Origin of the sequence: Kitasatospora indigofera (assembly GCF_014655955.1) — a bacterium.
Lineage (GTDB): Bacteria > Actinomycetota > Actinomycetes > Streptomycetales > Streptomycetaceae > Kitasatospora > Kitasatospora indigofera.
Map to the genome: position 1 here is coordinate 1 of NZ_BNBO01000033.1, position 56,579 is coordinate 56,579.

The 56,579-nt window shown below is 73.8% G+C and carries 47 protein-coding genes and 1 riboswitch (1 of these 48 running past the window's edge); of the genes, 21 read left to right on the forward strand and 26 right to left on the reverse strand.

The window, feature by feature from the left end:
• Positions 1-311 precede the first annotated feature (311 nt).
• From IE329_RS24905 to IE329_RS24915, 3 genes are read right to left on the reverse strand one after another with little or no spacing between them, the layout of a single operon-like run.
• Positions 312-1,388: a threonine aldolase family protein gene (locus IE329_RS24905; protein ID WP_190213271.1), complete on the reverse strand. Its 1,077-nt coding sequence runs from the start codon at positions 1,386-1,388 to the stop codon at positions 312-314.
• Entirely contained in the window at positions 1,385-2,128 is a 744-nt protein-coding gene (locus tag IE329_RS24910; protein WP_190213203.1) for an SDR family NAD(P)-dependent oxidoreductase, read from the reverse strand. Before IE329_RS24910 ends, IE329_RS24905 begins: the two co-directional genes overlap by 4 nt.
• Positions 2,125-3,525, reverse strand: a complete 1,401-nt coding sequence (locus IE329_RS24915) for a DUF6421 family protein (protein ID WP_190213204.1) — start codon at positions 3,523-3,525, stop codon at positions 2,125-2,127. Before IE329_RS24915 ends, IE329_RS24910 begins: the two co-directional genes overlap by 4 nt.
• A gap of 647 nt (positions 3,526-4,172) precedes the next feature.
• Here IE329_RS24915 and IE329_RS24920 point away from each other — a divergent pair.
• Both IE329_RS24920 and IE329_RS24925 read left to right on the forward strand, forming a co-directional pair.
• Complete coding sequence (locus IE329_RS24920) at positions 4,173-4,886, forward strand: DUF5134 domain-containing protein (protein WP_190213205.1); 714 nt, start codon at positions 4,173-4,175, stop codon at positions 4,884-4,886.
• Positions 4,887-5,103: 217 nt separating this feature from the next.
• Positions 5,104-6,063: a M56 family metallopeptidase gene (locus tag IE329_RS24925; RefSeq protein WP_190213206.1), complete on the forward strand. Its 960-nt coding sequence runs from the start codon at positions 5,104-5,106 to the stop codon at positions 6,061-6,063.
• A gap of 68 nt (positions 6,064-6,131) precedes the next feature.
• On the opposite strand, the gene IE329_RS24930 is transcribed toward IE329_RS24925, so the two are convergent.
• Positions 6,132-6,548 (reverse strand): MarR family transcriptional regulator, encoded by a 417-nt coding sequence (locus IE329_RS24930; RefSeq protein WP_190213207.1) that lies wholly within the window; start codon positions 6,546-6,548, stop codon positions 6,132-6,134.
• Positions 6,549-6,635: 87 nt separating this feature from the next.
• On the opposite strand from IE329_RS24930, the gene IE329_RS24935 reads away from it, so the two are divergent.
• Together IE329_RS24935 and IE329_RS24940 are read left to right on the forward strand one after the other, a co-directional pair.
• Positions 6,636-8,180, forward strand: a complete 1,545-nt coding sequence (locus IE329_RS24935; protein ID WP_190213208.1) for an MFS transporter — start codon at positions 6,636-6,638, stop codon at positions 8,178-8,180.
• A gap of 198 nt (positions 8,181-8,378) precedes the next feature.
• Positions 8,379-9,017 (forward strand): TetR/AcrR family transcriptional regulator, encoded by a 639-nt coding sequence (locus IE329_RS24940; RefSeq protein WP_190213209.1) that lies wholly within the window; start codon positions 8,379-8,381, stop codon positions 9,015-9,017.
• Positions 9,018-9,141: 124 nt separating this feature from the next.
• Here IE329_RS24940 and IE329_RS24945 read toward each other — a convergent pair whose 3' ends face one another.
• Positions 9,142-10,008 (reverse strand): helix-turn-helix domain-containing protein, encoded by an 867-nt coding sequence (locus tag IE329_RS24945; protein ID WP_190213210.1) that lies wholly within the window; start codon positions 10,006-10,008, stop codon positions 9,142-9,144.
• 416 nt (positions 10,009-10,424) lie between these two features.
• On the opposite strand from IE329_RS24945, the gene IE329_RS24950 reads away from it, so the two are divergent.
• Entirely contained in the window at positions 10,425-10,970 is a 546-nt protein-coding gene (locus tag IE329_RS24950; protein ID WP_229927731.1) for an ATP-binding protein, read from the forward strand.
• 265 nt (positions 10,971-11,235) lie between these two features.
• Here IE329_RS24950 and IE329_RS24955 read toward each other — a convergent pair whose 3' ends face one another.
• Positions 11,236-11,472 (reverse strand): DUF397 domain-containing protein, encoded by a 237-nt coding sequence (locus IE329_RS24955; protein WP_190213211.1) that lies wholly within the window; start codon positions 11,470-11,472, stop codon positions 11,236-11,238.
• Positions 11,473-11,987: 515 nt separating this feature from the next.
• Here IE329_RS24955 and IE329_RS24960 point away from each other — a divergent pair.
• The 3 genes from IE329_RS24960 to IE329_RS24970 all read left to right on the forward strand — a co-directional run bounded on the left by IE329_RS24960 (position 11,988) and on the right by IE329_RS24970 (position 16,385).
• Entirely contained in the window at positions 11,988-12,881 is an 894-nt protein-coding gene (locus IE329_RS24960; protein ID WP_190213212.1) for a sirohydrochlorin chelatase, read from the forward strand.
• 1,423 nt (positions 12,882-14,304) lie between these two features.
• Positions 14,305-14,463, forward strand: a riboswitch (cyclic di-AMP (ydaO/yuaA leader).
• Positions 14,464-14,466: 3 nt separating this feature from the next.
• A complete protein-coding gene (locus IE329_RS41870; RefSeq protein ID WP_190213213.1) occupies positions 14,467-15,729 on the forward strand; it encodes a transglycosylase family protein in 1,263 nt (420 codons plus the stop codon).
• 455 nt (positions 15,730-16,184) lie between these two features.
• Positions 16,185-16,385 (forward strand): hypothetical protein, encoded by a 201-nt coding sequence (locus IE329_RS24970; protein ID WP_190213214.1) that lies wholly within the window; start codon positions 16,185-16,187, stop codon positions 16,383-16,385.
• Positions 16,386-16,579: 194 nt separating this feature from the next.
• Here the strand turns inward: IE329_RS24970 and IE329_RS24975 are convergent, their stop codons facing one another.
• From IE329_RS24975 to IE329_RS24995, 5 genes are all read right to left on the reverse strand, one after another.
• Positions 16,580-17,608, reverse strand: coding sequence for a LacI family DNA-binding transcriptional regulator (locus tag IE329_RS24975; RefSeq protein ID WP_190213215.1), 1,029 nt, complete (start codon positions 17,606-17,608; stop codon positions 16,580-16,582).
• Positions 17,609-17,633: 25 nt separating this feature from the next.
• On the reverse strand, positions 17,634-19,355 hold the full coding sequence (locus tag IE329_RS24980; protein ID WP_190213216.1) for a glycoside hydrolase family 13 protein: 1,722 nt from the start codon (positions 19,353-19,355) through the stop codon (positions 17,634-17,636).
• A 91-nt stretch (positions 19,356-19,446) separates the two neighbouring features.
• Positions 19,447-20,358, reverse strand: coding sequence for a sugar ABC transporter permease (locus IE329_RS24985; RefSeq protein ID WP_190213217.1), 912 nt, complete (start codon positions 20,356-20,358; stop codon positions 19,447-19,449).
• A gap of 73 nt (positions 20,359-20,431) precedes the next feature.
• Positions 20,432-21,433 (reverse strand): carbohydrate ABC transporter permease, encoded by a 1,002-nt coding sequence (locus IE329_RS24990; RefSeq protein ID WP_073925432.1) that lies wholly within the window; start codon positions 21,431-21,433, stop codon positions 20,432-20,434.
• A 96-nt stretch (positions 21,434-21,529) separates the two neighbouring features.
• The gene (locus tag IE329_RS24995; RefSeq protein ID WP_190213218.1) at positions 21,530-22,807 is read right to left on the reverse strand and encodes an extracellular solute-binding protein; all 1,278 of its coding nucleotides are present in this window, start codon (positions 22,805-22,807) and stop codon (positions 21,530-21,532) included.
• Between the two features lie 456 nt (positions 22,808-23,263).
• Between IE329_RS24995 and IE329_RS25000 the strand changes: the two genes are divergently transcribed.
• Positions 23,264-24,478 carry a globin domain-containing protein gene (locus IE329_RS25000; protein WP_190213219.1) on the forward strand — a complete coding sequence of 405 codons (1,215 nt, stop codon included), beginning with the start codon at positions 23,264-23,266 and terminating at the stop codon, positions 24,476-24,478.
• A 139-nt stretch (positions 24,479-24,617) separates the two neighbouring features.
• Here IE329_RS25000 and IE329_RS25005 read toward each other — a convergent pair whose 3' ends face one another.
• On the reverse strand, positions 24,618-25,316 hold the full coding sequence (locus IE329_RS25005) for a helix-turn-helix transcriptional regulator (RefSeq protein ID WP_190213220.1): 699 nt from the start codon (positions 25,314-25,316) through the stop codon (positions 24,618-24,620).
• Between the two features lie 51 nt (positions 25,317-25,367).
• Between IE329_RS25005 and IE329_RS25010 the strand changes: the two genes are divergently transcribed.
• The gene (locus tag IE329_RS25010; RefSeq protein WP_190213221.1) at positions 25,368-25,901 is read left to right on the forward strand and encodes a GNAT family N-acetyltransferase; all 534 of its coding nucleotides are present in this window, start codon (positions 25,368-25,370) and stop codon (positions 25,899-25,901) included.
• 61 nt (positions 25,902-25,962) lie between these two features.
• On the opposite strand, the gene IE329_RS25015 is transcribed toward IE329_RS25010, so the two are convergent.
• Positions 25,963-27,087, reverse strand: coding sequence for an aldose epimerase family protein (locus tag IE329_RS25015; protein ID WP_229927732.1), 1,125 nt, complete (start codon positions 27,085-27,087; stop codon positions 25,963-25,965).
• Between the two features lie 211 nt (positions 27,088-27,298).
• The gene (locus IE329_RS25020) at positions 27,299-30,436 is read right to left on the reverse strand and encodes an ATP-binding protein (RefSeq protein ID WP_229927733.1); all 3,138 of its coding nucleotides are present in this window, start codon (positions 30,434-30,436) and stop codon (positions 27,299-27,301) included.
• Positions 30,437-30,689: 253 nt separating this feature from the next.
• On the opposite strand from IE329_RS25020, the gene IE329_RS25025 reads away from it, so the two are divergent.
• The 3 genes from IE329_RS25025 (at position 30,690) to IE329_RS25035 (ending at position 33,757) form a co-directional block, all read left to right on the forward strand.
• On the forward strand, positions 30,690-31,646 hold the full coding sequence (locus IE329_RS25025; RefSeq protein WP_190213222.1) for a terpene synthase family protein: 957 nt from the start codon (positions 30,690-30,692) through the stop codon (positions 31,644-31,646).
• Positions 31,647-31,881: 235 nt separating this feature from the next.
• Positions 31,882-33,405 carry an acetaldehyde dehydrogenase ExaC gene (gene exaC / locus IE329_RS25030; protein WP_190213223.1) on the forward strand — a complete coding sequence of 508 codons (1,524 nt, stop codon included), beginning with the start codon at positions 31,882-31,884 and terminating at the stop codon, positions 33,403-33,405.
• Positions 33,406-33,421: 16 nt separating this feature from the next.
• Positions 33,422-33,757 carry a DUF779 domain-containing protein gene (locus tag IE329_RS25035; RefSeq protein ID WP_373311283.1) on the forward strand — a complete coding sequence of 112 codons (336 nt, stop codon included), beginning with the start codon at positions 33,422-33,424 and terminating at the stop codon, positions 33,755-33,757.
• 86 nt (positions 33,758-33,843) lie between these two features.
• Here IE329_RS25035 and IE329_RS25040 read toward each other — a convergent pair whose 3' ends face one another.
• The 4 genes from IE329_RS25040 to IE329_RS25055 all read right to left on the reverse strand — a co-directional run bounded on the left by IE329_RS25040 (position 33,844) and on the right by IE329_RS25055 (position 36,399).
• Positions 33,844-35,013 carry a polymorphic toxin type 44 domain-containing protein gene (locus IE329_RS25040; protein ID WP_190213224.1) on the reverse strand — a complete coding sequence of 390 codons (1,170 nt, stop codon included), beginning with the start codon at positions 35,011-35,013 and terminating at the stop codon, positions 33,844-33,846.
• 79 nt (positions 35,014-35,092) lie between these two features.
• Entirely contained in the window at positions 35,093-35,479 is a 387-nt protein-coding gene (locus IE329_RS25045; RefSeq protein ID WP_190213225.1) for a hypothetical protein, read from the reverse strand.
• Positions 35,480-35,612: 133 nt separating this feature from the next.
• On the reverse strand, positions 35,613-35,963 hold the full coding sequence (locus IE329_RS25050; protein ID WP_190213226.1) for an SHOCT domain-containing protein: 351 nt from the start codon (positions 35,961-35,963) through the stop codon (positions 35,613-35,615).
• A 7-nt stretch (positions 35,964-35,970) separates the two neighbouring features.
• The gene (locus IE329_RS25055; RefSeq protein ID WP_073925421.1) at positions 35,971-36,399 is read right to left on the reverse strand and encodes a DUF6325 family protein; all 429 of its coding nucleotides are present in this window, start codon (positions 36,397-36,399) and stop codon (positions 35,971-35,973) included.
• Positions 36,400-36,616: 217 nt separating this feature from the next.
• Here IE329_RS25055 and IE329_RS25060 point away from each other — a divergent pair, with 217 nt between their 5' ends.
• Positions 36,617-36,940, forward strand: coding sequence for a nuclear transport factor 2 family protein (locus IE329_RS25060; RefSeq protein ID WP_190213227.1), 324 nt, complete (start codon positions 36,617-36,619; stop codon positions 36,938-36,940).
• Between the two features lie 96 nt (positions 36,941-37,036).
• Here the strand turns inward: IE329_RS25060 and IE329_RS25065 are convergent, their stop codons facing one another.
• On the reverse strand, positions 37,037-38,293 hold the full coding sequence (locus IE329_RS25065) for a serine hydrolase domain-containing protein (RefSeq protein ID WP_190213228.1): 1,257 nt from the start codon (positions 38,291-38,293) through the stop codon (positions 37,037-37,039).
• 188 nt (positions 38,294-38,481) lie between these two features.
• Here IE329_RS25065 and IE329_RS25070 point away from each other — a divergent pair, with 188 nt between their 5' ends.
• Complete coding sequence (locus IE329_RS25070) at positions 38,482-39,063, forward strand: NUDIX hydrolase (RefSeq protein WP_190213229.1); 582 nt, start codon at positions 38,482-38,484, stop codon at positions 39,061-39,063.
• Positions 39,064-39,206: 143 nt separating this feature from the next.
• On the opposite strand, the gene IE329_RS25075 is transcribed toward IE329_RS25070, so the two are convergent.
• The 6 genes from IE329_RS25075 to IE329_RS25100 all read right to left on the reverse strand — a co-directional run bounded on the left by IE329_RS25075 (position 39,207) and on the right by IE329_RS25100 (position 46,494).
• Positions 39,207-39,869 carry a cytochrome b/b6 domain-containing protein gene (locus tag IE329_RS25075; protein WP_190213230.1) on the reverse strand — a complete coding sequence of 221 codons (663 nt, stop codon included), beginning with the start codon at positions 39,867-39,869 and terminating at the stop codon, positions 39,207-39,209.
• A complete protein-coding gene (locus tag IE329_RS25080) occupies positions 39,811-40,617 on the reverse strand; it encodes a molybdopterin-dependent oxidoreductase (protein WP_229927735.1) in 807 nt (268 codons plus the stop codon). The genes IE329_RS25075 and IE329_RS25080 overlap by 59 nt, the downstream gene beginning before the upstream one ends.
• Positions 40,618-40,750: 133 nt before the next feature.
• Positions 40,751-43,123 (reverse strand): beta-xylosidase/alpha-l-arabinosidase, encoded by a 2,373-nt coding sequence (locus tag IE329_RS25085; protein WP_190213231.1) that lies wholly within the window; start codon positions 43,121-43,123, stop codon positions 40,751-40,753.
• Positions 43,124-43,340: 217 nt separating this feature from the next.
• Entirely contained in the window at positions 43,341-44,207 is an 867-nt protein-coding gene (locus IE329_RS25090) for a carbohydrate ABC transporter permease (RefSeq protein WP_190213232.1), read from the reverse strand.
• Positions 44,208-44,212: 5 nt separating this feature from the next.
• Complete coding sequence (locus IE329_RS25095; RefSeq protein ID WP_190213233.1) at positions 44,213-45,214, reverse strand: carbohydrate ABC transporter permease; 1,002 nt, start codon at positions 45,212-45,214, stop codon at positions 44,213-44,215.
• A gap of 2 nt (positions 45,215-45,216) precedes the next feature.
• Complete coding sequence (locus IE329_RS25100; protein WP_190213234.1) at positions 45,217-46,494, reverse strand: extracellular solute-binding protein; 1,278 nt, start codon at positions 46,492-46,494, stop codon at positions 45,217-45,219.
• A gap of 383 nt (positions 46,495-46,877) precedes the next feature.
• Between IE329_RS25100 and IE329_RS25105 the strand changes: the two genes are divergently transcribed.
• The 4 genes from IE329_RS25105 to IE329_RS25120 all read left to right on the forward strand — a co-directional run bounded on the left by IE329_RS25105 (position 46,878) and on the right by IE329_RS25120 (position 51,740).
• Positions 46,878-47,939, forward strand: a complete 1,062-nt coding sequence (locus tag IE329_RS25105) for a LacI family DNA-binding transcriptional regulator (protein WP_190213235.1) — start codon at positions 46,878-46,880, stop codon at positions 47,937-47,939.
• Positions 47,940-48,182: 243 nt separating this feature from the next.
• Positions 48,183-48,833, forward strand: a complete 651-nt coding sequence (locus IE329_RS25110; protein WP_190213236.1) for a polysaccharide deacetylase family protein — start codon at positions 48,183-48,185, stop codon at positions 48,831-48,833.
• Between the two features lie 88 nt (positions 48,834-48,921).
• A complete protein-coding gene (locus IE329_RS25115; protein WP_190213237.1) occupies positions 48,922-49,809 on the forward strand; it encodes a TetR/AcrR family transcriptional regulator in 888 nt (295 codons plus the stop codon).
• Positions 49,810-49,949: 140 nt separating this feature from the next.
• Positions 49,950-51,740, forward strand: coding sequence for a hypothetical protein (locus IE329_RS25120; RefSeq protein WP_190213238.1), 1,791 nt, complete (start codon positions 49,950-49,952; stop codon positions 51,738-51,740).
• A gap of 201 nt (positions 51,741-51,941) precedes the next feature.
• Here IE329_RS25120 and IE329_RS25125 read toward each other — a convergent pair whose 3' ends face one another.
• Entirely contained in the window at positions 51,942-53,021 is a 1,080-nt protein-coding gene (locus IE329_RS25125; RefSeq protein WP_190213239.1) for a saccharopine dehydrogenase family protein, read from the reverse strand.
• Between the two features lie 71 nt (positions 53,022-53,092).
• Between IE329_RS25125 and IE329_RS25130 the strand changes: the two genes are divergently transcribed.
• Together IE329_RS25130 and IE329_RS25135 are read left to right on the forward strand one after the other, a co-directional pair.
• The gene (locus IE329_RS25130) at positions 53,093-54,058 is read left to right on the forward strand and encodes a helix-turn-helix domain-containing protein (RefSeq protein ID WP_190213240.1); all 966 of its coding nucleotides are present in this window, start codon (positions 53,093-53,095) and stop codon (positions 54,056-54,058) included.
• Between the two features lie 372 nt (positions 54,059-54,430).
• On the forward strand, positions 54,431-56,579 hold the 5' portion of the coding sequence (locus IE329_RS25135; protein WP_190213241.1) for a glycoside hydrolase family 18 chitinase. Its footprint extends 119 nt past the window's final position; 2,149 of the gene's 2,268 nt are visible here — the first part of the coding sequence; it begins with the start codon at positions 54,431-54,433; the stop codon falls past the right edge of the window.

The following is a 56,579-nucleotide window of genomic DNA, read 5'->3' on the forward strand; positions in this document are numbered from 1 at the left end:
ACTTCCTTCGAGCCACTCTCGTGAACTCTCCGGGCGCTTCGTTCTTTCGTGTTTCAAGCCTATCAGACGTTCTCGGCGCCGTTTTCCGGTGCTTCGTTTATCCGATTTGCTTCGGCCTTTCGGCGCTCCCGAACTCTACCAGAGTTTCTCGGGCTGCTTTTCCCCGGTGAATCCGAACCTGAATCCGAATCCTGTGGGGCGAAGCGTGCTGCCACTGGGGCAACCCGGAGAACTGTACGGAGGCCGGGCGCCACAAGCAAATCGTCCCGTCCCGGGGCTCCGGGACGGGACGATCCGAGGTGCGCGGGCGGTCAGGAGCGGGCCATCTCCTCGGCGATCGCCGCCGCAAAAGCGTCGATGTCCGCCTCGGTGGTGTCAAAAGCGGCCATCCAGCGCACCTCACCGGTGTGCTCGTCCCAGAAGTAGAAGCGGTACTGCTTCTGCAGCCGCTCGCTCACCTCCCGGGGCAGCAGCGCGAAGACGGCGTTGGCCTGGACCGGCCGGACCACCGTCACGCCGTCGATCCCGCGGACCGCGGCCTCCAGGCGGCGGGCCATCGCATTGGCGTGGCTCGCGTTGCGCAGCCAGAGATCGCCGGCCAGCAGCGCCTCGAACTGAACGGAGACGAAGCGCATCTTCGAGGCGAGCTGCATCGACATCTTGCGCAGGAACTTGATGTCGCGGACCCGCTCGGGGTTGAGGACCACCACGGCCTCGCCCATCAGCAGGCCGTTCTTGGTGCCGCCGAAGGACAGCACGTCCACACCGGCGTCCGTGGTGAAGGCGCGCAGCGGGAGGCCGAGCGAAGCCGCCGCGTTGGCCAGGCGGGAGCCGTCCACGTGCACGAGCATGCCGTGCTGGTGGGCGTGGTCGCAGATCGCCTTGATCTCGTCCGCGGTGTAGAGCGTGCCCAGCTCGGTGCTCTGGGTGATGGAGACGGCGAGCGGCTGGGCGCGGTGCTCGTCACCCCATCCCCAGGCCTGCTGGTCGATCAGCTCGGGGGTGAGCTTGCCGTCCGGGGTGGGGACGGTGAGCAGCTTGATCCCGGCGATCTTCTCGGGGGCGCCGCACTCGTCGACGTTGATGTGCGCGCTCTGCGCCGCGATCACGGCGCCCCAGCGGGGCAGCAGCGCCTGCAGCGCGACCACGTTGGCGCCGGTCCCGTTGAAGACCGGGAAGGCCTCCGCCCGGTCGCCGAAGTGCTTGCGGAAGACGCCCTGGAGGTGGGCGGTGTAGTCGTCCTCGCCGTACGCGACCTGGTGACCGCCGTTGGCCACCGCCAGCGCGGCCAGGATCTCCGGGTGGACGCCGGCGTAATTGTCGCTGGCGAAGCCCCGGACGGCGGGGTCGTGGTGCCGGACCGCGTCGGTGGCGGGGGCGGGGGTCATCGGGCTGTCAGCCACAGGTGCTGTCCGTTCAGGTCTGCTGCCGGGCGGTCCCAGAGGCCCGCCAGGGTGTCTGCGAGGTCGGCGGTGTCGGTGAAGCCGGCGAACTTGGCCTCCGGCTTCTCGGCCCGCATCTCGGGCGAGACCAGGGCCTTGATCACCAGGATGGCAGCCGCGGCGGTCGGCACGCCGTCCCCCGAGGTCGTCTCCTTCTTGAAGGAGTCGGCCATCGCCAGGGTCCAGGCCTCGCTCGCGGCCTTGGCGGCGGCGTAGGCGGCGCCGCCCGCGGTCGGCTTGTGGGCCGACGAAGCCGAGACGATCGCGTACCGGCCGGACTCGCTGCGGAGCAGCGCGGGCTGGAAGGCCAGCGAGGTGTGCTGGAGGGTGCGCACGACGGTGTCGTGCAGGAAGTCCCAGTCGTCGATGCGGGTCTCGAAGAAGCTCTTGCTGCCGCGCCAGCCGCCGACCAGGTGGAAGACGCCGTCGACGTGGCCGTGCTCGGCCTCCAGGTGGTCGGCCCAGTCGTGGACCTCCTGGGGGTCGAGCAGGTCGATGACCTGGCCGCTGATCTTCGCTCCGGGCACGGCGGTGCGGACGGCGTCGAGCGCCGCCTCAAGGCGTCGGGGGTCGATGTCGGCGCCGATCACGGTCGCGCCGTCGGCGGCGAGCCGGCGGAGCACTGCCTGGCCGGCGGGGCCGCTGGCCCCGGCGACGGCGATCACCTTTCCGCTGAGGGCGCTCATGCGGCGACCCCCTGGATGCCGGCGCCGGTGATGCCGGTGGTGGCGGCGATGACGCCGCTGAGCTTCTTCGAGAGGGCCTCGAAGAACATGCTCAGCGGGAACTCGTCGGGCAGGACGGCGTCGCACAGGGCCTTGTTGAGCGCCTTGCCGTCGGTGATGTCGAGCGGCAGCGCGTCGGGGCCCTTCGCCCAGGTGGAGGCGGGGTGCGGGGTGAGGTAGCGGGAGACCAGCTGGTAGGCGGCGATCCAGTGGGCGGTCTTGGGGCGGTCGATGCCGTCGCGGTAGAGGGTCTCGATCTCGCCGCAGAGGGCGTTGGTAACGTCGGCGACGCGCTCCCAGTCGATGCTGAGGCGGTTGTCGCGCCAGCGCAGCGCGTCGTGCTTGTGCAGGTAGGCGAAGAGCAGCTGACCGCCGAGGCCGTCGTAGTTGCGCACCCGGTCACCGCTGACGGGGAAGCGGAACATCCGGTCGAAGAGGATCGCGTACTGAACGTCACGGCCCTGGTCGTAGCCCTCGGCCTCCAGCCGGACGGCCTCCTTGAAGGCGGTCAGGTCGCAGCGCAGCTCCTCCAGGCCGTACATCCAGAACGGGCTGCGCTGCTTGATCATGAAGGGGTCGAACGGCAGGTCGCCGTGGCTGTGGGTGCGGTCGTGCACGAGGTCCCACAGGACGAAGGTCTGCTGGGCGCGCTGCTGGTCCTGCAGCAGGCTCGCCGCGTCGGCGGGGATGTCCAGGCCGAGCAGGTCGACGGCGCGCTCGGTGACGGCGCGGAACCGGGCCGCCTCGCGGTCGCAGAAGATGCCGCCCCAGGTGAAACGTTCCGGCGCCTTGCGGACGGCCACGGTCTCGGGGAAGAGGACGGCGGAGTTGGTGTCGTACCCGGCCGTGAAGTCGGTGAAGGTGATCGGTACGAACATCGGGTTGTCGAAGCGGGTGCGCTCCAGCTCGGCGAGCCAGTCGGGCCACACGACGCGCAGCAGGACGGCTTCCAGGTTGCGGTCCGGGTTGCCGTTCTGGGTGTACATCGGGAAGACCACCAGGTGCTCCAGGCCGTCCTCACGCTGCGCGGCGGGCTGGAAGGCCATCAGGGAGTCGAGGAAGTCGGGCTCGCGGTAGCCGGTCTCCGCCCACTTGCGCAGGTCGGTGCCGACGGCGGTGAGGTAGGCGGCGTCGTGCGGAAAGAGCGGGGCGAGCTCCTCGACGGCGGCCAGCACGACGTCCAGCAGCGGGTCGACCGTGTGCCGCTGGACGGCGGACAGGTCGATCGATCCGTCCTTGGACTGCAGGGGGCGCAGCGCCTCGACGGCGTCCTTCAGTCTCAGCCAGGCCGGGTGGCCGGCGTTGGTCTGCTCGGGAGCATCGGCCGCCACAGCGAGCCTTGGCGAAAGATTCTGCATCTCTGACTCACTTCAACAGGAGTTATTTCGACGGATACACCATAGATACAGGAGGTTCTCCTGTTCAAGGGGGGTCCAAGAGTGATCTGTGCCGCCGCTGCCTCGCACGGCACCGGCCGGGGCCGCGGACGGCACCCAGGAGGGCCCGGGCAGCGGCCCGTCGACCGGGCCGGGGGCGGTCACCACCTCCCGCCAAGCTCCCGGCAGTGCTGCTGCCGGCAGGGGCCGGGGGAGCTGTTCCGGTGCCTCCTGCCGCGGGGTGCGCGCGGCGGTACTCGCCGCCGGCGCGGAAGCCGGCCCGGGGGCGCCGGACGGCGGCGCCCCGCGGCACCGAGCGATGCGGTGCCGTACGCCGACCTTGCCGCCTGCGGTCCGGCGGCGCCACCGGGGAGGCTCCCGGCCGGCCGGCCCTGCCCGGGGGCCGCCCCCGGGCGGGGCGGGCGCGCTCCGGCGGGGTGCCGGGGAACCTCCGGGGCGGGCGGGCCGGAACCACCCTCCCGGTGCCAAACATGCCGGCTGGGGCTGAGATCCGCCCGGAATCGCCGGAGGTCACCTCCGTGCGCCCCTGCGCGCGCCCTGCTGTGTGCGCCCCCGACCGGTGATCGTGGGACGGACGCCCGCACGCACCGGTCGAGAGGGGCGCGCCGATGCACGGACCAGCCGTCCTCACCTGGCTGCTGGCAGCACTCACCGCGACCTCGGGGACGTACTGCCTGAGCCGGCTGCGCGGGCCGTCCTGCGAACGGCCGGGGCCGGGCGCGCGGCGTGGGGTGCTCAGTCACGAGTCGGCCGCCGCCGAGGCGCTGATGGGGCTCGGCATGGCCGCGATGGCCGTCACCGGCGGCATCGTCCCCGCCGCGGTGTGGGCCTGGGCGTTCGGCCTGCCCGGCGCCTGGTTCCTGCTGGCGGCCCTGGCCCCGCGGCCGGCGGCCGAACGCTCCCCCGCCCACCGGCCGACCCTGCCGTCCGCGGCCCGGCCGCCCACGGTCCTGCCGTCCACCGCCCTGGGCCCCGCCGTCCCGGGCCGGCCCCTGCCGCACGCCGCAGGCCCGCACTCCCCCGCCCCGCACGCGCCGGCCGGGCGGTCCCACCGGCTGCACCACGCGATCGGCGCCCTGGCCATGACGTACATGGCCGTGGCGATGGCCGAGTCACCGGCGCACGGCCACCACCAGGCCGGCGCCGGGCTGCCACTGGTCACCGGCGGCCTGCTGCTCTACTTCGGCGGGTACACCCTCTGGGCCGGCAGCCGGCTGCTGGGCACCCCGGACGGGGTCCCGCACACCGGCAGCGCCGGGCTGCCCCAGGCCTGCCGGCTCACGATGGGGATCGGCATGTTCGCGATGCTGCTGACGCTCTGAGCCGTGCTCCGCGGCCCGGGGCGTCCGACCCGGACGCCGGCCCGGGCAGCGGTGCGCGACACCGGTCGGGACCATCCGCGGCCGGCCGGGCGGCGCCGGGGCGGGCCGGGTGTCGTTGGTCACTGGTGGCCGGAAGTCGTTCCACGGGCGCCGGGGAGCGCATAGGTTGGCCGGGAGCGCATTGTCGCGCTCCGTGCGTACTGGGGGAGCCCCTGCCATGACGGCCCTGCTCGGCCTCTTGCTGCTCGGACTGCTGCTGTCGACCGTCGCGCCGCGCCTGCTGGCCCGGGCCCGGTGGGTCGAACGGGAGCCCGTACTGGGGTTGTTGGTGTGGCAGTGCCTGGTGGTCGCGGTACTGCTCTGCTGCCTGCTGGCCCTCCTGCTGGCCACCTCGGCCGCGCTGCCGGAACTCCGGGTGCTGCTGTTCTCGGGCGCGCCGCACGGCGTGGAGGCGGCGTACGGGCTGCAGGACGCCGTGGGCTGGGGGCGGCTCTGCGCGGCGCTGCTGGCCGCGGGCGGACTCCAGACCCTGTTCGCGCTCACCCGGGAAGTCCGCTCGGCGCGCGCCCTGCGCGATCACCGTCACGCCGAACTCGCCCACCGGGCACCTGAGTTGCCGGCGTCCATGAGCAGCAGGCGGGGCCGTCGCAAGGGCCGCGAGCGGCTGGTGGTGCTGGAGAGCATGAGCCCCGAGGCCTGGTCGCTGCCCGGCCACGGCGCCCGGCTGGTGGTCACCACCGGCGCCATCCGGCAGCTCACCGACCGGGAGCTGGCGGCCGTGCTCAGCCATGAGCGCGGGCACGTCCGGGCGCGGCACCACTGGCTGTCGCAGTGCGCGCAGGCACTGGCCACCGGGTTCCCCGGGGTGGGGGTGTTCAGCGCCTTCCGCGACCAGGTGGGCGAGCTGGTGGAGCTGGCCGCGGACGACCGGGCCGCGCGCCGGCACGGCCGGACCACGACGGCCCTGGCGCTGGCCGAACTCAACCTGGGGCGCGGGGTGTTCGGCTCCTGCCCGCCCGGGCTGCTCGCACAGTCCCCGAAGCGGGTGGACCGGCTGCTGTCGGACCACTCGCGGCTGCCGGTCTCGCACCGGCTGCGGCTGACGGTGGCGGCCCTGGCCGCGCCGGTGGCGGCCGTCCTGCTGGCGGCGGCGCCGGGCCTGTCCGCCCTGCTCTGAGCCGGGCGGGGCTCCACGCACCGACGGCCCGCCGGCCTCGCGGGGCTGACGGCCGGTCGGGCGGAAGCTCAGCCGGAGCCGACGGTGGCGCCGCCGAGGACCCGGGCCAGCACCTCGCGGTGCAGCGGCCGGGCCCGCTCGTAGCGCTCGCGGCCGTCCTCGGTGAGCGTCACGAAGATGCCCCGGCGGTCGTTCTCGCACATGGCCCGGGTGACCAGGCCGGCCTTCTCCAGCCGGCCGATCAGGCGGGACAGGGCGCTCTGGCTCAGGTGGACGGTGCAGGCCAGCTCCTGGACCCGCAGCATCGCCTGGTCGGACCCCTCGCTCTCGACGAGCCGCTCCAGCACCTCGAACTCGCTCATCCCGAGGTCGTGCCGCTCCCCCAGTTCGCGGTCCAGGGCGCAGGCCGTCGCGGCGTGGCGGGCCAGTAGGTCGCGCCAGCCGGCCACCAGGGCCGCGTCGGCGGCGGGGTCGAGTTCGGACACGGGGTCAGACTACCACATGCCCAGGAATTTATTGCGTTCACATTATATTTGCTTGCATTGATTGCACGTGCATGTAGTGTCCTCCCCATGACCGCACCAAGCCGCTCCGGCTCAACCGCCGATCCCTCCACGTCGTCTGACCGTCCGTCGCACTCCGAGCAACACTGGACGCCCCGCCTCTGGGGCACCCTCGTCGTCCTCTGCGCCGCCATGTTCCTGGACGCCCTGGACGTCTCGATGGTCGGCGTGGCCCTGCCCTCCATCGGCACCGACCTGCACCTGTCCACCTCCACCCTGCAATGGGTGGTCAGCGGTTACGTCCTCGGCTACGGCGGTCTGCTGCTGCTGGGCGGACGCGCCGCCGACCTGCTCGGCCGGCGCCGGGTCTTCCTGGTCGCCCTCGGCGTCTTCGCGGCCGCCTCCCTGCTCGGCGGCCTGGTCGACGACGGCGGACTGCTGATCGGCGCCCGCTTCCTCAAGGGCGTCAGCGCCGCCTTCACCGCCCCCGCCGGGCTGTCGATCATCACCACGACGTTCCCCGAGGGCCCCGCCCGCAACCGGGCCCTGTCCATCTACACCACCTGCGGCGCGAGCGGCTTCTCGCTCGGCCTGGTGCTCAGCGGCCTGCTCACCTCGGCCGGCTGGCGCTGGACCTTCCTGATGCCGGTGCCGGTCGCCCTGCTCGCGCTGGCCTTCGCCTTCCGGCTGCTCCCCCGCCAGGCCCGCGAGGAGCGGACCACCGGCGGCTACGACGTGGCCGGGGCCATCACCGGCACCCTGGCCGTCCTGCTGCTGGTCTTCACCGTCACCGAGGCCCAGGGGGCCGGCTGGCTGAGCCTGCGCACGCTGGGCTCGCTGCTCGCCGTGGTGGTGCTGGCCGCCGCCTTCCTGCTGATCGAACTGCGCACCGCGCACCCGCTGGTCCGGCTCGGCATCTTCCGCAACGGCGGGGTGGCCAGGGCCAACCTGATCGCCCTCACCCTGATGGGCTCCTACGCCGGATTCCAGTTCATCGCCACCCTGTACCTGCAGCGGCTGCTCGGCTGGTCCGCCCTGGAGATGGCGTTCGGCCTGCTGCCGGCCGGTGCGCTGGTCGCCCTCTCGGCGACCAGGATGGGCGCCATCGTCGACCGGTTCGGCACCGCCAGGCTGCTGCCGGCGGGCGTGCTCTCGCTGGCCCTCGGCTACGCCGGCTTCCTGCGGCTGGACGAGCACAGCGGCTACCTGACCCTGGTGCTGCCGAGCATGATCCTGCTCGGGGTCGGCTTCGCGCTGGCCTTCCCCTCGGTGAACATCGCCGCCACCGACGGGGTGGCCGACGAGGAGCAGGGCCTGGCCTCCGGGCTGGTGAACAGCGCCTTCCAGATCGGCGGCGCGATCGTGCTGGCCGTCGTCACCGCGGTGATCACCGCGGGCAGCGGCGGCGGCGAGAGCGCGCAGGCCCAGCTGGACGGCTACCGTCCGGCGCTGTGGCTGGTCACCGCGGTGGCGCTGGCCGGGTTCGCGGTGGCGGCGGCCGGTGTGCTGGCGGACCGCCGGAAGAGGTCAATCCCGGTGCCGGTGGCCGACTATGATTACCCGTCGGTGCAGCAGGCCGCCCAGGCCGGCTCCGAAGTGCTGACCAAGCGCTGACCCGCGCGGTTCGTCCCCGCCCCGGCCCGAACCTCGGCCGGGGGACGGCGCCGGCTCCACCAAACCCCCGTGTTGGTGGAGCCGGCGCCTCCGTACGGAACCGGTCCGCCGTTGTCCTGGAGCCAGGACGCGGCGGCCTCGGCATGGCTCCCGGTCAGTATATTGGCCGGGAGCCAACGAACGTACGGAGCAGACACGATGGCACCTCGCGGGGATTCGGTCAACGAGGAAATGCGCCAGCGCTCCCGTCGCCGCATCATGCGGGCCACCGTCGAACTCGTCGACCTGCACGGATACGCCGGCACCACGCTCTCCGACATAGCCGAACGGGCCGGGCTGGCCCGGGGGCTGCTGTCGTACTACTTCGACGGCAAGCGCCTGCTGATGCAGTCCGCGACCCACCGGCTGATGCACCTGGAGCTCTCCGCCGCGCTGGCCGGGCTGGCGCCGGCCGCCACCCCCGAGGAGCGGCTGGCCCGCGCGATAGACGCGGTGCTGGGGCTGGCCATGGACCACCCGCGGGTGATGCGCTCGCACCTCGCGCTGATCCTCGACCCCGACGTGGGGGCCTTCGTCAAGGACCCCGAGCAGCAACGCGTCGGGGCGATCCTGCAGGAGCTGCTGCGCGACTGGGGCGCGCCGGACCCGCCGGCCGAGCACGCGGTGCTGCGCAGCGCGCTGATGGGCGGCTGCATCGGGGTGCTGCTGCCGGGCGCGGAGCTGCCGCTGGCGCCGATCCGGGCCGACCTCTTCGGCCGGTACGGGCTGCCCTGGTCGATGGGGTGCCCGCCGCAGCCGGCGCCGCCGGAGCGCAGCAGACCGCCGGCCCGGGCCTGAGCGGCCCGCGACGGGGCCCTGGGCACCCGTGGCGCCGCCCGGGATGCCGGGGCGCGCCTGAACCGGCCCCGGCGGCGGGCAGCGGCCCCTGCGGGCCGTCAGGACACGTCCGGCCGGGGCCGGGTCAGCGCTCCGCCAGGATCGAGGACAGCAGGTCGATGGTCCGCTCGGGCGTGAGGCTGTCCACGCAGAGCCGCTCCATCACCTGGATGTAGGCGTCGACGTCGTCGCGCTTGTCGAGGTAGAGCGCGCTGGTGAGCTGTTCCAGGTACACGACGTCGGCGAGGTCCTGCTCGGGGAAGCGCAGGATGGAGAACGCGCCGCTCTCGCCGGCGTGCGCCCCGAACCGGAACGGCATCACCTGGATGACCACGTTCGGCTGTTCGGCGATGTCGATCAGGTACTGGAGCTGGCCGCGCATGACCTTGGGGCCGCCGACCGGGCGGCGCAACGCCGCTTCGTCGATGACCGCCCAGAGCCGGGGGCTGTTCCCGTCGGTGAGCAGCTTCTGGCCGCGCAGGCGCAGGCTGACGCGCCGCTCCAGCTCCTCGTCGCTGATCACCGGGCGGCTCTGGCCGAAGACGGCGCGGGCGTACTCCTCGGACTGCAGCAGGCCGGGGATGAACTGCACCTCGTAGGTGCGGATCAGCGTGGCCGCCTCCTCCAGGCCGACGTAGGTCTGGAACCAGCCGGGCAGCACGTCGTTGTAACTGTGCCACCAGCCCGACTTGTTGGCCTCGCGGACCAGGCCGAGCAGGGCCTCGCGCTCGGCGCCGTCGTTCACCCCGTAGAGGCTGAGGAGGTCGGCGACGTCCCGCTCCTTGAAGCTGACCCGGCCGAGCTCCATCCGGCTGATCTTGGATTCGGACGCGCGGATGGCGTACCCGGCGTCCTCGCGGGTGATCCCCCGGGCCTCGCGGAGCCGGCGGAGCTGGGAGCCGAGGAGGATCCGGCGAACCATCGAGCCGCCGCCCGGCTGAACTGTGGTCATGCGGTCCAAACCTCCACCTTGGGCAAACAGCGCACAGTCTGCCATCAGTTGAGCGCTCTCGGTGCCGGTACTGACGGATGTATCTATCAGTTCTGCACCTCGGGCACCAGGATGCACGTGCATTCGGCGCATGCATATGCCAATGATGCGACTGCACGTGAATCGACTCTTGCATCTGCAGTGAGCGCAGAGGACCATGGTGCACGTGCACCTGCACATCCCTGGCATTCCCGCGGGCACCGCGTCGACCCCACGCGCCACTCCGCACACCAGCCCGGCAGCGCTGCGGCGCGACCGGGCACTTGTGTGCGCAAGGGCCGTACGAGGTGGCAACCCAACGGCCGAGCGAGTCGGAGGTGACCGGCATGACCCCGGCGGGTCCAGCCGTGTCGGCCCCCTTATGGGAGGAGCTCTTCATGAGCACCGGTACGGCCTTGGCGGTCGACCCCCACGTGGTCACCTGTACGCTCGCTCCCCGCTACGAAGCCGTCAGAACCGCGCGCGACTTCGCCAGAACGACGCTCAACCGCTGGGGACTCGGTGACCTTTTCGACGACGTCGCACTGGTCGCCTCCGAGCTGGTGACCAACGCCCTGCGGCACGCCGTCGGCGCCAGACCCGATCCGGGTCACCTGGCCGCCGACCTGGCCGCGATACCCACCCAGGGCGGACCGCAGCAGTCCATGGACGGACGGCTGCCGATCCGGATCAGCCTGGTGCACCGCGCGCCGCAGGTGGTCTGCGCGGTCAGCGACCCCAGCAGTACCGGGCCGGTCGCCCGGGAGGCCGACTTCGTCGCGGAGTCCGGCCGGGGGCTGCACCTGGTGGACTCCTTCAGCCGCTCCTGGGGCTGGCACCCCCTGGCGGGGGCGGGCAAGGTGGTCTGGGCCCTGTTCGAGGCCGAGGATCCGGCCGGGGTCCGCGCCCAGGACGCCATCGGGCGGCACCGGCGCTCGGCCTGACACCACGGCGGGGCCGGCGACGGCACACCCGGCGAGCACTCCGTACGGCCGCACCACGGCCGGGGCGGTGCCCGGGTGGACGGGCGGCGCGGCGGCACCCGGTACGGAAGTGTCCGTCAGGACACGGCGGGCCCGGCACGACGGTGCCCGGACGGCCACCACGGCCGTCTCCCCGGGCGGGCCCGGGACACCCGCCTACGACAACGGCCGTCGTGGTGTCAGCACCCACGACGGCCCCCTGGAACGCGGCGACGCTGAACCGGCGTCAGAGCGCCAGGTGGTCGAACTCCCCGTCCTTCGCGCCGAGCAGCAGCGCCGCTATCTCGGCCCGCGTGTAGATCAGTGCCGGACCGTCCGGGAAGCGAGAGTTGCGCATCGCGACATCGCCCCCCGGCAGTGCGGCGAACTCGACGCAGTTGCCCTGGGAATTGCTGTGCCGGCTCTTCTGCCAGACCACTCCCTCAAGGTCCGCAGCCGCCATGCCGTTGTACGTGTGGTGCATAGAAATCTCCCGAAGAGACCGGAGTAGTCGTCCAGTTCGGCGCGCGGCACGTCGGGCCGCGATCCACTGGCCCGGCCCCCTGCCGGCCCGGCACACGCCTCACTTGACGTGATGATAGCCGCAGTGCACGTGCATCAGCACGGGACATTGCAGGTGCACGAGGAACCACCGGGCGTGATGCAACCAGCCCGGGAACCGCCGGATCGACGGTACGTAAGCGGACAAACTTGACCGAACCACAAACCTCGCGATAACCGCCCGTAGGCAACTCCCCGCGCAATGTTGATCTTCGACTGCCGGGAGTCGCACCACCGTGACCCACAGTCAGTCGGCCCGACTGGTGTGATACATGTCACGCAGGGGCCCGGCCGGCACCGGCAGGCCGGGGAGATCCGGGCGACAAGACCACCATCCCGGCAGGTTTGGGGCCCTATGCCCGAAATGACGGCATGGTCGCCGCTCGACATCGGCAGCCGACTGCGACTCTGCCGGGCCGATGTCCTACGATCTCCGCCATGAGCACCGCAGCCATCCCGGGCGCGCCACTGCCCGTCCGCACTCCAGGCTCCCGTGCGCGGGGGCGCCATCGTCGACCCGAGCGCCCCGAGATCCCGGCCGGTTCGCCGGCCCTCGTACTCGCCGTGCCCGCCACCGCGGGCCCCGAGTCCCGGCCCGTGGTCGACGAACTCCTGTCGATCGTCCGCAGCGAGCAGTCCGGCGTCGAGACCGCCGCCGCGTACCTCGCCGACGACTCCGCCGGGGAGTCCGGCCCCACCGTGGCCGAGCTGATCGCCCAGGCCCTCGAAGCCGGCCTGCCGGCGCCCGTGGTGGTGCCGCTGCTGACCGGCCCGCACGACTTCCTCACCGACCTGCACGCGCTGGCCGCCGGCAGCGGCGCCACCGTCACCGACGTGCTCGGCCCGCACCCGCTGCTGGCCGAGGCCGTCCACGTCCGGCTGTCCGAGGCGGGGCTGGCCCGCGCCGACCGCGCCCGGCTCTTCGCCATCGCCACCGCGGCCGACGGCGTGGTGCTCACCACCGTCGGCGGCGAGGACGCGGCGGCCGCCGCCGGGATCACCGGCGTCCTGCTCGCCGCCCGGCTCGCCGTGCCCGTCGTCTCCGCCGCCCTGGACGTGCCCGGCTCGGTGGCCGCGGCCGTCGAGCACCTGCGCGCCACCGGCTCGCAGCGGCCCGCGCTGGCACCCCTGGTGATCGGCCCGGAGGCCGACCCCGAGCTGCTGGCCACCGCCGCCGAGGAGACCGGCTGCCCCAGTGCCGCCCCGCTCGGCGCGTACCCGACGGTCGGCCAGCTGGTCGCCTCCACCTACCTCTCCGCCCTTGAGGTCGCGCTGGCCCAGCTGGAGCAGGCCCAGGAGCACGAGCCGGAGCACGAGCAGGCGGCGGAGTGACCGGCACGCCGTGAGAACGACCCGCAGGGGCCCCGGATTCGTCCGGGGCCCCTGCGGCGTTCCCGGAGGGTGCGCCCGCCACCCGTAGGGCAGGGGCACCGGGCTCGGCGCAGCGTTTCCGGGCGGCACAGCGGCCGTGGCGTGCGTCCGGCGCGGGCACCGTACGCCGAGGCACCGTACGCCGAGGCACCGTACGACCTCCGCCCTCGTCCTTCCCGGGCGGGCGGGCGGCGTCGCGCGCACCCGTCGGGATCTGCCGGGGCCCGCCGGCCTGCCGGGACCCGCCGGGATCCACGGCCCCGCTCTGGACCCGGCAGCTCCGGGGCCGTCCGGGCACCCCGGGACGAAGTGCGTCCGGTGGCCCGTGCCGGCAGCACGGGACGAAGCGCATCCCGGCCCGTACCGGCGGCAGGCCCCCGCCCGGACGCGGTGGCCGATGCCGCTTCGGGAGCTGATCCCCTGTCGGACGACGGGTTCCCGGGGGGCCGGGCCGCAGGACCTCCCCCGGGTGACGATGCCTCCGGCGCGCACCCGACGGTGCGGCAGAGCCGACGGCAGGACGGAGGCTCCGTCTCCCCGGGTGCGGCGGGCGGACGGTGACGGCGGGTCCGGCACCGGACCGGGGCCCGCCGGCAGGCCGGCGACCGCCCGGCACCACCCGTACGGGAGGACGCCCGCTCTCCGCCGGCACGACCTGGCCCCTTCGGGAGCACGCCGACGTCGCGGACGGGCGGGGCCGGCGACCCGGCGGATCGGCCGCTCCGGGGAGCCGGGGACGGGTGGGGCACCGGTCCGAGCACGCCGGGGCCGGTGGCGGCGATCCGGGCGGTCATGATCCGGAGCTGCGGGACCGGAGGACGTGATCGGGGATCAGCCTCCAGCAGGTGGAGTGATTTGAAGCCCTATGCCCTATTTATTCATTTTTGTCCATTCGCCCGGCCGGACCGGCCGCGACCCCGACGGCGACCGTTTCGATCTTCACGACCGCCCGGCGGAACGGCAGGCCGAACGATTCGCCCACTCCTGATGTCAAATGCCCTGCTACGGAGGAATGTCGGTTTTGCAGCCCGACCGGCACCTTGTACCAGATTGCGACAGAAGGACTTTGGTCACCGGAGGCGGCTCGACGCCCTCCGGTTGCGGGCCCTCGGAGGTCGTGGTTCCGTGCCCCCGGACGGCCCGGAGGAGCCGCCGGCCGACCGCCTGAAGGACAGGCAGAACTCTCCGACGGCAAGGGATTTACCCGAAACCGGGCCTTTTTGATCATGTCGACCCTTGGGATACAAGGGATCCAGGGCTCTTGTGACGAGCGTCACACATGTTTGCGGTTTGAACTTAAGTCTGCTTAACGTGCTCCCCGTTCGTGGTCACACGGACCCAGTACATCCGCAACGCCGAGGCCTGCCGTCGGATGCGCTGGCAGCGCGAATTCGCACCACGGCAGGCGCGGGGGACCCAGGTAAGTCGCCCCCGACCGGTCCACGACCGGTTCAGGGGCTAGGGGTGAAGCCGTGCTCAGCACGGCCGGGCAACTCCAGCCCGAATCCGACAGCTCACCTCGCAGGCGTGGGAGAGGAACATCTTCATGCTGCCCACCAACGGCACCCGTCTGTCCAGCCGCACCGCCCGCCGCGTGATCGCCGCCGTTGGCGTGGCAGGCGTCGGCCTCACCATCCCCTGCCTCACCTCCGGTGTCGCCAGCGCGGCCTCCGTCGCCACCTGGGACAAGGTCGCCCAGTGCGAGAGCAGCGGCAACTGGAGCATCAACACCGGCAACGGCTTCTACGGCGGCCTCCAGTTCACCAACAGCACCTGGGCCGAGTTCGGCGGCACCGCGTACGCACCGCGCGCCGACCTCGCCACCAAGGACCAGCAGATCGCCACCGCCGAGAAGGTCCTCGCGGTCCAGGGCCCCGGCGCCTGGCCGGTCTGCTCGGTCCAGGCCGGCCTGACCAAGGGCGGCACCCCCGCCGCCGTGGACACCGGCGCCCCGGCCGCGGCCAAGCCCGCCACCCCGGCCCCCGCCGCCCCGGCGAAGCCCGCCGCCCCGGCCGCGCAGGCCCCCGCCCAGACCACCAGCCCCAAGGGTGACTCGGCCGGCTCCTGGAGCAGCGACAAGTCCTGGTCGCACCAGGGCCAGTGGTCGAAGGACGACCGCCGCACCTACACCGTGCTGGCCGGCGACTGGCTGTCCGCGATCGCCGACAAGAACCACGTCCAGGGTGGCTGGGAGCGTCTGTACGAGCTCAACAAGTCCGTCCTGACCGAGGGCCCGGACTCCATCTACCCGGGCCAGCACCTGAGCCTGGGCGGCGGCGACGCGACCGCCACCAAGTCCTCGGACAGCTCGGCCTCCGGCAAGAAGTTCGACTGGTTCAACCGGTCCGACTCGGCCACCGCCGCCAAGACCACCTCGGCCAAGCCGGCCGCCGCCGAAGCCGCCGCCCCGGCCGCCGAGGCCGCGACCGCCCAGGCCCCCGCCGCCTCCGGCAGCATGGCCGCCGCGGTCTCCTTCGCCCAGTCGAAGGTCGGCCAGGCGTACATCTACGGCGGCACCGGCAACGGTGGCTGGGACTGCTCCGGCCTGACCCAGGCGGCCTTCCGCGCGGCCGGGATCTCCATCCCGCGCGTGGCCGCCGACCAGGCCGCCGCCAGCACCCACGTCTCGCTGGACAAGCTGCAGCCGGGCGACCTGCTGTTCTGGTCCAACAACGGCAGCGACTCGGGCGTCTACCACGTGGCGATCTACACCGGCAACGGCAGCTACGTCGAGGCCGCCAACCCGAGCGCCGGTGTCCGCACCGAGACCATCGCCAACTGGGCGCCGGACTTCGCCGGCCGGATCTGACCCGATCCGTTCCACCCCTTGTGTACCGATCCATCCGTTCTGATCTGTCCAGGCCCCGTTCGAGCCGAGTTGGACAGGTGGGACCGGACGGTGCGGGGCGGCGCCTGACGCCGTCGCACCACCACCGCCGCCCCGGGAGAGTCTGGTCGCTCTCCCGGGGCGGCGGCGTGCCCGGCCGCGGGGGCGGCCGCGGAGGCGGGGGCAGCCGCGGAGGCGGGGGCAGCCGCGAGGGCGGGGCCCGGCCGGGCCCTGAGGTCACGGTGGGGCGTCCCCGCCGGCGCCGGCGGCCGGGCGCGCACCCGGGGGCACTCCCGGCCCCGGGAACGCGGGCGGCAGAGGGCGGCAGAGGGGCCCGAGGCGGCCCGGGGGGACGACACGGGGACGCCTCCCGAAACCATGGCCAAATCCCGCGCCCACCGGGCATGCTGGCCCTCCGCACCCTAGGAGGAGCCGCCATGGCCAGGATCACCGTCTCGCTCGATTCGGATCTCGCGATCGAGGTGATGTTGCTCGCCGGCACCAGCAGCCCGCAGGACGCGGTGGAGCTGATCGTCCGTGACTACCTGGCCCGGGGGCACCGGACCGAGGCCCGGACCGGCGACGCCGCCGACGCCCGCCGGGTCGCCCCGGACCGGCCCACCGCCCAGGAGGGCTGAGCGGCAGCGCGTCCGCGGCGGACAGCAGCAGGGCCCCGGCACGTCCTGGAGGGGACGTCCCGGGGCCCTGCTGCTGTCCGCCGGGGCGGGCCACGCCACGACCGGTCGTGCTCGACGACCGGTCGTGCTCGACGGCCGGACGTGCTCGACGGCCGGACGTACGCGGTGGCCGGCCGTGTCAGTCGCCGGGCGTGTCAGTCGCCGCGGTTGGCCCTGGCGCCGGTGGATCCGCGCATCACCAGCTCCGGCTGGAACATGAACTCGCCGCGCTGGGCGGCGTTCCCGCCGACCTCCTCCAGCAGGGCGTCGACGGCGGCGGTGGCCATCGCCTCGACCGGCTGGCGGATGGTGGTGAGCGGCGGCTCCGTGAAGGCGATCAGCGGCGAGTCGTCGAAGCCGACCACCGAGATGTCCTGCGGCACGGCCAGGCCGCGCTGGCGCACGGCCCGGATCGCGCCGAGCGCCATCATGTCGCTGCCGCAGACGATCGCGGTGCAGCCCTTGTCGAGCAGGGCGCCGGCCGCCGCGTGGCCGCCCTCCACGCTGAACAGCGTGTGGTGGATCAGCCCCTCGGCCTCCTCGCGGGTCACCCCGAGCAGGTCCGTTATGGCCGCCGTGAAGCCCTCGATCTTGCGCAGCACCGGGACGAACCGGCGCTGGCCGACGGCCAGGCCGATCCGCTCGTGGCCGAGCTCCACCAGGTGCTGGACGGCCATCCACATGGCGGCCCGGTCGTCCGGCGAGATGAACGGCGCGGCGATCTTCTCGCTGTAGCCGTTGATCAGCACGAACGGCACCTGCCGGCCGGTGAGCTTGGCGTACCGGTCGTGGTCCGCCGTGGAGTCCGCGTGCAGGCCGGAGACGAAGACGATGCCGGCCACGCCGCGCTCGACCAGCATCTCCACCAGTTCGTCCTCGGTGGAGCCGCCCGGGGTCTGGGTGCAGAGCACCGGGGTGAACCCGTGGCGGCTGAGCACCTGCTCGATCACCTGGGCGAGCGCGGGGAAGATGGGATTGCTCAGCTCGGGGGTGATCAGCCCGATCAGCCCCGCGCTGCGCTGGCGCAGCCGGGTGGGCCGCTCGTAGCCGAGCACGTCGAGCGCCGCCAGCACGGTCTGCCGCGTGGTGGCGGAGACGCCCGCCTTGCCGTTGAGGACGCGGCTGACGGTCGCTTCGCTGACCCCCGCCTGCGCCGCGATGTCCGAGAGTCGCGCCGTAGTCACGATCCCAGAGCCTATTGCAACCACGTCACACCGCCCACCAGATGGTGCTGTCCGGCGCCAGAACGGTCTCTCCGTCCAGCACGGCAGCCTCGGCCGAGGAGAGCAGGATACGGCCCGGGGCGGTGATCCGGACCGGCTCGGGGCCCGTGTTCGCGGTGCAGACGAAGGAACCGTGCTCGCTGTCGCGGCGGAAGGCCAGTGCGCCCTCGGGGGCGTCCAGCCAGGTCACCTCGGTGCCGGCGCCGAGCGCGGGGTGCTCCCGGCGGACGGCGAGGGCGCTGCGGTAGAGCTCCAGGGTGGAGGTGGGGTCGCCGGTCTGCGCCTCGACGCTGAGCCGCGCCCACTCCGCGGGCTGCGGCAGCCAGCTGGGGCCGCCGGCGTCCGGGCCGAAGCCGTACGGCGCCTCGGTGCCCGACCACGGGATCGGCACCCGGCAGCCGTCGCGGAACCCGTCCTGGCCGGCCTGGCGGAAGAACGACGGGTCCTGGCGGACCTCGTCGGGCAGGTCGGTGACGTCCGGCAGGCCGAGCTCCTCACCCTGGTAGAGGTAGGCGGAGCCGGGCAGGGCGAGCATCAGCAGGCTGGCGGCGCGGGCGCGGCGCAGGCCCAGCTCCCGGTCGCCGGCGGTGCGGATCTGGGTGCCGCCGGGCGGGTTGGCGAACCGGGTGGCGTGCCGGGTGACGTCGTGGTTGGAGAGCACCCAGGTGGCCGGGGCGTCGACCGGGCGCATCGCGTCCAGCGAGACGTCGATGACCTCGCGCAGCGCGGCGGCCTCCCAGTGGGTGCCGAGGTACTGGAAGTTGAAGGCCTGGTGCAGTTCGTCGGGGCGCACGTAGTTGGCGGTGCGCTGGACGGTCGGGGTCCAGGCCTCGGCGACGCCGATCCGCTCGCCCGGGTACTCGTCCAGGATCTTGCGCCAGACGCGGTAGATGTCGTGCACGCCGTCCTGGTCGAAGAACGGCATCACGTCGTTGCCGAGCAGCTTGAGCTGGTCGTGCGAGCCGAGGTCGGGCAGGCCGGCGGCCTTGACCATGCCGTGCGCGACGTCGATCCGGAACCCGTCGACGCCCATGTCCAGCCAGAACCGCAGGATCGAACGGAACTCGTCGGCGACGGCCTCGTTCTCCCAGTTGAAGTCGGGCTGCTCCGGGGCGAAGAGGTGCAGGTACCAGTCGCCGGGGGTGCCGTCGGGGTTCTCGGTGCGGGTCCAGGCCGGGCCGCCGAAGATGGACTCCCAGTCGTTCGGGGGGAGTTCGCCGTTCTCGCCCTTGCCCGGGCGGAAGTGGTAGCGCTCGCGCAGCGCGGAGCCGGGGCCCTCGCGCAGGGCGCGCTGGAACCACTCGTGGGCGTCCGAGGAGTGGTTGGGCACCAGGTCGACGATGATCCGCAGGCCCAGGCCGTGGGCGTCCCGGATCAGGCCGTCGGCGTCCAGCAGGGTGCCGAACATCGGGTCCACCGCGCGGTAGTCGGCGACGTCGTAGCCGGCGTCGGCCTGCGGCGAGGCGTAGAAGGGGGACAGCCAGACGGCGTCGACGCCGAGGTCCTTCAGGTACGGGAGCCGGCTGCGGATGCCCGGGAGGTCGCCCATGCCGTCCCCGTTGGAGTCGGCGAAACTGCGCGGGTACACCTGGTAGATGACCGCTTCCCGCCACCAGCCTCTGGACCGGCCGGCGTTGTCGGCGGCCACGGTGGTGGCAGCGGGGACGGCGGCGGCGGGCCGGGAGGTGTCGGCCAGGTTCTGGGTCATGGACAGTCATCCCTTGGGGACTAGGTGTCGAACCGGCCGCCGGGGTGAGGCGGCCGGTGCGCGGCGACAGGCGGTGACGAGAGGAGAGGGCTCAGGACTTCGAGGCACCGGCGGTCAGGCCGGTGACGAGGTGACGCTGGACCAGGTAGAAGAGCAGGGAGGACGGGATCGCGATCAGCACGGCCGTCGCGGCCATCAGGTTCCACTGCGCGTCGTGCTCGCTGACGAAGGTCTGCAGGCCGACGGCCAGCGTGTACTTGTCGGAGCTGAGCATGAAGGTGGAGGCGAAGGCGACCTCGGCCCAGGCGGTGAGGAAGGAGTAGAACGCGGCCACCGCCAGGCCCGGCCGGGCGAGCGGCAGGACGAGCCGCCAGAAGGTCCCGAACGGGTTCAGCCCGTCGACCCGCCCGGCCTCGTCGATCTCGACCGGGATGGTGTCGAAGTAGCCCTTCAGCAGCCAGGCGCAGTACGGCACGGTGGTGGTCGAGTAGACCAGGATCAGGCCGAGGTAGCTGTCCAGCAGGCCGAGGGTGGAGAGGATCGTGTACATCGGCACGATCAGCACCGCGATCGGGAACATCTGGGTGACCAGCAGCGACCACATCAGCGGGCGGTGGCCGGGGAAGCGCATCCGGGAGACCGCGTAGCCGGTGGTCGCGGCGATCAGCACGCCGACCACCGTGGTGACGCCGGAGACCAGCGCGGCGTTGCCGAACCAGGTGAAGAAGTCGGTGTCGAAGAGCACCGTGGAGTAGTTCGACGTGGTCATCTTGTCGAGGATCGCGCCGGGGTGCAGATAGTCGGTCTTGTCCGGGCCGAGCGAGATGAAGACGATCCAGAGGACCGGGAACAGGGCGATCAGGCTCGCCAGGATCAGCGCGCCGTGCGACAGCGCCTTGCCCAGCGGGCTCAGCTCGCCGCGCCGGCGGGTCTTCGCGGGCCGGGCCTTCGGGATGCCGGATCCCGGGACGGTGATGGTCGGTCGTTCGGTGGTGGTGCTCATCGGGGTACCTGCCTTCTTGGCCGTCGTGGTCACGGGGATGCGTCGGACGGACGCCGGGTCGACGGGGTGGCCGTCAGCCGTTCGCCTGCTCGTTGCGGGCCAGCCAGCGCCGGTAGAAGGAGGTGAAGACGATGAGGATGGACAGCAGGATCACGCCGTACGCGGCCGACTGGGCGTAGTCGCGGGGCTGCTGGCCGAAGCCGAGCCGGTAGGCCCAGGTGACCAGGAGCTGGGCGTCGGGCGCGCCGTTGCCGAACAGCAGGAAGATGACCGCGAACTGGTTGAAGGTCCAGATCACGCCGAGCAGCACGACGGTGCTGGAGACGGTGCGCAGCCCCGGCAGGGTGACGTGGCGGAACTGCTGCCAGGCGGTGGCGCCGTCCATCTCGGCCGCCTCGTACAGCTCGGCGGGGATCGACTGCAGCCCGCCGAGCAGCGAGATCATCATGAACGGCACGCCGACCCAGGTGTTGACCAGGATCGCGGCGGCCTTCTGGCCGAGCGGGTCGTCGAGCCAGCCGGGCTCGGGCAGGTGCAGTGCGCCGAGCACGGTGTTGACGGCGCCGCCGTCGGAGAGCATCAGCCGCCAGGAGAAGACGGTCACGAAGGTGGGCACGGCCCAGGGCAGGATCAGCAGCAGCCGGTAGGCGCCGCGGCCGCGCAGCTTCTGGTTGAGCAGCAGGGCGAGGCCGAGGCCCAGCGAGTAGTGCAGGCAGACGCAGAGCACGGTCCAGGCGATGGTCCAGACGAAGTGCGACCAGAAGCGGTCGTACGAGCCGGGGCCCCAGAGGATGTCGGCGTAGTTGTGCAGGCCGATGAAGTTGTAGCTGGCGGGGACCTTGTTGACGCCGATCTGGCGGGCCGAGTTGAGGCTGGTGGCGTCGGTGAGGGTGAGCCAGATGCCCTCGATCAGCGGGTAGAGCACGAGCACGCCGAGCACCAGGACGACCGGTGCGATCATCACGTAGGCGTACCAGTGCTTGCTGTACGAGCGCTTGAAGCGCTCCACGAGGCCGGGACGCGGTTCGCGGTCACGGCTGCCCTTGCTGGGTGCACCCTGCACGGCGACTGCCATTTGTTGACACCTTTTCGAGAGATCCGCAGCCCGACTCGGCGACTGCTGTTCGAACGAGGGTGGCCGCGGGGCCCTGCTCCCCACGGCCGGGGTCCACTACTTGCTGAAGTCCGGGAGGAGCTTCGCGTAGTCGGTGGCGATGGTGCTCAGGCCGTCCTGGGTGCTGGTGCCCTGGACGACCTTGCCGAGGTTGGTGCCCAGCGAGGCGAACAGCGAGCTGTACTCGGCCAGCTCGGGACGGGGCTTGGCGCTGGCCAGCACGGCCTGGAAGCCGGCGATGCCGGGGTTGGCCTTGACCTCGGGGGTGAAGGCGTCGGCGCGGGTCGGCAGCGTGGAGTTCTTCTGCGCGATGAAGGCCTGGCTCTCGGCCGAGGTCATGAACGCGGCGAACTTCTCGGCGGCGGCCTTGTGGGCGGCGTCGGCACCGGCGTAGACCGAGACGTTGTGGCCACCGGTCGGGGCGCCGGCCTTGCCGGAGGAGCCGGCCGGGACGGGGGCGATGCCGAGGTTGGCCTTGTCGGCGAACGCGGTGCCCTTGTAGATGTTGGTGATCTCCCACGGGCCCTGGATGATCGCCGCGACCTTGCCGCTGTTGAAGGCGTCCATCATGTGGGCGTAGGAGTCGCTGGTGACGTCGGCCTTGGCGGTGCCGGGCGCGGTGAAGAGGGTCTTGTAGGTCTCGACGGCCTTGGCGGCCTCCGGCGAGGTGATGGTGATCTTCTTGCCGGCGGCGTCGACGGTGTCGGTGCCCTCGCCGAACAGCAGCGGCATCGCGTAGTAGCCGTCACCGGCGCGCATCCAGAAGCCGTCCACGCCGGCCTTGTCCTTCAGGGCGGCGGCGTCGGTCTTCAGCTCGTCCCAGGTCTTCGGGGCGGCGGTGATGCCGGCCTTGGTGAAGAGGTCCTTGTTGTAGAGCAGGCCGAGGGTGTCGGTCACCAGCGGCACGCCGTAGAGCTTGCCCTGGTACTTGGCCTGCTGGATCAGGCTCGGCTGGAAGGCGTTGGCGTCGGCGGCGGCGGGGGTGCCGTCCAGCGCCTCCAGGTAACCGGCCTTGGCGAAGGCGGCGGTCCAGCCGACCTCGGAGCGGAAGACGTCCGGCGCGCCCTTGGCACCCATGGCGGTCTGCAGCTTGTTCTGCGCCTGGTCGAACGGGACGCTGACGAAGTCGACCTTGATGTTCGGGTTGGCGGCCTCGAACTTCTTGGCGAGCTCCTGGTAGTTCGGCGCCTCGTTGGTGGCGTTCGACGTGTCCCAGTAGGTGATGGTGACCGGTCCGTCGGCCTTGGTGTCGGAGCTGGAGCCGCCGCTGCTGCAAGCAGCCATCGAGACCGCGAGGGCCGCAACAAGGGCAGAGGCCGCGATGCCACGCCGCATGAGAACTCCTAGAAAGGTGGGGGTGCCCGAGATGGTGGAGGACCGCGCATAATGGCTGTCCCGTGCCGACTGCGCCGTTGCGGCCGTCGGGCTTGGGGAGGAACGTAACAGCGATGCAATCGCTGCGGAAAGGTCTTGCAGCAAGTTTCTGCAAGATCCTGGGATCGTTACGTCCGTGTGTCCTCGACGTAGCCGTGCGGTAGTCCAACGGCGACGATTTTGCCGAGCAATGTCCGGATTTGCCGGGCGGCTTGGCATGCCCACAGTGGAGCGCCACCCCCCCTGCAAGGTTTCAGCCCGTCCTTGCAGGCGGCTTGTTGGCATGTCACTGACATTGAATAAAAAGGATGGCTATCCTTTATATTGAGCGGGCAGTACCCGCCGGACCGCCGGCGGGCCTCCCGGGCCTGCCTTCGGCCGGCCCGCCGTCCCGCTCTCTTCGTCCTGGAGGAACACGTGCTCTCCCCCGAGTCCACCGAGATCGTCCGCGCGACCCTGCCCGCCGTCGGCGGGGCCATCGGCGAGATCACGCCGCTGTTCTACGAGACGATGTTCGCCGACCACCCCGAGCTGGAACGCGACCTCTTCAACCGGGGCAACCAGGCCAGCGGCGCCCAGCGCTCCGCCCTGGCCGGGGCGATCGCGGCCTACGCGACCATGCTGGTGGAGCACCCCGGGGAGCGGCCCGGCGCGATGCTCGCCCGGATCTCCCACAAGCACGCCTCGCTGGGCATCACCGCCGACCAGTACAAGATCGTCCACGGCTACCTGTTCCGCGCCATCGTCCAGGTGCTGGGCGACGCCGTCACCCCCGAGGTCGCGGCCGGCTGGGACGAGGTCTACTGGCTGATGGCCGGCGAACTCATCGCCCTGGAGGCCAAGCACTACCAGGAGGCCGGCGTCGAGCCGGGCCAGGTCTGGCAGCGGATGACCGTGGTCGAGCGGCACCGGCAGAGCCGCGACGCCGTCTCGTTCACCCTGCGGCCGGCCGACGGCGGACCGGCCCCCGCCTTCCGTCCCGGCCAGTACGTGAGCGTCGCCGTCCGGCTCGCCGACGGCGCCCGGCAGATCCGCCAGTACAGCCTCTCCGCCGCGCCCGGCGCGGCGGCCTGGCGCATCACGGTCAAGCGGGTGCACGGCGGGAGCGGCCCGGACGGCGAGGTCTCGGGACGGCTGCACGACCACGTCCGGCCCGGCGACGAGCTGACCGTCTCGCTGCCCTTCGGCGACCTCACCCTGCCCGAGCCGGACGCTGAGGCCGGCCCCGACGGCGAACCGCCGCTGCTGCTCGCCTCGGCCGGCATCGGCTGCACCCCGATCACCGGGATCCTCGACCACCTCGTCCGCACCGGCTCCACCCGCCGGGTGACCGTCGTCCACGGCGACCGCTCCCCCGCCGACCACGCGCACGCGGACGAACTCGCCGAGCTGGTCGCCGCCCTGCCCGGCGGGGTGCTGCACCGCTGGTACGAGGAGGACGCCGCCGGCCACGGCGAGGCCGGCCTGGTCGACCTCTCGGCCGTCGAGCTGCCCGCCGGGGTGCAGGCCTACCTCTGCGGCCCGCTCCCCTTCATGCGCGCCGCCCGGGCCGACCTGCTCCGGCGCGCGGTTCCCGCCCAGGCCGTGCACTACGAGGTCTTCGGCCCGGACCTCTGGCTCGCCGGGAGCTGACGGACCGCGCCGGGCACCGGCCCTGCCCGCCCGTCACCTTGCCGGGGCGTCAGGGGGCCGGCGTCCCAGGGGCCGCGGGGCGGGGCGCCGGTCCGCCCGCCCCGCCCCGCGGCCCGCGCCCGGGGCGGGGCGCTCCCGCTCAGGCCGCCGGCGGCGGGCCGGGCTTCGCCCGCGCGACGTCGATCGAGCAGACCCCCGGGGCGGAGAACGGCCGCAGGACGAGCCCGCCCGGGCGGCCGGCCCGCTCGGCGATCGCGTCCAGCATGCCCTGGTGCACGGCGCAGACCACCTCGGGATGGCTCTCGGCGTTCTGCTGGAACGGGCAGTTGTGCAGCAGCACCCGCGCGCCGCCGGCCGTCAGCTCCGGGCCGAAGCCCCAGCCCTCGGCCTCCGCCAGCACCCGCTCGGCCAGCACCTGGTCCGACACCGCCGGACCGGCCGGGTCCGGCTCGTCCCCGGCCCGGTCCGGCTCGGCGGCGCCCCAGTCGCGGCCGGCCCGCTCCGCCCGGGCCGAGCGCTCGGCGGGGTCCGTGCCGTAGCCGAGCGAGAGCACCTCCACCAGGGTCCGGTAGGCCGCCAGCTGCTCACGGGCGGGAGCGGCGGCGTAGCGCAGCCGGGGCCGGCCCCGGCCGGCCGCCGGCCCGGCGCGGCGCACCTCCACCAGCCCGGCCTCGACCAGGGCGGTGAGATGGTGCCGGACGGTGGTCACGTGCAGGTCGAGGGCGCGGGCCAACTGCTCGATGTCGAGCGGGCCGGACGCCTCGGTCAGGGTCGCCAGCAGGGCCCGCCGGGCCGGCGCGGACAGCGCCTTGTGCACGCCGGGGTCGCTGCTGTCCATGCGGCCATATTACGGTGGCCCGCCCGCCACCAGGCCGGGGAGACTGGCCGGATGCGCATCAGAACCGTGACGAGGGACGAGCTGCCGCTGCTCCGCGCGATCGAGTGGGCGGCCGGCGAGTGCTTCCGCGAGATCGGCATGCCGGAGATCGCCGACGACGAGCCGCTGCCGGTGGCGGAGCTGGCCCGCTACCTGGACGGGGGCACCGCCCTGGCGGTGGTGGACGCCGCGGACCGGCCGGTGGCCTACCTGATCGCCGAGCCGGTGGACGGCGCCCTCCACATCGAGCAGGTGTCGGTCCACCCGGACCACGCCCGGCGCGGCCTCGGCCGGGCGCTGATCGACCATCTCGCGCAGCTCGGCGGCGGCGCCGCGCTGACCCTCACCACCTTCGCCGAGGTGCCGTGGAACGCCCCCTACTACGCGCGCTGCGGGTTCCGTCCACTGGCCGCCGACGAGGTGACCGCCGGGCTGCGGGAGATCCGCCGGCAGGAGGCCGCGCACGGCCTGGACCGCTGGACGAGGCTCTGCATGCGGCGCGAGCCCGGGCCGGCGGCCGCCCCCGGGCCGGACGACCCGGCCTGAGCCGGCGCCCGGTCCCGGCGCCCGGCACCGCTGCCCCGCCGGTCACCGAGGGGCCGGCCGGTCAGTCGGTGACGCCCAGCCGCAGCACGGTGGTGGAGCGGAACTCCTGGCCGGGCCGCAGCTCGGTGCTCGGGTAGTCGGGCTGGTGCGGCGAGTCCGGGTGGTGCTGGGTCTCCAGGGCGATGCCCGAGTACGGGCCGTAGGGCACCCCGGCGGCGCCGCTCACCGCGCCCGTGAAGCCGTTGGCGGTGTAGACCTGCAGGCCCGGCTCGGTGGTGAGGACCTCCAGGGTGCGGCCGGAGACCGGGTCCTCCAGCAGGGCCGCGCGGGCCGGGGTCCCGTCGGCGGGGCGCTCGCGCAGCACCCAGTTGTGGTCGTAGCCGCCGGGGCCGGTCAGCTGGGGGTGGTGGTCGTGGATGGCCTTGCCGACCGGCCGGGCGACGGTGAAGTCGAAGGGCGTCCCGGCCACCGGCTCGTACGGGCCGTAGGGGATCTGCCGCTCGTCGACCGGGGTGTACGCGTCGGCGTCGACGGTCAGCAGGTGGCCGAGGACGTCGCCGCTGCCCTCGCCGGACAGGTTCACGTACGCGTGGTTGGTGAGGTTGACGACCGTGGGGTGGGTGCAGGTGGCGTGGTAGGCGATGGTCAACTCGCCCGCCGCCGAGAGGGTGTAGCTCACCTGGACGTCCAGCCCGCCGGGGAAGCCCTGGTCGCCGTCCGGGCTGTGCAGGTGCAGCCGGACCCCGCCCGGGATCTCCTCCGCCTGCCACATCCGGTTGGCGAAGCCGTCCGGGCCGCCGTGCAGGGTGACGCCGTTGCCGGTGGGCATCAGCGGGTGGTCCACGCCGTCGATGGTGACCCGGCTGCCGGAGATCCGGTTGGCGTAGCGGCCGACGGTGGCGCCGTAGTGCCGGGCCGGGCCGAGCACGTGGGCCAGTTCGTCGCTGCTGAGCAGCAGTTGGGCGGTGGCGCCGGTGCGGTCGGGGGCCCGCAGGGTGTGCAGGGTGGCGCCGAGCGTCAGCACGCTCGCCTCGTACGGGCCGGCCCGCAGGGTCCAGCGTTCGAAGGCGGCGCCGGCGCCGGCGGGCTCGAAGGGCCCGTGCTCGACCGTCGTCCCCGGCACGTCCGCCCCCGCTCCGCCGCCGCCCTCGCCGGTGTCCTGCCCGCCCGCCCGGTGCATCGCCATGACCTGCTCCTCAGTGGCCGCCGAGGCCCGGCCGGAGGCCGCCTCGCGTCGATATCTGTTCGAGTATGAGCGATCATGTCGCTCCCGGCGCACAGCCTATCGGGGGGTACAGCCTATCGGGGCCGGGGGCGCGAGGAGCCGCGACCGGCCCCGCGCGCCCCGGCGGCCGGAGCCCCGGTCCGGCCTGCCGCCGGCCCGGCCGTCCCCCGGCTCAGTCCTCCGCCGGATCGGGCCGCTCGGTGCTCAGCCCGAGCGCGGCCGCCAGCCCCTCCGTGCCGGTGCCCGCCTTCCGGTGCACGGCCGCCAGCCTGCGGTGCACCAGGCTCAGCGGCACGCCCAGCTCCTGCGCGATCCGCGGCGCCGGCACGCCCTTGACGGCCAGCGCGGCCACCTCCCACTCGGGTTGGCTGAGCGCGTCCTTGCTGACCGAGCGCAGCCGGTTCGGCCGCAGGCCGGACTTGGCCAGCTCCCGGCGGGCGCGGTCCACCAGACCGTCGGCGGCGCAGTGCTGGGCCAGCTCGATGCCCTGGTAGAGGTACTCGGCGGCGTCCTCCAGGCGGCCGACCCGGCGCAGCGCGCACCCCAGGTCGACCAGCGCGACCGCGTGCTCGTAGCCGGCCGGCGACTGCCCGAGGTGGGTGACCGCGAGCTCCAGCAGCTCGACCGCCTTCGGCCCGTCGGCGATCTCGGCGTGCAGCCGCAGCGCGGTGCCGATCGCGGAGGCGGCGCCGAAGGTCATCGCCCGCTCGACCGACTCCTCGGCCAACTCCCAGGCCCGGTCCGGGTCCTCGCGGGCCAGCGCGACCGCGAGGTGACCGGCCCAGGGCGCCCACACCGTGTTGTGCCAGCCGCGTTCGGCGAGCTCGCCGCCGACCCGGGTGAGGGTGGCCGCGGCGGCCACGTGCTTGCCCTTGGCGAGCAGCAGCTTGCCGTACAGCGAGGGCGCGTCGGGCAGCACCATCGCGGTCGGGTGGTAGGGCGGCCCGAAGTTGTACTTCTGCGACAGCTCCCAGGCCTCGTCGACCCGGCCGCGGGCGAGCAGGGTGTCGATCAGCACGCCGACGGTGTCCCACTGCAGCGGCAGGCCGGGCCCGATCCGCTCGGACAGCCGCAGGCCCCGGCGCAGGAAGTCCTCGGCCTCGGCGAGCAGGCCGCGGCGGAACCTGGTCAGTCCCATCAGGAAGTAGGCGAAGCCGCGGTGGGCGCCGCTCCAGCCGGCCAGTTCGAACTCCATGATGGCGTCGGAGAACAGCCGTTCGGCGAGCGCCAGCCGGTCGGTGTACGTGCAGGTGAGCCCGATGATGGCGGGCAGCTCGAAGCCCCAGGTGGTGTTGGTCCACTGCAGGCCGTCGGGCAGCCGGCCGTCCTCCAGCGCCTCCTCCACCAGCGAGAGCGCCACGGCGGCCGGCTCGCCGCGCAGGGTGAGGTCCCAGGCCCGCATCGCCAGGACGGCCCGCTCGGCGGTGCCGCGCCCCTGCAGCCCGCGCCAGAGCTCCTCCAGCCGACGCGACCGGGCCGGACCGTCCTCCTCGGCCTTCTGCCAGGCCTGCCACATCAGGGAGGCGGCCTCCAGCCGGAGCCGGCCCGCCGGGTCCTTGGTGCGGGCGATCTCGTCCCTGCAGACCTGGGCGGCGGCGATCAGCTGGCCGCTGTGGGCCAGCGCCTCGGACAGCCGGAAGGTCGCGTCCACCCGCAGTTCGGGGCGCAGCCCTTCGTCCGGGTCGAGCGCGAGGCGCAGCTGGTTGACGGTGGCGACCGGGTCGGTGAGCAGTGCCGAGCAGCCGAGTTCGTACAGCACCTCGGCCCGGTAGTCCTCGTCCGGCGGCTCGCTGAGGGCGCGCTTCAGACAGGCCTGGGCCGCCTCGGGGGCGCCGATGGCGAGGTGTTCGGCGGCGGCGCGGCGCAGTTTGCGCACCGTCCGGTCGTCGCCCTCGGGGTGGGTGGCGATCAGGTGGCGGGAGGCCGCGATCAGGCCGAGGCCGGCGTTCTCGATCTCGGTGAAGGCGACGCGGTGCATGCCGGTGCGGGCGGCGTCCGGCATGGTCTTGTAGATCGAGGTGCCGATCAGCGGGTGGACGAACTCCAGGTTCCCGCCGGGCACCTGGGTGAGCACCCGGTGCTTGCGCAGCTGCTTGACCGACTCGCGGGCGGCCTCCTGGCTCAGCGCGGAGATCCGGGTGGCGAGGCCGGGGTTGATGTCGGTGCCGAGCAGGGCGGCGGCCCAGGCGAACCGCAGGGTGGTGGTGCCGAGCTTCTCCAGCCAGGTCTTGAGGGTCATCCCGCGTGCCTCGGCGGCGAGTTCGCCGAGCATCGGGGTGTTCTCCTCGACCGGTTCGAGGTCCTGGTCGATGACCTTGCCGATCAGGGCGGTGGCGTCGTAGGGGTTGCCGCGGGTGACCGACCAGACCTCGTAGCAGAACGGCTCCTCGGCCCCGGGGCCGAGCGCGTCGCGGACGATCTCCGACATCGAGTCGGGGGTGAGCGGGCGCAGTTCGTGCCGCCGGGTGGCCTGGCCGGCGATGGCCTGCTGGAACGGGAGGGCCTCCGGGGTGAACTCGTCGCCGTCGCGGTAGGCGGTGACCAGCAGCACGGGGAGTTCGCGGGAGCGGACGGCGAACGCCGAGAGCCAGCTGAGCGACTCCAGGTCGGCCCAGTGCAGGTCGTCGACGATCATCACCAACGGGGCCCGGCGCGGGGCGAGTTGGGTCAGCACGTAGTCGAGGCCGTCGCGAATGCCCTGCGGGTCGATGGCGACCGCCTCGCTGCCCGGGCGGAACAGGCCGATCGCGGGGCCGACGGTGTCGTACCAGTTGCCGAAGACCTCGTGGCGCTCCGACTCGGTGAGGCCGCCGAGCACCGGCTGGAGCAGCTGGCGCAGGACGTGGTACGGCTCGGTGTACTGCTGCTCGCCGCCTCGCGCGAACAGGACGGTGCAGCGCTCCCGGGTGTGGGCGCGCCGGCGGACCTCGTGCAGCAGGCTGGTCTTCCCGAGGCCCGCCTGGCCGGAGAAGATCAGCAGTTCGCCGATCTCGGTGCCGCCGGCCGCGAACTCGCGGCAGAGCTTCTCCACGGCGAGTTCGGCCGAGTGGACCTCGGAGTCGCGGTCGCGCAGCTTGGTCCGGCTCCCGGCGGCGGCCGGCCCGGCCGGACGGTCCTCGGACCGACCGCCCGCCCCGGGTTCACCGCCGGCCCCGGGCTTTCGGTGGCCTTCGGGTTCGCGGCGGGTCTCGGGGTCCGGCCCCGCGTCAGGGCCGGGGCCGGCGCCAGGCAGACGGTCCGTCAGCCCGCCCTCGGCCTCGCGTCCGTCCGCGCGCCCGTCCCCGCCCCGCAGTTCGCTTCCCTCGGCCACCGCTGCACCCTCCGCCTCGCCGATCCATGGTCCTGCCGATCCATGGCCCTGTCGCCGACACTAGCGCCGCCGGGGGCGCTTGGGGCGGCATTCGCGCAGGCCGAGGGGGAGATCGAGGGTTCGGAACCGGCGCCCAGGGCAATTGCCCTGATATCCCTAACGTCCGATCATTCCATCAGATACCCTCAGCCCCGCGGGGCGCAGTTGATCTTGCGGCAAGTGACCCACGACCCCCCACGACACTGGGAGCCCGATGTCCGACGGCAGCTCACTTCGCAATCCCTTCCCGCATCGGCGCAATCCCCACACCGCCGAGGCGGCCGGACTTCATCGGGCCTGGCTGGAGCGGCATCCGCTGCTCCACGCCGACGGCGCCGTCGGCCACGCCGGCTACGCGCACTGGGAGGTCGTCGACCTCGCCGCCCTCGGCTACCCCGACGCCGGCCCCGAGGAACTCGCCCTCGCCGCAGACCTGATGGGCTTCTACTTCCTCTTCGACGACCAGTTCGACGGGCCGCTCGGCCGCCGCCCCGCCGAGGTCGCCGTCATCTGCGACCGGCTCGCGGCGGTACTCCACGGCGCGAAGCCCGATCCGCACTCCCCCGCCGAGACCGCGTTCGCCGACCTCTGGGAGCGCAGCGTCGTCGGCATGCCCGCCCGCTGGAGGGCGCGCGCCGCCTACAACTGGGAGTGGTACTTCGCCAGCCATCCCGCCGAGGCGGCCGGCCGGATCTCCGAGAGACCCCCGGACCGTGACGGCTACCTCGCGCTGCGCCGCGGGACCGCCGCCATGGAGACCATCTTCGACATGATCGAACGGCTCGGCCGCTTCCAGGTCCCGCTGGCCGCCCACCACCACCCCGTCCTGCGCCAACTCCGCCAGCTGGCGGCCGACATACCGTCGCTCAGCAACGACGTCCGCTCCTACCCCAAGGAGGCCCCCACCGGTGACGTCAACAACCTGGTGATGATCGTCCAGCGGGAGCACGGCTGCTCCGCGGAGGCGGCCTGCGCCCTGGTGACCGCCGAGGCCCAGCTGATGATCGGCCGCTGCACCGAGCTGGTCACCCAACTCCCTGAGACCTACCTGGCGTTGGGCCTGAGCCCGGCCGAGCGGGCGCTCGCGCACCGGTACGCGGAAGGCCTGACCGACTGGCTCGCCGGTTACCTGCACTGGGAGGCCAGGACCGGCCGCTACCGGATGGCCTGACCCCGGCCCCGCGGACGGGCGGACCGCCACCTTCCGTGGGCGTCCCCGTACGCACCGTGGCGGGCGGCGCCGCACCGGGCTAGTGTGCACGGCGGCGGGCACCCGGCTCCACCCCGGTGGACGGATGCCCGGATCGAGCATCTGCCAGTTCCTTCCGCCGGGCCGCCCCGCGGCCCGACACGCCGCCCCGGGCGGGCCGGGGCGGCGCCCGTCGCAGCGAGGAGTCACCAGAAGCATGACGGTCTACCAGCCCCCCGGACAGCCCGGAAGCATCGTCACCTACCGCCCCCGGTACGAGCACTGGATCGGCGGCGAGTGGCGGCCCCCGGTCCGCGGCCAGTACTTCCAGAACCCGACCCCGGTGACCGGCGAGACATTCTGCGAGGTCGCCCGGGGCACCGCCGAGGACATCGAGGCGGCCCTGGACGCGGCCCACGCCGCCGCCCCCGCCTGGGGCCGCACCTCCCCCGCCGACCGGGCCCAGGTGCTGCTGCGGATCGCCGACCGGATGGCCGGGCACCTGGAGGAGCTGGCCGTCGCGGAGAGCTGGGAGAACGGCAAGCCGGTGCGCGAGACGCTGGCCGCGGACCTGCCGCTCGCCGTCGACCACCTGCGCTACTTCGCCGGCGCCCTGCGGGCCCAGGAGGGCGGCCTCTCGCAGATCGACGACGACACGGTGGCGTACCACTTCCACGAGCCGCTGGGCGTGGTCGGCCAGATCATCCCGTGGAACTTCCCGCTGCTGATGGCCGTCTGGAAGCTCGCCCCGGCGCTCGCGGCCGGCAACGCGGTGGTGCTCAAGCCCGCCGAGCAGACCCCGGCGTCCATCCTGCTGCTGGTCGACCTGATCGCCGACCTGCTGCCGGCCGGCGTGCTGAACGTGGTCAGCGGCTTCGGGGTGGAGGCCGGCAAGCCGCTGGCGTCCAGCAGCCGGGTCCGCAAGATCGCCTTCACCGGTGAGACCACCACCGGCCGGCTGATCCTGCAGTACGCCAGCAGCAACCTGATCCCGGTCAGCCTGGAGCTGGGCGGCAAGAGCCCCAACCTGTTCTTCGCCGACGTCGCGGCCGAGCAGGACGCCTTCTACGACAAGGCGCTGGAGGGCTTCGCGATGTTCGCCCTCAACCAGGGCGAGGTCTGCACCTGCCCGAGCCGGGCGCTGATCCAGTCCTCGATCTACGACCGCTTCCTGGGCGACGGCCTGGAGCGGGTGCGGGCGATGCGCCAGGGCAACCCGCTGGACACCGACACCCAGGTCGGCGCGCAGGCCAGCAACGACCAGCTGGAGAAGATCCTCGCGTACATCGAGATCGGCCAGGCCGAGGGCGCCAAGGTGCTGGCCGGCGGCGAGCGGGCCGACCTCGGCGGCGCGCTCGCCGGCGGGTACTACGTCGCGCCGACGGTCTTCGAGGGCGACAACAGCATGCGGATCTTCCAGGAGGAGATCTTCGGCCCGGTGGTCGCGGTCACCCGCTTCGACGACTTCGCCGACGGCATCGACCTGGCCAACGACACCCTGTACGGGCTGGGCGCGGGCGTCTGGAGCCGGGACGGCAGCGTCGCCTACCGGGCCGGGCGGGCCATCCAGGCGGGCCGGGTGTGGACCAACTGCTACCACGCCTACCCCGCGCACGCGGCCTTCGGCGGCTACAAGAACTCGGGCATCGGCCGGGAGACCCACCGGGTGGCGCTGGAGCACTACCAGCAGACCAAGAACCTGCTGGTGAGCTACTCGCCGCAGGCCCTCGGGTTCTTCTAGGGTGGCCGTCTCCCGGGTGGCCGTCAGCAGCGCGGCCGCCGACCTGCTGAAGCGGCTGGCGGCCGAGCACGGCCCGCTGATGTTCCACCAGTCCGGCGGCTGCTGCGACGGGTCGGCACCGATGTGCTACCCGGCCGGGGAGTTCCTCACCTCGGAGGCCGACCACCTGCTCGGCGAGCTGCTGGTGGACGGCCTCGACCCGATCCCGGTCTGGATCGGCCGCGACCAGTACGCCTACTGGTCGCACACCCACCTGACCATCGACGTGGTGCCCGGCCGCGGCAGCGGATTCTCCCTCGAAACGCCGACCGGGCTGCGCTTCCTGACCCGCTCCCGGCTGCTGGAGGCCTGACCCGGGGCCGGCCGGGCGGCGCGGGCCGGAGCCGCTGCGCCGGACCGGCCGGCCCCCGCGACCGCCACGGGCGGCGGGCCGGCCGGCTACGGGAAGGGGCGCACCTGCGTCATGGCGGTGTCCCCGGCCCGCCGCCGGGCGTCCATGTCGTCGACCAGCTTCAGGATCGCCGCGTCCATCTGCTCCTTGGTCATGGTGTCGCCGTACTTCTCGTACAGGTCCATCCCGGCCTTCATCGACATGTCGTCGCCGGGGTCGTTGGTCCCGGTGCTGGCGATACCGCCGTTGGCGCCCTCCATCAGCTCCGGGCGGCTGATGCCGGCGGCCCGGCCGACGTAGCCGTAGTGGATGTTGGAGTAGATGTCGTCCGACACCGACAGCTCACGGCCGGGCACCTTGAAGTAGAAGTCGTTCTTCGACTGCAGGTCGAACTTCTTCTCCAGCTGCGGCTTGTGGTCCCACGGGCCGCCGGTCTTCACCAGCTGGTACCAGAGCGCCAGGCCGGTGCCCCGGGAGCCCAGCCCGGCCCCCGGCGAGATCATGCCCAGGGGCCCTTCGCTGGTCCTCATCAGGGTCCGGATCTTCGCCACCTCGGGGGAGGCGCTGTTGGTCCTCATCTCCCCGAAGATGAACTCGGACGACTCCCGGTACTTGTACTCCCCCAGCCCGCCCTTGGCGGCGTTCACGTCCGCGTACCCGCCGGGGTTGAACTCCATGTCGTCGGCGCCGGTGTCCTGCCACAGCGCCCAGGCCGCGGCCCGGTCCGCCTCGTGGGCCCGGGCCCGGGCGTTGATGATCTCCTTGGAGAGTTGGTCGTTGACCTCCTTCTCCGCTGCCACGGCGTGCCAGTAGTCGACATGGATGCCCCAGGTCTCCGAGTCGGTGGTCACCGGGCGCAGCGGCTTCACCTCACCGCCCGGCCCGATGGTCCGGCCCAGCTTCGGGGCCTGCGCGTCGGTGAGCCGGCGGAGCTCCAGGCGGGCGATCTCGATCTCGCGGTGGGCGTCCACCAGCACGCCGTGGATCGCCTCGGCCTCCTTGGTGGCGTCCCGGAGCTCCTTGGAGACCTTGTCCATGAAGGGCTTGGCCGCGTCGGCGTCCGCGCCCTGCCAGTCGGAGTCGCGGACCGGGACGATCACGCGGTCCCGGTAGGCGTCCTGCTGCTCCCCGAGCGGCTTGATCGCCGCCTGCCACCGGGCGGCGGCCTCGGCCAGTTCTTCCAGCGGTGCGGCCAGCACCTGTTCGTAGCTGATCATGCGTTCCCCCGAGGCTGTCGTGTGTCGTCGGCCCGCGGACGGCGGGCGGGTGCTGCGGCCGGTTCCGGTCGGCGACGGCTCAGTGGTAGTGCGCGCCGATCTCGGTCATCCGGCTCGCGATGGCGGTCTCGGTGGCGCTGTGCCCGTCGGCGTTGATGGTGAGGTTGCGGCTGGTGAGGTCAACGGCCTCGGTCACCGAGGCCAGCTGCTTGCGCCAGCGCGCGGCCGCGTCGCCGAGGGCCGCGCCGAGTTCGAACTGCTGGGCCCGCAGTTTGTCGGCCGCGCGGTAGCTGGGTTCCTCGGGGACGCGGGCGGCGTCCAGCGCGACCGCGATGTCGTGGGCGGCGCCGGCCGCCAGCCGGAGCGCCGTCGGGTTCACCTTGATGCCGCCGCTCGCGCCGTCGGCCGGCTGCGCGCTGTTCAGCCGTGTTCCGGGCAGGCCTGATTCGGTACCGCTGACTGCCATGTTCTCCCCCGTGCTGCTGGTCGTCCGGGAGAGTCTCCCCCCGGAGCCGTGCCGATGATCTTAACGGACACGGCCCGCGCCCCTGGTCCGGGGCGGCGCGCGGCCGGCCCGGACGGGCCGGGGGAACGCGTCGTCAGGCGCCCAGCAGCAGCGCCTTCGCGGTGCTGAACTCCTCGGGGGTGAGCAGGCCCTGCCGGACCATCCGGCCGAGCTCGGTCAGCTTGTCGGCCAGGTCGGGCCCGGGCAGCGGGGCGGGGCCGGAGGCACCCTCGGCCGCCCCGGGGCCGGGCGCGGCGGCGGGGGTGCCGGGGCTGCCCGGGGCGGGCGCCGGGTACGGCGGCCAGCCCGGCCGGCCGTCCGCCGGCGGGCGGGCGGCGCGGCCGGCCGCGTACACCGCCCCGCCCACCACCAGTCCGCGGACCAGCGGGGCCCCTACCGGGCGGCGGACCCGCAGCGGGCGGATCGGGCGCATGGGTCTGAACACGTCGTCCTCACTTCCCGGCCGCACGGCGCGCCTCGGCGGCGCGGACGGCCTCTTCGATGTTCTCCGGCGGGATCCGCACCCCGGAGGCGATCCGCCCGCCGACCGCCCGCAGGGCGTCGGCGGCGGCCTGCGCCCAGACGTGCTCGATCAGGACGATCAGTGCCACCGATCCCGGCTCCAGCAGTTCGGCCGCCTCCTGGGCGTCCTCCGGCCCGATCAGCGGGAGTTCGGCGCCGCCGCCGGGGACCACCCCGTCGAGGTGCTCGAAGTCGGCGAGTTCGCCGTAGGTGGTCTCGCCGTCGGGGCGGCGGGTGACCACCAGCGAGTCGATCACCCTGATGTCGCCGCCGGTGCTCAGCTTGGCCAGGGCCGCCGCGGCCTCGATGGTGATGGTCTCCTGCGGGAACGTCAGGACGAGCAGTTCGGCCGGCCCCATGCCGGGCTCCCTTCGGCGCGCGATTCACCCATAGGCGGATGGAAACACACGAACGGACCGATTCGCCGACGCGCCGCGCGCGGATCGCGGCTGCGGCGGCGGCTGCCCTCACCGTGGAGAAGGGGCCGCGCCCGGCGCTTTCCGGGCGGGGCCGCCCGCTCATCGTGCGCGACGCCGGCCCCGGCCGGGCGCGACACCGACCCCAAGGAGAGAACCGATGGCCATCGCCGTTGACAAACTGTCGGACCCGGCGGTCCGCGCGCTGGTAGCCGCGATCAACGCGGGCGACCGGGAGGCGTTCCGCCAGACCCTCGCGCCGGGCGCGACGATGTCCGACGACGGGAGCGACCGCGACCTCGACGACTGGACCGAGCGGGAGATCTTCTCCTCGCGCGGGCACATGGACGTCCGGTCGGAGTCCTCCGCCGGGCGGGCGCTGATCGCCGACTACCGCAACGACACCTGGGGCGAGATGCGGACCGCCTGGCGGTTCACGGTCGACGGCGGGAAGATCACCCGCTTCGAGACCGGCCAGGCCTGACCCTCCCCCGGTCTCCCGGTCTCCCGGCGGCCCGGGCCGGCTCCGCCCCGGCGGGGCCGGTCCGGGCGTCAGGCCCCGGCGGGCCCGGTCCGGGCGTCAGCCCCGTCCGGTCACCGCCAGGCAGTCCCGGACGGCCTTGATCAGGGTGCGGGAGCGGATGTCGCCCGTCACGCCCGGCTGCATCCCGTTGGTCACGTAGCCGAAGCCGATCCCCAGCTCCGGGTCGGCGAAGCCGAGCGAGCCGCCCCGGCCCGGGTGCCCGAAGCTGGCGGGCGACCCCATCAGCGAGGTCGGCCCGTGCCGGAAGAACCCGAGGCCGAAGGTCGAGTTGACGATCAGGACCTTGTCCGGGCCGCTGACGGCCGGGCCGATCGCCCTGGCCAGCAGCGCGGGCCCGAGCAGCGGCCGCGGGGGCATCTCCCAGCCGGAGGCCGCGGAGGGCTCGCCGGAGGCCCAGCCGTCGCGGTCGGCGGCGCCGATCAGGGCGGCGTAGAAGCGGGCCAGCGAGCGGGCCGTGCCGATACCGCCGGCGCCGGGGATCTCGGCCGCCTGCACGGCCGGGTCGTTGAGGTTCACCACCGAGCGGACCGAGGCGAAGGCCCGGGCGGTCAGCGAGGCGGGGTCGCGGTAGGCGTCGACCACGGCCTGCTTGGGCCGCACCCGCAGCCCGGAGGGCCCGGCCTGGGCGGCCTCCGGGGCGGGCAGGTCGACCAGCCTGCCGACCCGGGGCGCGGCACCGGAGGGCAGGCCGATCCACAGGTCCAGCCCCAGCGGGCGGGCGATCTCCTCGGCGAAGTACTGGCCCACGGTGCGTCCGCTGACCCGCCGGATCACCTCGCCGACCAGCCAGCCGAAGGTGTACGGGTGGTAGCCGTGCGCCGCGCCGGGCTCCCAGGCGGGGGCCTGGGCGGCGACGGCGGCGGCCGCCGGCTCCCAGGTGAGGACGTCCTCGAGGCGCAGCGGCACGTCCAGGGCGGGCAGCCCGGCCTGGTGGGAGAGCAGCCAGTGCACCGGCAGCCGGCCCTTGCCCTCGGCTGCGAACTCGGGCCAGTAGGAGGCGACCGGCGCGTCCAGGTCGAGCAGCCCGCGCTCGGCCAGGTGCAGGGCGGCGGCGGCGGTCAGGCCCTTGGTGACGGAGCGGAGCACCTGCGCGGTGTCGGCCGTCCAGGGCACCGCCGGTGCGGGCCGCCCGCCGACCTCGGGGCGGGAGTCGCCGCCCCAGAGGTCGACCACCTTGCGTCCGCGCACGTACAGCGCGAAGGCCGCGCCGAGTTCGCCGTACTCGCGGAAGTTCCGGGTGAACGCCTCGCGCACCGGCTCGAAGCCCTCGGCCGTCTCGCCCCAGATCTCCACCGCGCCACCTTCTCCGACGTGTCCGACTGGTACGGCCGGCGGTCCGGCCCGCCGCCGTGGGTCCCGGCCCGCGAGCCGTTCCGGACGATCATCCGATGATCCGGTTGCCGCCCTCGTCGAAACCCTATCCGGACCGCGTCCCGGGGACCTGCCCGCACCGGGGCCGGGGCGTCGGTACCGTGATCGCCATGACCGACCACACCACGCCCGCCGCCGGCCGGCCGGACGTCCCCGCCGGTGCGTCCCCGGGGCCCGCCGACCCCGCCGACCCCGCCGAAGAACTGCTGGACGTCGTCGACGCGCAGGACCGGGTGACCGGCACGGCGCCGCGCCGCGAGGTCTACCGGCTGGGGCTGACCCACCGCTGCGTCTTCATCCTGGTCCGGAACCCGCAGGGGCGGATCTTCGTGCACCGGCGGACGGACACCAAGATGTTCGCGCCCGGGGCGTACGACATGTTCGTGGGCGGCGTGGTCGGCGCCGGGGAGACGTACGAGGCCGCGGCCGTGCGCGAGGCCGAGGAGGAGCTCGGGGTGAGCGGCGTCCGGCCCCGCCCGCTCTTCAAGTACCTCTTCGAGCAGGACCGGCTCTCCTGGTGGTGCGACGTGTACGAGGCCCTCTGGGACGGCCCGGTCGCCCCGCAGGTGGAGGAGGTCGCCTGGCACGACTGGCTGACCGGGGCGGAGCTGGCGGCGCGGCTCACCGAGTGGGACTTCGTCCCGGACGGCCGGGAGGCGTACCGGCGCTACCTGGAGTTCTCGGCCTCCTGACCGGACGGACGCCCGGCCCCGGGCCCGATCCCGTCTCCGGCCCCGGCGGGTGGGTCGGGACGGGGACGGGGTCCGTCCGGCCCCGCCCCGGTCAGCGCCCCTGGCCTGGTCGGGGCCCCGCCCCGGTCAGCACCCCGCCCTGGTCAGGGCCCCTGGCCGGCGGGCCCGTCCCCGTCCCAGTCCGGGTGCTCCCGCACCGCCCAGAGCCGGTCGACCGTCCCGGTGCGCATGCCGCGGCGGGCCTCCGGGTCGCGGACGGCCATCCAGACGTGCCCCAGCACCACCACGCCGACCGCCAGCGCCAGCCAGTCGTGGACGAAGGTCGCGCCGGTCCGCCAGACCAGCGGCGCGAGGTGGGTGAACCACATCAGCAGCCCGGTGCCGAGCATCACCAGGGCCGCCCCCGAGATCCAGGCCGCGTACAGCTTCTGCCCGGCGTTGAACTTGCCGGCCGGGCGGCGCGGCGAGCGGCGGCGCACCGCCCGCAGCCACTCGCCGTCCTGCGGGACGAAGCGCCCCAGCCGGCTGAGGTCGGCGCGCAGCGCCCGCGAGCCGAGGCCGAGCAGCAGCGGGACGGGCAGCAGCAGCCCCGCCCACTCGTGCACCACGACCACCAGCCGCCGCCGGCCGACCAGTTGGGCGAGATCCGGCACGTACAGGCAGGCGGCCGTCGCCAGGCAGGTGAGCATCAGCGCCGAGGTGCCCCGGTGCACCCAGCGCTCGGCGCGCGCGAAGCGGGCGAACCGGTCAGCCGGTGGGGGCGTCGTCGCGTCCGTTGGACCGTCCGACCCAGGCGTCGACGTCATAGCCGTAGTGCTCCCAGTAGCCGGGTTGGACGGTGGAGGTGAGGGTGATGCCCGAGAGCCATTTCGCGGACTTGTAGAAGTACATGGGCGCCACGTAGAGGCGCACCGGGCCGCCGTGCGCGTGGGTCACCGGGCCGTCCTCCATCCGCAGCGCGACCAGGACGTCCTCGCGGCGCGCCTGGTCGAGGGTGAGGCTCTCGCTGTAGCTGCCGTCGAAGCAGGTGAAGCGCACCGCCGTGGCCCCGGACCGGACCCCGGCGGCGTCCAGCAGGTGCGACAGCCGCACCCCCTCGAAGGGCGTGCCGGGCACCCGCCAGCCGGTGACGCACTGGACGTCGTGCACGATCCTGGTCTGCGGCATCGCCTCCAGGTCGGCGAGGCGCAGGGTGCTCGGCCGGTCGACCAGGCCGTCGACGGTGAGGGTGTAGTCCTCGGCCGTCCGGGTGGGGACGGAGGCGACCACCGAGTAGTAGCGGAACCCGCCGCCGGGCAGCAGGCCGGTCAGGCCGGTCGGGTCCTTCTCGCTGACCTTGGACACCACCGTGTCGGCCGCCCGCTGGAGGTACGGCCCGGCCGCGACGCCGGCGACGCCCAGGCCGAGCATGCCGAGGACGACCCGGCGCCCGACGGGTGTGCCGCGGCCGGCCGGCGCGGCGGGCCCGGGCGCGGCGCCGGGCGCCGCGGGCGGACCGGGCCGGGGTGGATCCGGCCTGGACGGCGTGCCGTCACCGGCGGGGTTGTCGTTCACCACTCAATTCGACCAGGTCGGCGACGCCGGGGCCAGGCTCCGGCGGCGGACGTCAGAGTTTCGTCACTTCCTCCGACCCGGGGCGGGCGGGGCGCCCGGCCGTACCGAGCCGCCCGGCCCCGCCCCCCGGGCCTCAGTCCAGCGACACGTCGCAGATCATCCGCCGCCGGTGGTCGACGATCCGCTCCGGGCCGGTGAGGTCGAGCCGGACGGTGTGCCGGACATCGGTGCTGGAGGCCGCCAGCCGCAGCTCCAGCGCCCCGGGCTCGACGATCCGCCGGCCGGACCGCCCGGTGAAGGAGGCCAGGTCGGCGTGGAAGCGGAAGCGCACCCGGCGGGCTTCGCCGGCGGACAGCGGGACCTTCGCGTAGCCGACCAGGCGCACGTCCGGGCGGGTCGTCTGGGCGACCGGATCGTGCAGGTAGAGCTGCACCACCTCGGTCCCGTCGCGGTCACCGGTGTTGCGGACGGTGACCTCGACGTCCGTACTGCCGTCGGTGGGCAGCCCGCCGGTGCCCGCCGGGCCGGGCTCCCAGGCGAACGAGGTGTACGACAGCCCGTGCCCGAAGGGGAAGAGCGGGGTCGGGTCGAGGTTGCTGACCTCGTTGGCCAGGCCGAGCGGCGGCTGCAGGTAGGTCCACGGCTGACCGCCCGGTCCGCGCGGGACGCCGACCGGCAGCCGGCCGGACGGGTTGACCCGGCCGGAGAGGATCCGGGCGAGGGCGGGCCCGCCCTCCTCCCCCGGGAAGAACGCCTGGACCACGGCCGCCGGCCGGCCGGCCCACCGGCCCAGCGCGTACGGCCGGCCGGTCAGCAGTACGAGCACGACCGGGGTGCCGGTGGCCAGCAGGGCGTCCAGCAGCTCCGCCTGGACGCCGGGCAGCGACAGGTCGGCCGCGTCGCAGCCCTCGCCGGAGGTGCCCCGCCCGAACAGTCCGGCGCGGTCGCCGAGCACGGCCACGCAGACGTCCGCGTCCCGGGCGGCCGCCACGGCGGCCGGGAGGTCCGACCGGCCGGGTCCGTCGACGTCGCAGCCCGGCGCGAACGTCACCTCGGCGGAGGGGAACTCGGCCCGGACCGCCTCCAGCACGGTCGGGATCGTGATGCCGAGCGGCACCCCGGGGTGCGAGACCCCGACATGGCCGGGGAAGGAGTAGCAGCCCAGCATGGCGAACGGGTCGTCGGCGCGCGGCCCGACCACGGCGATCCGGCCGGCGCCGGCCAGCGGCAGCGCTCCGTCCCGGTTGGCGAGCAGCACGACCGACTGCTCGGCCAGCCGCCGGGCCAGCGCGCGGTTGGCCGGCGAGTCCAGGTCCACGCTGCCGCGGACCGGCTCCGGTCCGCCGGGCCCGTCCGCGGCCCGGAGCGCGGGCGGGATCGGGGACCAGTCGTGGTCGAGCAGCCCGAGCCGGCACTTCTGCAGCAGGACCCGGCGCAGCGCCCGGTCGACGAGCTCCTCGGCGACGGCGCCGTCGCGGACCGCCCCGACGAGGGCCTCGCCGTAGGCGCGGACGGTGGGGAGTTCCACGTCGACGCCGGCGGTCAGCGCGAGGCGGGCGGAGTCGGGCCGGTCCGCGGCGACCCGGTGCAGCGTCTCCAGGAACCCGATCCCGAAGTAGTCGGCGACCACCGTGCCGCCGAACCCCCAGGTGTCGCGGAGCAGTCCGGTCAGCAGGTCGGGGTCGGCGGCGGTGGGTACGCCGTCGATCTCGGCGTAGGAGTGCATCACCGAGTCGGCACCGCCCTCGTGGACGGCCATCTCGAACGGCGGCAGGACGACGTCGGCCAGCTCCCGCGCGCCGGCCCGGACCGGCGCCAGGTTGCGCGCGCCCGCCGAGGCCGAGTAGCCGGCGAAGTGCTTGAGCGTGGCGATGATCCCGGCCGACTGGAGGCCGCGCACGTAGGCCGTCCCGATGGTGCCCACCAGGTACGGGTCCTCGCCGATGGTCTCCTCCACCCGGCCCCAGCGCAGGTCGCGGACCACGTCCAGCACGGGGGCGAGCCCCTGGTGCACGCCGACGCCGCGCATGTCCCGGCCGATCCGGTCGGCCATCTCGGCGACCAGGCCCGGATCGAAGGTGGCGCCCCAGGCGAGCGGGACGGGGTAGGCGGTCGCGCCCCAGGTGGTGAAGCCCGCGAGGCACTCCTCGTGCGCGAGCGCGGGGATGCCGAACCGGCCCGCGGCGACGACCTGTTGCTGGGCGCGGGCGAGGGCCAGGGCGCCGACGGCCGGGTCCACCGGCGCGGTGCCGAACGGCCGGGTCAGCTGGCCGAGGCCGCGGGTGATCAGGGCCGGGAGGTCGACCGGGTCGCACATCGCGTTCTGATGGGGGGCGACACCGTCCCCCGCGGAGTCGGCCCCCACCCAGACGCCGTACAGCTGGGCCGTCTTCTCCTCCAGGGTCATCCGGCCGATCAGGTCGTCGACCCGGGCCTGCGGGTCGAGCGAGGGGTCGCGCCAGGCGCCCGCGGCCGCCGGGGCGGGAGGGCTCGGATGGATCGCCATCGAATGGGGTTCCTCTCGGGGGACGTTGTCGAGGTCGACGACGGAGTGGTGGTGGACGGCGCGCCCCGGGGCACGGCGCGGTGGACGGCACGGCGCCGGGTGCCGGACGACGCGGTGCGGTGGGCGGCGCCGTGCGGGCCGGGGCGGGGAGGGGACGAGGGGCAGGGGCGGAGCGGGCAGGGGCGGAGCGGGGCTGCGGCAGCGGGCGGCGGCCGGTTCAGCCCTTGACCGCCCCCGTCATCCCGCCGACGATCCGGCGTTCGGCGAAGACGAAGAACGCCAGGGCCGGCAGCATCGAGAGCGCGGTGAAGGCCAGGATGCTGGCGGTGTCCTGCGAGTACTGCGACTGGAAGGTGGCCACGCCGAGCGGCAGCGTGAAGTGCGACTGGTCGTTGAAGACCAGCAGCGGGAGCTGGTAGCCGTTCCAGCTGCCGAGGAACGCCAGCACGGCGACGGTGACCAGCGCCGGGCGGGCCAGCGGCAGCAGGATCCGCCAGAAGAAGCCCAGCCGGGTGCAGCCGTCCACCGCGGCGGCGTCCTCGATCTCGCCCGGGATCGCCGCCATGAACGGGCGCAGCACGACGATCGTCACCGGCAGCCCGAAGGCTGCCTGCGGCAGGGCCACCCCGTACCAGGTCTCCAGCAGGTGGAGCTGGCGCAGCAGCAGGTAGACCGGCAGGGAGGCGACGCCCAGCGGGAAGAGCAGCCCGACGGCGAACAGCGTGTACAGGCCCTCCCGGCCGCGGAAGGCGTACCGCGACAGCGCGTAGGCCGCCATCGCTCCCAGCACCACCGTCAGGGCGGTCGCGGTCACCGCGATGACCGTGCTGTTGAACAGGAACCGCCAGAAGGACGAGGAACCGAGGATCCTGGTGTAGTTGGCGAACACCCAGGGGTGCGGCCAGCCCGTCGGGTGGGCGTTGATCTGGGCGTTGGTGCGGAAGCCTCCCAGGACGACGAAGAGCAGCGGCACGGCGGTGACGCCGACCACGGCCAGCGCGGCCAGGTAGCGGGCGGCGGTGGAGAGCGGGGTGCCGGGGCGGCGGCCGGGCGCGGACGCCCGGCGCGGGGCGATGAGGGCCATGGGGATCAGTCGACCCTTCCGGACAGGGCTCCGGCGGTGTCGCGTCGCAACGCGAAGCGCTGGTAGAGCAGGGCGAAGACGAAACAGACCGCGAACAGGAGCACCGCGACCGCGCTGCCGTACCCGAACTGGTACCGGCGGAAGCCGCGGTCGATGACGTAGGTGGCCATCGTGGCGGACGAGCCGGCCGGGCCGCCGAGCGTCATGATCCAGACCAGTTCGAACAGTTGCAGGGATCCGATCACCGACAGGAAGATCCAGATCCGGATGGTCGGGCCGAGCAGCGGCAGCACGATCTTGCGGGTCGTCTGCCACTGGGTGGCGCCGTCCAGGGCGGCCGCCTCGCGCAGTTCGGCCGGCACTCCTTGCAGGCCGGCCAGGAAGAGGATCACGCCGAAGCCGATGTACTTCCAGGTGGCGACGACGAACAGGGTGTAGAGCACCAGGTGCTGGTCGGCGAGCCACTCGTGCACCAGGCCGTCCAGGCCGACGCTGCGCAGGCCCTCGTCCACCGCGCCGCCCGGCTGGAGCATGACCAGCCAGGCGACGGCCGTGATCGCCTCGGACAGCACGTACGGGGTGAAGGCGATCAGCCGCAGGACCGCCCGGCCGCGGAACCGGCCGTTGAGCAGCAGGGCGAGTCCCAGGGTCAGCGGCAGCTGGACCACGACCGACAGGGCGGCGAACTGCAGGTTGTGCCGGACGGCGCCCTGGAACATCGGGTCGGCCAGGGCCTTGGTGTAGTTGGCGAAGCCGACCAGCCTGGTCGGCGGCCCGAAGCCGTTCCAGTCGAAGAAGCTGTAGTAGACGGCCGCCGCGATGGACACCAGCACGAACAGGACGAACAGCACCAGCGCCGGGGTGAGCAGCAGGGCCAGCTCCCAGCGGCTGCGGACGCTCAGCCGGCGCCCGCTGCGCCTCCTGCCCTGCGGCGCGGCCGCGCCGGCGCCGGGCGGTCCCGGACGGGCGCCGGTGCGGGCGGCGTCCGCGTGGTCGAGGGTGGTCATGGTCAGCCTGCCGAGTTCACGGCCCGGGCGACCGATCCGGCGTCCCCCTGGCCGGCGAAGAGGTTCGCCACGGCGTCGTTGAGCGCCTGGCCGGCCGCCGTGGGCAGCGCGACGTCGAAGTACACCTGCACGTAGCTCGCCTTGGAGTTGTAGGTGAAGACCTCCTTGACCACCGGGTCCTTGATCGCGGCCTCCGCCGCCGGGTTGACCGGGATGGTGGCCGCCCCGGAGCTGATCAGGTCGGTCTGCACCTCGGCGCTGGTCAGGTACTTGAGCAGGTCCACGCAGGCGTCGGCCTGCTTGACGGTGCAGGAGAAGCCGTCACCGCCGCCGAGCGCGACCGACGGGTCGCCCGCCGCGCCGGCGATCGAAGGGAAGGGGAACCAGCCGAGCTCGGCCTTGTAGGCGGGGTCGGCGGTCAGGCCCTGCATCACGCCCGGGTTCCAGTCGCCCTGCAGCTCCATCGCGGCCTGGCCGGCAGCGACCATGCCGGCCGAGCTGCCGGTGCCCTGCTGGGCGGGCGTCCCGTTGAAACCGGGCTGGAAGGGCTTCAGCGCGATCAGGTCGATCACGTCCTGGCCCGCCCGGGTGAAGCACTGATCGGTGAACTTCGCCTTCGCCACCGAGGACTTGAGCGTCTCGACACTGCACTCGCGGACGGCGAAGTAGTTGTAGTAGAAGGCGTCGGGCCAGCGGTCCTTGCCGCCGAGGGCGATCGGGACGGTGCCCGCGGCCTTCAGCGCGGTGACGGCGGACTTCAGTTCGTCCAGGGTGGCCGGTGCCTTGGTGATGCCGGCCTTGGCGAACAGGTCCTTGCGGTACCAGAAGCCGACCACGTGCGAGGCGTAGGGGACGCCGTACTGCTTGCCGTCCGACGCCCAGCCCTGGGCCGCCGGCCCGAGGTCCTTGATCCAGCCCTTGGTGCGGTCGGTGATGTCCGCGACCCGGCCGGACCCGGCCTGGGTGGCCAGCAGGCCGCCGCCCTGGTTGAAGTAGACGCCCGGCGGGTTGTCCGACTGCAGGGCCAGCGGGACCTTGGTGGGGAACTGCTCGTTCTGGATCGGGACCACGTCGAGCTTCGCACCCGGGTGCGCCTTCTCGTAGGCCGCGGCGGCACGCTCCCAGACCGACTTCAGCGGGTCCTGGGTGCCGTTGTGCCACCAGGTCGTGGCGCCGCCGGCGGCGTCCGACCCGGAGCTGCCGCCGCTGCCGCAGGCCGTGACCAGGGCGAGGGCCGCCGCCATGACCAGGGCGCCGTACGTACGTCTGCGAATGGACATTGCTTCCTCCGTGACAGTCGCTCATTGCGAAAGTTTCGATATTGCGTCGACGTGCGGAGCAACCGGCGCTCGGGCCGACCCGCACCGGAGGCCGACGTGAATCCTCAGGACCCCGTACGCCGGGGCCCTGAGGCCGTCGGGCCGTTGCGCCGTGGGGACACCCTGGGCCACCGGGGCCGGAGCCCCGGAGCCCGGGCGGTACCGGGCGGTTGAGACCCGGGGACCCGAACGAACCTGGCGAATGTTTCAGTAATTTCTCGAACGTTTCGGGAAAGCTACGGCGCCACCCGGACGGAGTCAAGAGCCCTGACAGGACCGCTCGCGATCGGCGGACGAGCGTCCGGCCCGCCGCCAGGAGGGGCCCAGGGGCTACCATTCCTGCCATGAGCGCTGGAGAGATCGAGTTGGGAAGCGGCGAGGTGACCGACCTCGGCGAGGGTTCGGACAACACGCCGACGCTGTCGGAGATCGCCCGCGCCGCCGGCGTTTCGGCCCCGACAGTTTCGAAAGTGCTCAACGGGCGCACCGATGTCGCACCGAAGACCCGGGCCCGGGTCGAGGAGCAGTTGCGCGAGCTCGGGTACCAGCGCCGGCGCAGCACCGCGCAGCCGTCCCGCCTGCTCGACCTGGTCTTCCACGAGCTGGACAGCGCCTGGGCGGTGGAGGTGATCCGCGGGGTGGAGAACGTCGCCCGCGCGGAGGACCTGAGCATCGTGCTCTCCGAATCGGCCGGCCGCCTCACCCCCGGCCAGACCTGGGTCGACGGCGTCCTCGCCCGGCGCCCGGCCGGGGTGGTGCTCGTCCTGTCCGACCTCGACGCCGGCCAGCGGAACCAACTGACCAGCCGCGGAATCCCGTTCGTGGTGATGGACCCGGCCGGCGACCCGGCCGACGGAGTGCCCTCGGTCGGCACCAACAACTGGCACGGCGGGCTGGCCGCCACCCGCCATCTGCTGGAACTCGGGCACCGCAGGATCGCCATGGTCGGCGGTCCGTCCGGCATGATGTGCAGCCGGGCCCGCCTCGACGGCTACCGGACCGCCCTGGAGACGGCCCGGATCCCGGTCGACCCGCGGCTGGTCCGGGAGGGGGACTTCCACCACGAGGCCGGCTACACCGCCGGCCGGGAGCTGCTGACCCTCCCCGACCGCCCCACGGCCGTCTTCGCCGGCAACGACCTCCAGGCCCTCGGCCTGTACGAGGCCGCCCGCGAGCTGGGGCTGCGGATCCCGGAGGACCTCAGCGTGGTCGGCTTCGACGACCTGCCGCTCGCCCGCTGGGTCGGGCCGCCGCTGACCACGGTGCGCCAGCCCCTGGTCGAGATGGCCGAGACGGCCGCGCGGCTCGCCGTCGACCTCGGCCGCGGGCGCCAACCCGCCGCGACCAGGGTGGACATCGCCACCAGCCTGGTGGTCCGGAGCAGCACCGCCGCGCCGCCCGCCTGAGGCTCCCGGGCCGTGGCCCGGGCCCGCCGGACGGACCCCGGGGTACCTGACGGGCACCGGGGCACCGCCGCCCGGGCGGCGCGCCGGGCCGGGCCTTCGCCTGCCCTTCGAGAACGATCCCGAAAGTTTCGAACCCGCTGCGCCCTCCCTCCGCCGCCGTCCTGCAACGGTCCACCCGCCCGGGCCCGGCCGGACCGCGCCGCCGGCCACCACCCCGTCCCGCCGACCCCAGGTGCAGGCAGCATGAACCCTTCGCCCCCACCCGCCACCGTCGCCCTGACCTTCGACGACGGGCCGCACCCCGACTCCACGCCCGCCCTGCTCGCGATCCTGGCCGCCGGCGGCCGGCCGGCCACCTTCTTCCTCCGGGGCGACCAGGCCGAACGCCACCCCGGCCTGGTCCGGGAGATCCACCGTGCGGGCTTCGGGATCGGCAACCACAGCTTCAGCCACCCGCACCTGACGGGGCTGCGGCCGGCCGGGATCGCAGCCGAGATCGAACGCACCCAGCGCACCCTGTCCCGGCTGACCGGGACCCGGCCGACCCTGTTCCGCCCGCCCTACGGCGAGAGCGACCCGGTGGTCCGGGCGGCGGCCGCCGCGGCCGGCCTGACCGAAGTCCTCTGGACGGTGGACACCCGCGACTGGGCCGGCGCCGACCCGGCCGGCATCGCCGGGGCCGTCGCGGCGGCCCGGCCCGGTGACGTCGTCCTGCTGCACGACAGCGGACGACGGAACACCGTCGACGCCCTCCCCCTCGTCCTGGCCGCCCTCGCCCGCCGAGGGCTGAGCCCCGGACCGCTCGCACCCGGCCGCCCCGCACCCGGCCACCCCGCACCCAGCCACCCCGCACCCAGCCACCCCGCCGCCGGGACCCCCGCCGCAGGAACCTGAACGGCCCGCGGAGCACCCCGGGCCGCGGACCGGCCGGCAACCACCCCCTGGCCACCCCGATCCGCCGCCGACGAATTAGGGTGACGGCATGGCTTCCCGTACCCCGCCGGTGGCGCCCAGGTCCGCGAGCACGCCGGTCGACGGCGGCCCCGGCCGGGCCGTCCCCCGCGCGACCGCCGCCGCCCCGGCAGGCACCGACGCGGCGGGTACCGCTCCCGCCGGCGCCGCGCAGGGCGGGGCCGACCGGCCGCGCCGCCGGCTCAGCGTGGACGAGCGCCGCGAGCAGCTGATCGCCGTCGCCCTGCAACTGTTCAGCCTCCGCCCGCCGGAGGAGGTGTCGATCGACGACATCGCGGCGGCGGCCGGCGCCTCCCGGCCGCTGGTGTACCACTACTTCCCCGGCAAGCAGGCGCTGTACGAGGAGTCGCTGCGCCGGGCCGGGCAGGAGCTGGCCGGGCGGTTCGAGGAGCCGGCCGCCGGCCCGCTGTCGGAGCGGCTGTACCGGGTGATGGGCCGCTACCTGGACTACGTGGACAGCCACGGTCCGGGCTTCGCCGCGCTGCTGCGCGGCGGTTCGGTCGCCGCCAGCCCGGGGACGAACGCCGTGATCGACCAGGTCCGGCGGGCCGCGCACGACCAGATCCTGCTGCACCTGGCCGTCGCCGAGCCCAGCGCCGGACTGCGGCTGACCGTCCGGGCCTGGATCGCCAACGCGGAGATCACCTCGCTGGAGTGGCTGGCCGACCGCGCCGTGCCGCGCGAGGACCTGCAACTGCGCCTGGTTCAGGAGTTCATCGCCTCCCTGACCCTGACCGCCGCCCGCGAGCCCGCGCTGGCCGTCGAACTGGCCGGGTACTTCGCGGAGGAGCGGCCGGACGGCCCGACCGGCCGGCTGGTCCGCGAACTGGCCGGCCTGTTCGGCGTACCGGGCCTGGCCGACACGGTGGCACGGCTGGCCGCTCCGCCGTCCGCCTGACCGGCCCTCCGGCGACGGCCCGGCACCGCCCGCCCCCGGCCGCCCGGTCCGCTTCGGCTTCAGCTGGGACGGCGGCGTCTGATAGAAATTGAGCGCATCTCAGACGATCACGAACGCAGTAGAGCGGGGGGCTCGCCACCATGACCCAGGACGGCTACACCGGCGTGGAGGTGGCTCCGTTCGCGGCGGCCGAGCAGGTCTCCGCGACGCTCGGCAGCCTCGCCGCGGCGTTGCTCGACCACCGGACCGCACGCTACCCGCTGGCCGCGCTCACCGCCCTCGGCGGCCGGGCGCACGCCGACGCCGAGGCCCTCTTCACGGTCCGTCCGGCCGGCGCCGGCCACACCCACCGGGCGGTCCACCGCCTGGGCACGGTCCTCGCCGCGGGAACGGCCGGTCCGGCCGCCGCGCCGCGCTCCACGAGCGCCGCCGCCGCGCTGCTGGCCCGCTTCGGCGGCGGCCAGGTGCGCGGGGTGACGCCGGGCCCCGAGGGCCTGTCGGCCGCCCACTTCGAACTCCCGGTGACCGGTGAGGTCGCGGACCCGACGCTGCGCCCGGAGTTCACCGCCCCGCTGGCCGAGCTCGCGAGCGGCCGGCAGACCCGCCTGCCCGCCGAACTGGCGACCGGTGCGGGCGCCGAGGCACGACTGGTGGTCCCGCCGGTCTTCCACCCGCTGACCGCGCCGGACCCGGGCGCCGACCTGGCCGTCCACCTGGCCGAGGTCGCGGAGGAGCTGTTCAGCGGCACCGGCCCGGCCGAGCGCCGGGACTTCGCGGTGCTCGGCGCCACCCTCGCCGACCTGACCGCGGCGGCCGGCGTGAGCTTCGCCGGCCTGTCCGCGCTGACCGTGGACGGGCGTCCGTCCGACGCCTCGCTGGTGGTCTCGCTGTCCCGGCACGCCGGCCCGATCCAGGTGCTCGCCACCGAACTCGCCACCGCCCGCCCGAATGCCGAGGTGTGGACGGTCCTGCTGCCGGCCGGCCCGGCCGCGGTGCTGGTCGAGGGGCGCAGCGTCCCGGTGCCGGGCCGGCTCGCCGCGGACGGGCTGCGGCACTGGGCGGTGTCGTCCGTGGTGGAGGCCTTCGTGCCGCTGCCGGACGGCGCCACGGTGCTCTGCGTCCAGCTCGCCACCGCCCACCGCCAGGACTGGGAGCTGTACACCGGTGTCTTCGCCGAACTGCTGAAGAGCGTCCAGTTCGCCTGGGACGGCGTGGCGGGGCACACCGGTGCGCCGGTCGCCGCGCAGCCCGCCCCCGTGGCGCCGGCCCCCTCGGTGGTCGAGGCCGCCGGTGCGGCGGTCGAGGCCGCGGCCGTCGCGGTGACGCCGTCCGGTGAGCCCGAGCCGCTCCGCGGCACGCCGGTGCGGATCCCGCCGCCGGACTTCAACCCCTTCGCGCCGCTGCCGGCCGAACCGGCCGTCGAGCCCGAGGAGGAGCCCGTGCTCAAGGGCACCCCGGTGCGGATCCCGCCGCCGGACTTCAACCCCTTCGCCCCGATGGCCGCCCCGGCCGTCGAGCCCGAGGAGGAGCCCGTGCTCAAGGGCACCCCGGTGCGAATTCCGCCGCCGGACTTCAACCCCTTCGCGCCGCTGCCGGCCGAACCGGCACCGGCCGCCGCCGCGGCTCCGGCCGCCCCCCAGGCCGCCGACCCGTTCGGCACCGTGACGGCACCTCAGCAGAGCGACCCGTTCGGCACCACCCTGCCGTCGGCCGCACCGGCCGCACCGGCCCCGGTGGCCGCCCCGCCGATGCCGACCTCGCCGCCGGCACCCGTACCGGCACCCGCGACCGCGCCGGACGGCGCGGCGCCCAAGGGCACGCCGGTGCGGATCCCGCCGCCGGACTTCAACCCCTTCGCGCCGCTGCCGGCCGAGCCCGCACCGGCCGAGGAGGCGGCGCCGGCCGCGCCGGAGACCAGCCCGTTCGGCTGATCCGTCGCCCGGCTGATCCGTCGCCCGCCGGGCCGCTTCCCGGGCCGGCCACCGGCTGGACGCTCCACCGGGCCGACGCTCCACCGTACGAACGCCCCACCACCCGGCGGGGCCGGCTCCGGCCGGCCCCGCCGCCGCGTGTCCGCCCGGGCACCCGTCCGTACCGCTCCCGTCCGTACCGCTCCCGTGCGGTCCGCCCGGTCAGTGACCGGCGCCGGCCGCCCCGGCCTCGGGGTGGAGCTCGACCAGGATGTGCGGGGCCAGCGCCCGCAGGAAGTCCGCCGCGTCGAACGCCGCGCCGGCCGCCAGCACCCCGCCCGGCCGCACCGGCGCGGCGAGCAGGCGCTGGACCGCCTCGACCGCCAGCGGCGCGCTCACCGCGTAGATGTCCTGGCCGCGGGCCACCGCGCGGCGCTCCCGGCCCCCGGCCCGCACCGCCACCTCGACCAGGAAGGTCTGCGCCGAGCGCCCGCGCTCGTCGACCGGCGTCGGCGGCGGCGCGTCGGGGGCCGACAGGTCCGCGACCGCCTCGGCCGACATGTAGGTGTGGATGTCGCGGACCCTCAGGTGGCGGGGGATGGTCACGCTGTCCGCCATGGTGAACTCCGCCACCACGGCCCGCTCGCCGACCGGGTCGGGGAAGGCCCACCGGGCGGGGCCGGCCGGCGCCGTCCGGGCCTCCATCCGGCCGTCGGCGAAGACCAGCCGGCGGTCGCCCCGCCGCTGCCGGGAGACCCGGCCCGACGCCTTGGTCCCCGCCGTGGGGTGCCAGCCGCTCAAGGCGTAGGCGATGTGCACCTCGTCCGCCGTCCGCCAGTCGCCCATGGCCGCGCTGGCCAGCAGGTCGCCGAGGCCGCCGTAGAAGGCCATCGCGGGGACGACCGGCGTCCCGGCGGCGCGCGCCCGGTCCGCGTGCTGCGCGAAGGTGTCGGCGACCGCCTCCAGCTCGGCCGCCACGTCCACGTACGGGATCCCGGCGCGCAGCGCCGCCTCCACCACCGGTGCGGCGGTGGAGGCGAAGGGGCCGGCGGTGTTGATCACGGCGGCCGCCCCGGCCAGCGCGCGGTCGAGCGAGGCGGGGTCGTCCACCGAAGCGGGCCGGACGTCGAGGCCGCCGTGGGCCTCCGCGAGCTCCTTGAGCCGTCCGGCGTCGCGCCCGGAGAGCACCGGGCTCAGCCCGCGCTCCAGGAGTTCCGCCACCACGAAACGCCCGGTGTGCCCGTAGGCCCCGAACACCACCACGGCCGTCCGGCCGTCCGCCCTGCTCGCCAAGAGATCCATGACTGACATCCTGCCGAGGACTCCGGGCGGACGGGAGTGTCCGCAATGCCGCGCCCCGTACAGTTTCGGACATGGGTACCGTCGCGATCGCCGTCACCGAGGGCGTCATGCACTTCGAACTCGCCGCCGCCTGCGAGGTCTTCGGCGTCGACCGGTCCGACATCGCGGACCCCTGGTACGAGTTCACGGTCTGCGGCCCGCCCGGCGCGCGGGTCGGCGGGCGGTTCCGGCTCGAACCCGACCACGGGCTCGACCGGCTGGCGCGGGCCGGCACGGTGATCGTCCCCGCCTGGGCCGACCTCGACGCGGCTCCCCCGGCCGACCTGCTGGAAGCCGTGCGCGCGGCGCACCGGGCCGGCGCCCGGGTGGCCTCGCTCTGCACCGGGGCGTTCGTGCTCGCCGCCGCCGGACTCCTGGACGGCCGGCGCGCCACCACGCACTGGCTGCACGCCGCTGAACTGGCCGCGCGCTACCCCCGGGTGCGGGTCGACGCCGACGTGCTGTACGTCGACGAGGGCAGCGTCCTCACCTCCGCGGGCAAGGCCGCGGCGATGGACCTCTGCCTGCATCTCGTCCGGCTCGACCACGGCGCCGCCGTCGCCAACGCGGTCGCCCGCCGACTGGTCGTACCGCCCCACCGGGCGGGCGGCCAGGCGCAGTTCGTCCCCTCCCCGATGCCGGCCCGGCGCACCGCGCACCCGCTCGCCGAGCTGCTCTCCTGGGCGCTGCGGCGGCTCGACCGGCCGATCACCGTGGAGGACCTGGCCCGGCAGGCCAACATGAGCTCGCGCAACCTGGCCCGGCACTTCCACGCCACCACCGGCACCACGCCGCTGCGCTGGCTGCTGGCCCAACGGATCCACCGGGCACAGGAGTTGCTGGAGACCACCGACGACAGCATCGAGGCGATCGCCACCGCGACCGGGATGGGCACCGCCACCACGTTGCGGCGGCACTTCAACCGCACCCTCGGCGTTCCCCCCGACGCCTACCGGCGCACCTTCCGCAGCGGGCGGCCGCTGCCGGGGCCCGGCTGAGCCGCCGGTCCCCCGCCCGCGGGCCGCAGCTGCCCGTCGTCCGGCAACGGCCTCACCCAAGTGGCTTCCGCCGACGCCGCCTTGGCGCCGGCCGGAGGCGGGAGGCCTGGAGGCGGGAGGCGGATGGCCTGGATCATGTCACCCACCGTGTCAGGTCCGCGACGCAAGTGGTACAGACCTATTGCCAGCAGGCGTCACGCTCCCTACCCTCGCTTAGCACAGGACCTCCACGGCAACCCGACGGCCCGAGGTCCTCGCTCCGCGCTGCCCCTGGCCGGAGCCGCACACCGCTCCACGCACCTGACACCTCCCCACAGGTAACGGGGTGGCGCCGGCCCCGTCCGGACGCGCCCCCAGACAGGAGCCACATCCATGCGCAGACGTCGGATCCGAATCCCCCTGCTGGCAGCCGGGAGCCTGCTCGCCCCGCTGATCGCGGTGGCGCTGCCCGCCACCGCCGCCCACGCCGCCTCCCCCACCGCCACCCTGACCAAGGGCAGCGACTGGGGCAGCGGCTACGAGGGCAGCTACACCATCACCAACGGCTCCGCCAGCACGCTCAACGGCTGGACCCTGGAGTTCGACCTGCCCGCCTCCAACACCGTCGCCTCGCTCTGGAACGCCACGTACACCACCGCGGCCTCCCACGTGACGGTCAAGAACCCCGGCTGGGCCGCCACCATCGCCCCCGGCGCCTCGTACAACTTCGGCTTCAACATCGCCTATTCGGGCAGCTACCAGGCACTCGCCAACTGCAAGCTGAACGGCAGCCCGTGCGGCGGCGTCACCGGGCCGGACACCACCGCGCCGAGCACGCCCGGCAACCTGCGCAGCACCGGCAGCACCTCCACCACGGTGGCCCTGGCCTGGAACGCGAGCACCGACGACGTCGGCGTGACCGGCTACGAGGTCTACCAGAACGGCGTCAAGGTCCAGACGGTGACCGGCACTTCGGCCAACGTCACCGGTCTGGCGGCGGCCACCGCGTACCAGTTCACCGTGCAGGCCCTGGACGCCGCCGGCAACCGCTCGGCCGCCGCCGGGCCGCTCGCCGTGACCACCCCGCCGACCACCGTCCCGGACATCACCCCGCCGTCGGCGCCCGGCACCCCCTCGGTGACCTCGACCAGCTCCACCGCCATCGCGCTGAGCTGGGCCGCCAGCAGCGACAACATAGGGGTCACCGCGTACGACGTCTACAACGGCACCGCGCTGGCCACCACGGTGACCGGCACCGCCGCAAGCGTCGGCAGCCTGACCCCGGACACCGCGTACACCTTCACCGTCAAGGCCCGCGACGCGGCCGGCAACGTCTCGGCCGCCTCCGCCCCGGTGACGGCCAGGACGCAGGTCGGCGGCGGCGATCCCGGCCCGGCGCTGAAGAACGGGTACTTCACCCAGTGGAGCATCTACGCCCGCGGCTACAGCGTGAAGAAGCTCGACACCTCGGGCTCGGCCGGGCGGCTCACCACGCTCAACTACGCCTTCGCCAACATCCACCCGACCACCAAGCAGTGCTTCCTCACCAACAAGGCGGCCGGGAACGACTCCGACCCCAACGCGGGTGACGGCGCCGGCGACGCCTGGGCCGACTACGGCCGGGGCGTGGACGCGGGCAGCTCGGTGGCCGGCACCACCGACACCTGGGACCAGAAGCTCGCGGGCAACTTCAACCAGCTGAAGCAGCTCAAGGCCAAGTACCCCAACCTCAAGATCCAGATCTCGCTGGGCGGTTGGTCCTACAGCAAGTGGTTCTCCGACGCGGCGGCCACCGACGCCTCGCGCAAGGCGCTGGTGAGCTCCTGCATCGACCTGTACATCAAGGGCAACCTGCCGGTGATCGACGGCCGGGGCGGCGCCGGCAGTGCCGCGAACATCTTCGACGGCATCGACCTCGACTGGGAGTGGCCGAACTCCGACGGGCACCTCGGCAACGTCTTCAAGCCCGCCGACAAGGCCAACTACACCCTGCTGGCCCAGGAGTTCCGCCGCCAGCTGGACGCCCTGGGCGCCACCAACGGCAAGCACTACACGTTGAGCGCCTTCCTGCCCGCCGACCCGCTGAAGGTGACGGCCGGCATCGACATCCCCGGCCTGTTCGGCGCCTTCGACTTCGCCACCATCCAGGGCTACGACTACCACGGCGGCTGGGAGAACGTCGCCAACCAGCAGTCGGCGATCAAGCTCCCGGCGGGCGACCCGAGCCCGGCCGACCGGAAGTTCAGCTCCGAGATCGCGATCAACGCCTACGTCAACGGCGGCGCGCCGAAGAGCAAGCTGACGCTGGGCATCCCGTTCTACGGACGCGGCTGGACGGGCGTGCCGCGCGGCACCACCAACGGCCTCTTCCAGACCGGCACGGGCCCCGGCCCGGGCACCTACGAACCCGGGTACGAGGACTACCACAAGCTCAAGGACATGGCCACGAGCGGTGGTTACACCGTCTACCGCGACCCGGTGGCCGGCTTCGCGTACATCTACAACGGGTCGGTCCTCTACACCTACGACGACCCGACCGAGA

Bases quoted from the DNA above. Each gene is read 5' to 3' on its own strand.
- exaC (WP_190213223.1), top strand. From the start codon at position 31,882: ATGACGGTCTACCAGCCCCCCGGACAGCCCGGAAGCATCGTCACCTAC.
- IE329_RS25070 (WP_190213229.1), top strand. From the start codon at position 38,482: ATGACCGACCACACCACGCCCGCCGCCGGCCGGCCGGACGTCCCCGCC.
- IE329_RS24980 (WP_190213216.1), bottom strand. From the start codon at position 19,355: ATGACCCAGAACCTGGCCGACACCTCCCGGCCCGCCGCCGCCGTCCCC.
- IE329_RS24905 (WP_190213271.1), bottom strand. From the start codon at position 1,388: ATGACCCCCGCCCCCGCCACCGACGCGGTCCGGCACCACGACCCCGCC.
- IE329_RS25105 (WP_190213235.1), top strand. From the start codon at position 46,878: ATGAGCGCTGGAGAGATCGAGTTGGGAAGCGGCGAGGTGACCGACCTC.
- IE329_RS25025 (WP_190213222.1), top strand. From the start codon at position 30,690: ATGTCCGACGGCAGCTCACTTCGCAATCCCTTCCCGCATCGGCGCAAT.
- IE329_RS25115 (WP_190213237.1), top strand. From the start codon at position 48,922: ATGGCTTCCCGTACCCCGCCGGTGGCGCCCAGGTCCGCGAGCACGCCG.
- IE329_RS24960 (WP_190213212.1), top strand. From the start codon at position 11,988: ATGAGCACCGCAGCCATCCCGGGCGCGCCACTGCCCGTCCGCACTCCA.
- IE329_RS25120 (WP_190213238.1), top strand. From the start codon at position 49,950: ATGACCCAGGACGGCTACACCGGCGTGGAGGTGGCTCCGTTCGCGGCG.
- IE329_RS25130 (WP_190213240.1), top strand. From the start codon at position 53,093: ATGGGTACCGTCGCGATCGCCGTCACCGAGGGCGTCATGCACTTCGAA.
- IE329_RS24995 (WP_190213218.1), bottom strand. From the start codon at position 22,807: ATGCGGCGTGGCATCGCGGCCTCTGCCCTTGTTGCGGCCCTCGCGGTC.
- IE329_RS24990 (WP_073925432.1), bottom strand. From the start codon at position 21,433: ATGGCAGTCGCCGTGCAGGGTGCACCCAGCAAGGGCAGCCGTGACCGC.
- IE329_RS25110 (WP_190213236.1), top strand. From the start codon at position 48,183: ATGAACCCTTCGCCCCCACCCGCCACCGTCGCCCTGACCTTCGACGAC.
- IE329_RS25075 (WP_190213230.1), bottom strand. From the start codon at position 39,869: ATGACGTCGACGCCTGGGTCGGACGGTCCAACGGACGCGACGACGCCC.
- IE329_RS25055 (WP_073925421.1), bottom strand. From the start codon at position 36,399: ATGGGGCCGGCCGAACTGCTCGTCCTGACGTTCCCGCAGGAGACCATC.
- IE329_RS24955 (WP_190213211.1), bottom strand. From the start codon at position 11,472: ATGCACCACACGTACAACGGCATGGCGGCTGCGGACCTTGAGGGAGTG.
- IE329_RS24950 (WP_229927731.1), top strand. From the start codon at position 10,425: ATGAGCACCGGTACGGCCTTGGCGGTCGACCCCCACGTGGTCACCTGT.
- IE329_RS25125 (WP_190213239.1), bottom strand. From the start codon at position 53,021: ATGGATCTCTTGGCGAGCAGGGCGGACGGCCGGACGGCCGTGGTGGTG.
- IE329_RS25090 (WP_190213232.1), bottom strand. From the start codon at position 44,207: ATGGCCCTCATCGCCCCGCGCCGGGCGTCCGCGCCCGGCCGCCGCCCC.
- IE329_RS25060 (WP_190213227.1), top strand. From the start codon at position 36,617: ATGGCCATCGCCGTTGACAAACTGTCGGACCCGGCGGTCCGCGCGCTG.
- IE329_RS25045 (WP_190213225.1), bottom strand. From the start codon at position 35,479: ATGGCAGTCAGCGGTACCGAATCAGGCCTGCCCGGAACACGGCTGAAC.
- IE329_RS25095 (WP_190213233.1), bottom strand. From the start codon at position 45,214: ATGACCACCCTCGACCACGCGGACGCCGCCCGCACCGGCGCCCGTCCG.
- IE329_RS24935 (WP_190213208.1), top strand. From the start codon at position 6,636: ATGACCGCACCAAGCCGCTCCGGCTCAACCGCCGATCCCTCCACGTCG.
- IE329_RS24910 (WP_190213203.1), bottom strand. From the start codon at position 2,128: ATGAGCGCCCTCAGCGGAAAGGTGATCGCCGTCGCCGGGGCCAGCGGC.
- IE329_RS25010 (WP_190213221.1), top strand. From the start codon at position 25,368: ATGCGCATCAGAACCGTGACGAGGGACGAGCTGCCGCTGCTCCGCGCG.
- IE329_RS25005 (WP_190213220.1), bottom strand. From the start codon at position 25,316: ATGGACAGCAGCGACCCCGGCGTGCACAAGGCGCTGTCCGCGCCGGCC.
- IE329_RS24925 (WP_190213206.1), top strand. From the start codon at position 5,104: ATGACGGCCCTGCTCGGCCTCTTGCTGCTCGGACTGCTGCTGTCGACC.
- IE329_RS25085 (WP_190213231.1), bottom strand. From the start codon at position 43,123: ATGGCGATCCATCCGAGCCCTCCCGCCCCGGCGGCCGCGGGCGCCTGG.
- IE329_RS24915 (WP_190213204.1), bottom strand. From the start codon at position 3,525: ATGCAGAATCTTTCGCCAAGGCTCGCTGTGGCGGCCGATGCTCCCGAG.
- IE329_RS24945 (WP_190213210.1), bottom strand. From the start codon at position 10,008: ATGACCACAGTTCAGCCGGGCGGCGGCTCGATGGTTCGCCGGATCCTC.
- IE329_RS24920 (WP_190213205.1), top strand. From the start codon at position 4,173: ATGCACGGACCAGCCGTCCTCACCTGGCTGCTGGCAGCACTCACCGCG.
- IE329_RS24985 (WP_190213217.1), bottom strand. From the start codon at position 20,358: ATGAGCACCACCACCGAACGACCGACCATCACCGTCCCGGGATCCGGC.
- IE329_RS25015 (WP_229927732.1), bottom strand. From the start codon at position 27,087: ATGGCGATGCACCGGGCGGGCGGGCAGGACACCGGCGAGGGCGGCGGC.
- IE329_RS41870 (WP_190213213.1), top strand. From the start codon at position 14,467: ATGCTGCCCACCAACGGCACCCGTCTGTCCAGCCGCACCGCCCGCCGC.
- IE329_RS25040 (WP_190213224.1), bottom strand. From the start codon at position 35,013: ATGATCAGCTACGAACAGGTGCTGGCCGCACCGCTGGAAGAACTGGCC.
- IE329_RS25100 (WP_190213234.1), bottom strand. From the start codon at position 46,494: ATGTCCATTCGCAGACGTACGTACGGCGCCCTGGTCATGGCGGCGGCC.
- IE329_RS24940 (WP_190213209.1), top strand. From the start codon at position 8,379: ATGGCACCTCGCGGGGATTCGGTCAACGAGGAAATGCGCCAGCGCTCC.
- IE329_RS24970 (WP_190213214.1), top strand. From the start codon at position 16,185: ATGGCCAGGATCACCGTCTCGCTCGATTCGGATCTCGCGATCGAGGTG.